Source organism: Streptomyces sp. NPDC006925 (assembly GCF_042869575.1).
GTDB lineage: Bacteria > Actinomycetota > Actinomycetes > Streptomycetales > Streptomycetaceae > Streptomyces.
The window spans coordinates 115,344-164,600 of the sequence record NZ_JBIAGB010000015.1 but is presented as its reverse complement, the minus strand read 5'-3'; the positions used below and the strand labels follow the sequence as shown (position 1 = coordinate 164,600).

At 73.3% G+C, this 49,257-nt stretch carries 44 protein-coding genes and 1 pseudogene (1 of these 45 cut by a window edge); 21 read left to right on the top strand and 24 right to left on the bottom strand.

Annotated features, from left to right (window positions below):
• Window positions 1-90: 90 nt before the first annotated feature.
• Window positions 91-468, bottom strand: coding sequence for a hypothetical protein (locus ACFYNS_RS21030; RefSeq protein WP_388604447.1), 378 nt, complete (start codon window positions 466-468; stop codon window positions 91-93).
• A gap of 4 nt (window positions 469-472) precedes the next feature.
• Window positions 473-3,133, bottom strand: coding sequence for an ATP/GTP-binding protein (locus ACFYNS_RS21025; RefSeq protein WP_388604445.1), 2,661 nt, complete (start codon window positions 3,131-3,133; stop codon window positions 473-475).
• Window positions 3,134-3,623: 490 nt separating this feature from the next.
• Here ACFYNS_RS21025 and ACFYNS_RS21020 point away from each other — a divergent pair, with 490 nt between their 5' ends.
• Complete coding sequence (locus tag ACFYNS_RS21020) at window positions 3,624-4,046, top strand: hypothetical protein (protein WP_388604444.1); 423 nt, start codon at window positions 3,624-3,626, stop codon at window positions 4,044-4,046.
• Here ACFYNS_RS21020 and ACFYNS_RS21015 read toward each other — a convergent pair.
• Window positions 4,036-4,413, bottom strand: coding sequence for a MerR family transcriptional regulator (locus tag ACFYNS_RS21015; protein WP_388604442.1), 378 nt, complete (start codon window positions 4,411-4,413; stop codon window positions 4,036-4,038). The genes ACFYNS_RS21020 and ACFYNS_RS21015 overlap by 11 nt on opposite strands.
• A gap of 114 nt (window positions 4,414-4,527) precedes the next feature.
• Here ACFYNS_RS21015 and ACFYNS_RS21010 point away from each other — a divergent pair, with 114 nt between their 5' ends.
• Both ACFYNS_RS21010 and ACFYNS_RS21005 read left to right on the top strand, forming a co-directional pair.
• Complete coding sequence (locus tag ACFYNS_RS21010) at window positions 4,528-4,974, top strand: hypothetical protein (protein ID WP_388604440.1); 447 nt, start codon at window positions 4,528-4,530, stop codon at window positions 4,972-4,974.
• A gap of 28 nt (window positions 4,975-5,002) precedes the next feature.
• A complete protein-coding gene (locus tag ACFYNS_RS21005) occupies window positions 5,003-5,371 on the top strand; it encodes a VOC family protein (protein ID WP_388604439.1) in 369 nt (122 codons plus the stop codon).
• 31 nt (window positions 5,372-5,402) lie between these two features.
• Here ACFYNS_RS21005 and ACFYNS_RS21000 read toward each other — a convergent pair whose 3' ends face one another.
• From ACFYNS_RS21000 to ACFYNS_RS20985, 4 genes are all read right to left on the bottom strand, one after another.
• On the bottom strand, window positions 5,403-6,221 hold the full coding sequence (locus ACFYNS_RS21000; RefSeq protein WP_388604437.1) for a DUF1266 domain-containing protein: 819 nt from the start codon (window positions 6,219-6,221) through the stop codon (window positions 5,403-5,405).
• 73 nt (window positions 6,222-6,294) lie between these two features.
• Window positions 6,295-7,647 carry a diaminopimelate decarboxylase gene (locus ACFYNS_RS20995; protein WP_388604435.1) on the bottom strand — a complete coding sequence of 451 codons (1,353 nt, stop codon included), beginning with the start codon at window positions 7,645-7,647 and terminating at the stop codon, window positions 6,295-6,297.
• Between the two features lie 382 nt (window positions 7,648-8,029).
• The gene (locus ACFYNS_RS20990; protein ID WP_388604433.1) at window positions 8,030-9,823 is read right to left on the bottom strand and encodes a PucR family transcriptional regulator; all 1,794 of its coding nucleotides are present in this window, start codon (window positions 9,821-9,823) and stop codon (window positions 8,030-8,032) included.
• Between the two features lie 79 nt (window positions 9,824-9,902).
• Window positions 9,903-12,758 (bottom strand): SpoIIE family protein phosphatase, encoded by a 2,856-nt coding sequence (locus ACFYNS_RS20985; RefSeq protein WP_388604431.1) that lies wholly within the window; start codon window positions 12,756-12,758, stop codon window positions 9,903-9,905.
• Window positions 12,759-12,897: 139 nt separating this feature from the next.
• Here ACFYNS_RS20985 and yhfZ point away from each other — a divergent pair, with 139 nt between their 5' ends.
• The 10 genes and pseudogenes from yhfZ (at window position 12,898) to ACFYNS_RS20935 (ending at window position 22,716) form a co-directional block, all read left to right on the top strand.
• On the top strand, window positions 12,898-13,842 hold the full coding sequence (gene yhfZ, locus ACFYNS_RS20980) for a GntR family transcriptional regulator YhfZ (RefSeq protein ID WP_360694336.1): 945 nt from the start codon (window positions 12,898-12,900) through the stop codon (window positions 13,840-13,842).
• A gap of 106 nt (window positions 13,843-13,948) precedes the next feature.
• Window positions 13,949-14,320, top strand: a pseudogene (locus ACFYNS_RS20975) (PRD domain-containing protein); the annotation flags it as partial.
• 176 nt (window positions 14,321-14,496) lie between these two features.
• Window positions 14,497-14,850 (top strand): DUF2620 domain-containing protein, encoded by a 354-nt coding sequence (locus tag ACFYNS_RS20970; protein WP_360291400.1) that lies wholly within the window; start codon window positions 14,497-14,499, stop codon window positions 14,848-14,850.
• Window positions 14,851-14,904: 54 nt separating this feature from the next.
• Complete coding sequence (locus ACFYNS_RS20965) at window positions 14,905-16,266, top strand: YhfT family protein (protein ID WP_388604463.1); 1,362 nt, start codon at window positions 14,905-14,907, stop codon at window positions 16,264-16,266.
• 91 nt (window positions 16,267-16,357) lie between these two features.
• Window positions 16,358-17,356 (top strand): phosphotriesterase, encoded by a 999-nt coding sequence (locus tag ACFYNS_RS20960; RefSeq protein ID WP_388604429.1) that lies wholly within the window; start codon window positions 16,358-16,360, stop codon window positions 17,354-17,356.
• A gap of 31 nt (window positions 17,357-17,387) precedes the next feature.
• On the top strand, window positions 17,388-18,659 hold the full coding sequence (locus tag ACFYNS_RS20955) for an aminotransferase class V-fold PLP-dependent enzyme (protein WP_388604461.1): 1,272 nt from the start codon (window positions 17,388-17,390) through the stop codon (window positions 18,657-18,659).
• 1 nt (window position 18,660) lies between these two features.
• Window positions 18,661-19,824, top strand: coding sequence for an alanine racemase (locus ACFYNS_RS20950; RefSeq protein WP_388604427.1), 1,164 nt, complete (start codon window positions 18,661-18,663; stop codon window positions 19,822-19,824).
• A 65-nt stretch (window positions 19,825-19,889) separates the two neighbouring features.
• Complete coding sequence (locus ACFYNS_RS20945) at window positions 19,890-21,071, top strand: phosphopentomutase (RefSeq protein ID WP_388604459.1); 1,182 nt, start codon at window positions 19,890-19,892, stop codon at window positions 21,069-21,071.
• Window positions 21,072-21,192: 121 nt separating this feature from the next.
• Window positions 21,193-22,017 (top strand): aldo/keto reductase, encoded by an 825-nt coding sequence (locus ACFYNS_RS20940; protein WP_388604425.1) that lies wholly within the window; start codon window positions 21,193-21,195, stop codon window positions 22,015-22,017.
• 63 nt (window positions 22,018-22,080) lie between these two features.
• The gene (locus tag ACFYNS_RS20935; RefSeq protein WP_360292042.1) at window positions 22,081-22,716 is read left to right on the top strand and encodes a DUF4291 domain-containing protein; all 636 of its coding nucleotides are present in this window, start codon (window positions 22,081-22,083) and stop codon (window positions 22,714-22,716) included.
• A 28-nt stretch (window positions 22,717-22,744) separates the two neighbouring features.
• On the opposite strand, the gene ACFYNS_RS20930 is transcribed toward ACFYNS_RS20935, so the two are convergent.
• The 13 genes from ACFYNS_RS20930 to ACFYNS_RS20870 all read right to left on the bottom strand — a co-directional run bounded on the left by ACFYNS_RS20930 (window position 22,745) and on the right by ACFYNS_RS20870 (window position 35,397).
• Window positions 22,745-23,365, bottom strand: coding sequence for a hypothetical protein (locus ACFYNS_RS20930; RefSeq protein ID WP_360292040.1), 621 nt, complete (start codon window positions 23,363-23,365; stop codon window positions 22,745-22,747).
• A gap of 132 nt (window positions 23,366-23,497) precedes the next feature.
• Window positions 23,498-24,565, bottom strand: coding sequence for an MASE1 domain-containing protein (locus ACFYNS_RS20925; RefSeq protein WP_360292037.1), 1,068 nt, complete (start codon window positions 24,563-24,565; stop codon window positions 23,498-23,500).
• Window positions 24,565-25,443 carry a PP2C family protein-serine/threonine phosphatase gene (locus tag ACFYNS_RS20920; protein WP_360292034.1) on the bottom strand — a complete coding sequence of 293 codons (879 nt, stop codon included), beginning with the start codon at window positions 25,441-25,443 and terminating at the stop codon, window positions 24,565-24,567. The genes ACFYNS_RS20925 and ACFYNS_RS20920 overlap by 1 nt, the downstream gene beginning before the upstream one ends.
• Window positions 25,444-25,674: 231 nt before the next feature.
• Window positions 25,675-26,070, bottom strand: a complete 396-nt coding sequence (locus ACFYNS_RS20915) for a hypothetical protein (protein ID WP_360292031.1) — start codon at window positions 26,068-26,070, stop codon at window positions 25,675-25,677.
• 365 nt (window positions 26,071-26,435) lie between these two features.
• Window positions 26,436-27,989: an amino acid permease gene (locus tag ACFYNS_RS20910; RefSeq protein WP_388604422.1), complete on the bottom strand. Its 1,554-nt coding sequence runs from the start codon at window positions 27,987-27,989 to the stop codon at window positions 26,436-26,438.
• A gap of 322 nt (window positions 27,990-28,311) precedes the next feature.
• Entirely contained in the window at window positions 28,312-29,322 is a 1,011-nt protein-coding gene (argF, locus tag ACFYNS_RS20905) for an ornithine carbamoyltransferase (protein WP_360292025.1), read from the bottom strand.
• A 60-nt stretch (window positions 29,323-29,382) separates the two neighbouring features.
• On the bottom strand, window positions 29,383-30,630 hold the full coding sequence (locus ACFYNS_RS20900) for an arginine deiminase (RefSeq protein ID WP_360292023.1): 1,248 nt from the start codon (window positions 30,628-30,630) through the stop codon (window positions 29,383-29,385).
• A 75-nt stretch (window positions 30,631-30,705) separates the two neighbouring features.
• Window positions 30,706-31,626, bottom strand: a complete 921-nt coding sequence (gene mmuM, locus ACFYNS_RS20895; RefSeq protein ID WP_388604419.1) for a homocysteine S-methyltransferase — start codon at window positions 31,624-31,626, stop codon at window positions 30,706-30,708.
• Window positions 31,623-32,546: an LLM class F420-dependent oxidoreductase gene (locus ACFYNS_RS20890; RefSeq protein ID WP_360292018.1), complete on the bottom strand. Its 924-nt coding sequence runs from the start codon at window positions 32,544-32,546 to the stop codon at window positions 31,623-31,625. The genes mmuM and ACFYNS_RS20890 overlap by 4 nt, the downstream gene beginning before the upstream one ends.
• Before the next feature lie 90 nt (window positions 32,547-32,636).
• A complete protein-coding gene (locus ACFYNS_RS20885) occupies window positions 32,637-32,930 on the bottom strand; it encodes a hypothetical protein (RefSeq protein ID WP_388604417.1) in 294 nt (97 codons plus the stop codon).
• 142 nt (window positions 32,931-33,072) lie between these two features.
• The gene (locus ACFYNS_RS20880; RefSeq protein WP_074999891.1) at window positions 33,073-33,528 is read right to left on the bottom strand and encodes a DUF6099 family protein; all 456 of its coding nucleotides are present in this window, start codon (window positions 33,526-33,528) and stop codon (window positions 33,073-33,075) included.
• Between the two features lie 103 nt (window positions 33,529-33,631).
• Entirely contained in the window at window positions 33,632-34,045 is a 414-nt protein-coding gene (locus ACFYNS_RS20875; RefSeq protein ID WP_360292012.1) for a nucleotide pyrophosphohydrolase, read from the bottom strand.
• On the bottom strand, window positions 34,042-35,397 hold the full coding sequence (locus tag ACFYNS_RS20870) for an AAA family ATPase (RefSeq protein WP_388604416.1): 1,356 nt from the start codon (window positions 35,395-35,397) through the stop codon (window positions 34,042-34,044). The genes ACFYNS_RS20875 and ACFYNS_RS20870 overlap by 4 nt, the downstream gene beginning before the upstream one ends.
• Before the next feature lie 232 nt (window positions 35,398-35,629).
• Here ACFYNS_RS20870 and ACFYNS_RS20865 point away from each other — a divergent pair, with 232 nt between their 5' ends.
• The 4 genes from ACFYNS_RS20865 to ACFYNS_RS20850 all read left to right on the top strand — a co-directional run bounded on the left by ACFYNS_RS20865 (window position 35,630) and on the right by ACFYNS_RS20850 (window position 39,996).
• Window positions 35,630-36,457, top strand: a complete 828-nt coding sequence (locus tag ACFYNS_RS20865) for an enoyl-CoA hydratase family protein (RefSeq protein ID WP_360292006.1) — start codon at window positions 35,630-35,632, stop codon at window positions 36,455-36,457.
• A 7-nt stretch (window positions 36,458-36,464) separates the two neighbouring features.
• Window positions 36,465-38,771, top strand: coding sequence for a bifunctional salicylyl-CoA 5-hydroxylase/oxidoreductase (locus ACFYNS_RS20860; protein WP_388604414.1), 2,307 nt, complete (start codon window positions 36,465-36,467; stop codon window positions 38,769-38,771).
• Window positions 38,772-38,942: 171 nt separating this feature from the next.
• On the top strand, window positions 38,943-39,692 hold the full coding sequence (locus ACFYNS_RS20855) for a hypothetical protein (RefSeq protein ID WP_388604412.1): 750 nt from the start codon (window positions 38,943-38,945) through the stop codon (window positions 39,690-39,692).
• Between the two features lie 31 nt (window positions 39,693-39,723).
• On the top strand, window positions 39,724-39,996 hold the full coding sequence (locus tag ACFYNS_RS20850) for a DUF3099 domain-containing protein (protein ID WP_360291997.1): 273 nt from the start codon (window positions 39,724-39,726) through the stop codon (window positions 39,994-39,996).
• 88 nt (window positions 39,997-40,084) lie between these two features.
• Here the strand turns inward: ACFYNS_RS20850 and ACFYNS_RS20845 are convergent, their stop codons facing one another.
• Both ACFYNS_RS20845 and ACFYNS_RS20840 read right to left on the bottom strand, forming a co-directional pair.
• Window positions 40,085-40,957 (bottom strand): PaaX family transcriptional regulator C-terminal domain-containing protein, encoded by an 873-nt coding sequence (locus ACFYNS_RS20845; protein WP_388604458.1) that lies wholly within the window; start codon window positions 40,955-40,957, stop codon window positions 40,085-40,087.
• 21 nt (window positions 40,958-40,978) lie between these two features.
• Entirely contained in the window at window positions 40,979-42,703 is a 1,725-nt protein-coding gene (locus ACFYNS_RS20840; RefSeq protein WP_388604410.1) for an AMP-binding protein, read from the bottom strand.
• 200 nt (window positions 42,704-42,903) lie between these two features.
• On the opposite strand from ACFYNS_RS20840, the gene ACFYNS_RS20835 reads away from it, so the two are divergent.
• The gene (locus ACFYNS_RS20835; protein WP_388604408.1) at window positions 42,904-44,241 is read left to right on the top strand and encodes an acyl-CoA dehydrogenase family protein; all 1,338 of its coding nucleotides are present in this window, start codon (window positions 42,904-42,906) and stop codon (window positions 44,239-44,241) included.
• On the top strand, window positions 44,238-44,660 hold the full coding sequence (locus ACFYNS_RS20830) for a RidA family protein (protein ID WP_388604406.1): 423 nt from the start codon (window positions 44,238-44,240) through the stop codon (window positions 44,658-44,660). Before ACFYNS_RS20835 ends, ACFYNS_RS20830 begins: the two co-directional genes overlap by 4 nt.
• Before the next feature lie 63 nt (window positions 44,661-44,723).
• Here the strand turns inward: ACFYNS_RS20830 and ACFYNS_RS20825 are convergent, their stop codons facing one another.
• Window positions 44,724-45,326 (bottom strand): CGNR zinc finger domain-containing protein, encoded by a 603-nt coding sequence (locus ACFYNS_RS20825; RefSeq protein ID WP_388604404.1) that lies wholly within the window; start codon window positions 45,324-45,326, stop codon window positions 44,724-44,726.
• A 137-nt stretch (window positions 45,327-45,463) separates the two neighbouring features.
• Between ACFYNS_RS20825 and ACFYNS_RS20820 the strand changes: the two genes are divergently transcribed.
• A complete protein-coding gene (locus ACFYNS_RS20820) occupies window positions 45,464-46,780 on the top strand; it encodes an MFS transporter (RefSeq protein ID WP_388604402.1) in 1,317 nt (438 codons plus the stop codon).
• 96 nt (window positions 46,781-46,876) lie between these two features.
• Here the strand turns inward: ACFYNS_RS20820 and ACFYNS_RS20815 are convergent, their stop codons facing one another.
• Entirely contained in the window at window positions 46,877-48,580 is a 1,704-nt protein-coding gene (locus tag ACFYNS_RS20815; protein WP_388604400.1) for a TIGR04141 family sporadically distributed protein, read from the bottom strand.
• Between the two features lie 183 nt (window positions 48,581-48,763).
• On the opposite strand from ACFYNS_RS20815, the gene ACFYNS_RS20810 reads away from it, so the two are divergent.
• On the top strand, window positions 48,764-49,257 hold the beginning of the coding sequence (locus ACFYNS_RS20810) for an N-6 DNA methylase (RefSeq protein WP_388604398.1). 1,162 nt of this gene lie beyond the right edge of the window; the window shows 494 of its 1,656 coding nt (coding positions 1-494); its start codon is at window positions 48,764-48,766; its stop codon lies beyond the right edge, outside the window.

The following is a 49,257-nucleotide window of genomic DNA, read 5'->3' as shown; positions in this document are numbered from 1 at the left end:
GCAGAGCACGCTGCTCGACCGGCCGCATCGGCCGTGCCGTCACCGCTGTCCACACTCTCCTGACCTGCAGCTATTCAGGATGAAAGAGGTTCACTGAGCGAGAATGCGTCCAGCGTCAGGCAGAAGCGATGCGGGCAGCGGTTCCTGCACCTCTCCCGAGATCCACCTTTTGAGGATCGCGGGTCGATCACCCATCGGAGTGATCAAGGTGCCCTCGACAGAGGGGACGACCTCCGTGGTGGGCACACTCAGCCGGAAGACGGCCTGGGTGTGCGCCGCCAGGCGCTGGGCGCTGGGCCAGTCGTGGTTGTCGAGGATCGTCAGGACGAACTGACCGGAGGCGCTGGACAGCCTGAAGCTGGAGTTCGCCGCCCCACCTGCGAGAGGTGTGAGTCGTACCTGATCAAGCCCGTAATGCTGGGCAAGGGCGGAGACATCGAGCTGGTCTGAGGTGGTGTACTTCGCCACCCGGTCACTCTCCTCTACTCACTACGGCTTCCCGACGCCGGTCCTCTGCGATGGCGGTCCAGCGTGCCCGGACCTGGTCCTGCCCGTCCAGCCACTGCGCCCGGGGAAGCTCGGCAGGAGGTTCTTCGTCTGCGATGAGGTAGGAGAGTTCCGCCAGGTAGGCGAACTCTTCGCCACGGACGCACTCGTTCAACCGGGCTCTGGCCCTGGACAGCAGGTCGGGGGAGTCCAGGACGACTGCGTGCAGGCATACGGCGAAGCGGATGTAGGCGACGGAAGACGACAGCCCGGCTTCACCCGCCTGCGCAGCCACCTCCTCGGCCCGCTCAGGAAGATCAGGCTCGACGCCGGCGTTCCGTACCAGTTCGGCGATGCGTGTCTGGACCTCTGCCCACCGGATCGAGACGCCGCCCAGCAGGTCTCGGGCGCGTGCGATCTGTTCCGCGGCGCGAGGACGGTCCTGATAGGCGGACGCGAAAGCCAGGCATGCCTGAGACAGGGCGGCCTCCCCCGCGTGGCCGAGGTGCAGCGCCTCATCGCGGCTCACCGCGTACGCCGAGCAGGCCAGGGCCATGCTTCCCTGGGTCCACCACAGATCGCCGAGCACGCGGTCCCGGCGGCCCTCCGCACCCAAGTTCTCCGCCACATCACGTACCTGTGGGAATCGCCCCACCCGGCGGGCCAAGTGCGCGAGGCCGCGAGCGGCTGTGGGAGCCAGCCGCCCTCCAGCATCGACAACCCGCCGCATGCCGTCCAGAGAGTCATCGAGGTTGCCCAGATCCCGATCGCACTCCGCGAGGAAGTATCGCGGGAGTTCCCGCAAGGGTTCGGGCAAGAGGTCCGACTCCAGGACCATACGGAGCTGCTCGGCAGTCCAGCCGCGATGCCTGCGTTGTCGTTGCGCGATCGCGCGCAGCGCCGCAGCCAGCGCCTCCGCAGCACTGCTGATCTCCTCGCTGCCAGGCTCGGCAGACGGAAGCGCGGGAATCTCGATGGGCTCCCAGACGAAGTCGTCGACATAGCGGAACGCCGCATCCGTCAGCCAGCCGAGCTCCAACCCGTAATCACGTGCCAGCTTCAGACCTTGCCGCAAAGCAGCAACCAGGTGGATCCGATCCCCGGACGCCTCACGACCCAGGGCGTCGAACGTCCGCTGCGCCGCTCTCTGCCAGTCCGCCGCACTCCAGCGATCCTCGCTTGTGGAATCGGCTTCCTGGACTGCTTCGCGGACCAGAGCATGAACGCGATACTGCCACGGCGCCCCTGGATCGGCATCCACGAACGGCCGCTCCACCAGTTCCAGGGCCGGGGCATCGTGGTCGAGCCCGGCTGCAGCTACTGCCAGCTCGACGGAGAAGGAGTCCAGCAGACTCACTGCCCGCAGAACCTGTCGCACGTTCGGAGACAGGTCCCGGAACGTCCGTGAGACCAGGGCCGGGAAGTCGAAGTTGAATTCGGTCGGCTCAGGGGCCCGCCCATACTCTCGGTAGAGATCCAGGAAGCGCATGACAGCGAGGTCTAAATACAGCGGCAGCCCATGCGAGTTGGCTGTCACTATGTGCCGCGTTCGGTCGTCCATCAGCGGTTGCCCGGCCATGGTGAGCCGCTTGCACAGGTAGGTCTCGCAGTCTTCCGCCGACAGGTAGCCCACGGTGTGCTGCCGCGGCTCCTCAGCCGCGCCTCCCGTGAGCTGAGGCCAGAACTGAGCCCCTGCCCAGTCCAACTGCCCCTCGAGCCGCGCATCGTCCCACTGCAGACGATTGCGTCCAGTGATGATGAAGAGTGCGTTCGGCATCAGCCACGCCACCCGCTGAATCAGCCGTTCGAGATCACGATGTACGCGGTCCCCGACGTCCTCGAAGGTGTCCAGGAGCACGACCGGCGTCGCCCGATGCTTTGCAGGGACCCTGTCGAGATCCCATGCAAGGAGATGGGCGTAGTAGCTGAGCGCCTCGAGATCGGGATCGGCTTCGAGCAGGTCGGCGAGTCGTTGGCACTCGGCAAGAGAGCGGATCTGATGCCGCCGTTCGCGCAGAGCGCGGACCACTGACCGCAGTCCCTGCCCGACCAAGGCACCGGTCGTTCCCGGAAGCGCCACCGCCTGCGCGACATCTGCCAAGGCCGACTGCATCTGTTCGGACAGCGACTGGGTTCCCGAAAAACGACTGAACCACGTGCGCCGTCGCAGATACTCATCCAGCGGCTCACCCGGATGGTTGCGATCCCAGTAACGCTGAAATGCGATGTCGAACGTCGGCATCGGCTGCCCGAGGTCCGCTGCTGCCAGCCGAAGGCTCAGCATCAAGGACTCGAAGTCCCCGCCCGAATCCCGGGACATGTCCACCCGGACCGGCACCACTCGCCCCACCTGTGGATCGAGCGGGGACCAGCCGCTGCCGCCACCTTCGCGATCTCTCAGGTGCTCGGTCAGGGCTCGCGACAGCGTGGACTTGCCGATTCCGCCCACGCCGTAGAAGACCAGCACGTTCCGTCGGGGAGCTTCCAGGTCCTCGACGCTGAACCCGGCTCCTCGCACCCGCTGGGTATGCCGTACGAGGCTGGCCACCACGGTGTCCCATTCGTCGCGCCGGTCGGCGAAGAAGTCGACCGCCTTGACTTCACGATCATTCGAACGGAACAAAGCACGCAAATCCGGCTTAGTCATACAGAAGCTACTCCTCGACGCGGGAACCAGACACGCGCAGCAACCAGTCACCTGACGTGCAGTCAAGCACACGTTCTTCGGTCATCGGGCAGGCTCTGGGGGTTCTGACCCCAATGATCTCGGTAGGCCGCGGTCCGGCGTCATCATTTCCAGTAGCGTCCGAGGCGGTGGGCAAGGCGAATGGGTGCGCTGGCCCTGACCATGGGCGAACTGTCGCAGGCCAGCCGAGACAATTCGGTCGAACCCGGTCGGCTCGCCTCCCTTCCCAGCGCGCCCGGGGCTCATGCATCTCCCCCGAACCTGCCCAGTCCGGCAAGTGCATCGCACTGGGCCTCCCCAGGCAGACCGACCCGGCCCGAAGAACTGCACCCGTCACCCGCTACGACATGCGTGAACGATCGGTCGATCCGTGACCGTCGCCGAGCGCGAGCAGGCAGGTCCACCACGATGCGCCTTGGCACGTCACTGGGGCCCGGCAGAATATGAAGCCGTGAGCCTCCACTTCGAAGTCGTCTTCACCTGTTTCCTCCGGGACGACACCCCTGACGCGGTCCTGGACGCCCTGCGGTGGCACCTCGGGTTCATATCCGAGCGTCCATCGGCCCTTGACGAAGAGGAGCACGCCTATCCGTTGCTCGAACCGGATCCGGACGGCCCTCTACCCGGCGGGGACTGCGCTTCCCTGCGCCGTCAGTCCCGGGGCTTCGGGGCTGATGGCGAAATCCACGCATGGGGACTGTTCAGCCGCAACTACTGGCTCGATGACGATCTGGGAGAACTCGTCGTCATCCTGAGGCTGCTTGCCCCGCATGTCGAGGAACCCGGTTTCGGCGGGTATTTTCGAGAGGAGTACGCCGCAGAGCCCACCGTCTTCATCTTCCAGGACGGTACCTACGGATCGCTCAAGCTCTGATTGGATCTGCGCTCTCCGCGGTGTGCAGGGGGCACCCCTGACCCACGCGTGACGCCAGGTCGGCGCGCAGGAGGGCGAGTTCGGCCATGCGGGTGTCGATGAGCTGGATCTTCTCCGCCAGGAGCGCGGACAGCGCTTCGGCGGAGTCCGGTGTGTCGCGCAGTTCCTCGCCGTGCTGGGCGATCTCGGCCAGCGTGAAGCCCAGCCGCTGGGCTGTAAGGACATACCGCAGCCAGAGCACCGTTTCCGGTGGGAAATCCCGGTAGCCGTTGGGCAGTCGCTGCCCGGTGACGAGGCCCTTCTTCTCGTAGAAGCGAATGGCGTCCCTGCTCAGGCCGGTTTGCGCGGCCAACTCTCCGATCCGCACGCGCTCCCGCTCCCCCCTTACTCGGCCCCTCGGCCTTGACCTTGGAGCCTACTCCAGTGTTTAGCGTGACGCCGTCTTGCCGAAAGGCGCCGCAGAGCATTGGAAGTTCCGGTCATGACACTTTCCTTCTCTCCTTCCCGGCCCGCCTACCTCGGCGTCGTCCGTGTGAGCGCCTGGTACGACCTCGTCGTCACTGCGGGGTTCGCGACGCCATGGTCGTACGCCCTGTTGCACGGTGGTCTGTCGTCGGTGGGAGACGCGCTGGGTCTGGGTGTGCTGCCCGCCCTCGATCCGATCCAGACCCTGTACGCGAACCTCATGGGTTCGGTCGTGGTCGTCTGGGCGCTGCTGCGACTCGTCAGGCCGCTGGCGGTACATGGCCTGTTCGACGGTGCGGCGCGCTCGCTGTTCGCGATGTGGCAGGCCTACGCACTCGCACACGGTGCTATGAAGCTGCTCTGGGTCTTCCTCGCCGTGGAGGTGGGATTCGGCCTGGCCCAGCTTCTGCCATGGTGGCCCTCCCGCTCCAACGAGGTGGAACCGGCACTGCAAGGACGGTGATCCGTGTCCCGTCTGCCAGAATCGGCGCGTGCTGAGAGTCGGTTCCGTCGTGCTGGGTGTCTCCGATGTGCCGCGTGCGGCCGCGTTCTGGACGGCGGCCCTGGGCTACGTCCCCCGCGAGGAGATGGCCGACGACTGGGTGGTGCTGGTGCCGGCGGAGGGGACCGGGGTGCAACTGTCGCTCGGCCTCAGCGAGACACCTGTCCAGGAACATCCCCGGGTCCATCTGGACCTTTACGCCGGGGATGCACGCGACCAGGCCGCCGAGGTCGAGCGGCTGGTCGCGCTGGGGGCGCGGCGGGTCGACGGGGATCTCGCCCCGGACGACGCGGACTTCATCGTGCTCGCCGACACGGAGGGCAACCGCTTCTGCGTCATCGACACCGGACATCACTGACGGCGAGTGCAGGCCTCCGGAAGCCCGGCCTTCACCCCCGCAGCGGCAGCGCCGTCCAGGGGCTCTTGCGGTCGGCGGTCAGGAGCCGGTGGGAGTCGCGGACCTCGCGGTACCAGGAGCCGAAGGCGTCCTCGTCGAAGTGTAGGCAGCGGCCGAGGACGTAGCCGAGGGAGAAGTCCTGCCAGGTGTCGTACTCCTCCGCCGCGGCGGAGCCCACGACGCGGAGCGCCTCGCGTGCCTCGTCGGGCTGTGCGAAGCCCGCGTCCACGCCCCAGCAGGCCATGTTGGCGGCCCGGCCCAGGTCCCAGGCCAGGGTGCGGCGTACGACGGCGTCGCGGCCCAGCAGGCCGTCGTCGCGGAAGCGGGCCTCGTAGCGCAGGACGCGGCTGACGGTCTCGCGGAGCGTCGCCGAGGTGTCGCGCAGTTCGGGGTGGTGCGGGCCGAGCCGGTCCACCAGCCAGCGCCCCAGCGCGTCGTTCCACGCCTGCTCCGAGACCGGCTGCCCGGCCTCCGGGGTGCCCTGCCGCCGGACGAGGAGCGCTGCGCGGGCTCCCATGGCCATGTCCCACAGCGGGGTGGAGATCTGGCCGTCCAGCAGCTCCTGCACCATCTCGTGCCACTGATGCGCGTCGGTGACGTTCCACATCGACTTGAGCCGGGTGCGCTCCCACTTGGGCGCCGGGCGCGGGTCGGCGACCGTGTTCCACGGGTCGCCGTTGGCGTACTTCAGATGTGCCCCGCAGGCGAGGCCGCGCAGCACCGAGGTGTCCGCCTCGCCCCCGGAGCGGGCCGACCGCAGCCGGTCGCCCGCCCAGGGGAAGATCGGAGACTTGCGGAGAAAACCGAACACACTCGACCCCCGTGCGGAACGCACCCGGTGTTTCCGGGAACGGTGCGGGAGCCTATCCGTGCCGCCGTCCGGCTCAGCGGCCGGGTGCGGGGCCGCCGGTGAGCGCCCCGCGCTGGGCGGCGCCGCTCTCCGCCACGACCTCCTCGATCCGCTGCGCCGCGCGCACCAGCGAGAAGCGGGGACCGTCGTCACCGTCGCGCCGGAAGCCGTACACCGCGGGCCTGGGCAGGCTGTTGTACTGGAAGGGCGTGGAGAAGTAGTAGGCGCCCGTGTCCCACAGCGTCACCACGTCGCCGGGCGCCAGTTCGGGCAGGGCACGCTCGCGCGCCACCAGGTCCCCGGCGAAGCAGCACGGCCCGGCCACGTCCTGCACCAGCTCGGGGGTGCGCTTGGGTGCCCCCTTCGCGTCGAAGGCGCCCACCCGCAGCGGCCACGCCTCGGGGGCGAACGCCGTGCGGGTCGCCACCTGCGCCCCCGCGTGGGTGACGGCGATGCGGCGGCCGCCGGAGGTCTTGGTGTACTCCACCAGCGCGGCGATGAAGCCCTGCTTGGCCAGCAGTGAGCGGCCGAACTCGGTGACGACGGTGTACCGCCCGTCGAACAGCCCCGGCACGGTGCGGCGCAGCAGCCCGGCGTAGGTGTCGAACGACGGATCGGTCTCGTCGCCCGCGAAGTTCACCGGGAGGCCGCCGCCGATGTCGACCGTGTCGATCTGCTGCCGGCCCGCCTCGCGGTTGATCCGTTCCGCCAGCGCGAAGACGACCCGCACCGACTCGGCCATCAGCTCCAGCGGCACGCCCTGGGAACCGGTGTGCGAGTGCAGCCGGGTCAGCCAGGGGCGGGCCAGGAAGCTGTCCACGATCCACTGCTCGGCCCCCTCGTCGCGCAGCGCCACCCCGAACTTCGAGGTGGCCGTCGCGGTGCTCATCGCGCCGATGGCACCCGTGCCCACCTGGGGGTTGATCCGCAGGCCCAGCGGTGCCCCCGGTGCCTGACCCGCCGCGGCGCGCCCGGCCACCAGCGCGTCGAGCCGGGAGAGCTCCTGCGGGTTGTCGGCGTTGACCGCGACGCCGTTCTCCAGTGCGTCCCGCAGCTCGGCCGGGGTCTTGGCGGGGGAGTCGAGGACGGTCCGGGGGGCCGGGACGCCCGCGGCGCGGGCGAGTGCCAGCTCTCCCGGGCTCGCCACCTCGGAGCCGATTCCTTCCTCGTCCAGCAGTTCCAGCACGGGCACCAGGGAGGCTGCCTTGACGGCGAAGGTGTGCAGCACGGGGGAGGGGCCGGCGAACGCGGCGTGCAGCTGCCGGGCACTCTCCCGGATGCCCTCGACGTCCAGCAGGGCGACGACCGGCGTCTCCGGGCCCAGCAGCCCGTCACGTACCGCCGCCCGGACCGCCTCCTGCCTGCGCGCCACGGCGTCCGGCACCATCTGCGACTCCCTTCACGTGGTCGGCCCCGCGGGCGGGCTCTCGGCCCGCCGGGGCGCTCCTGCCTCGGGTTCCCCGGGTCGGCTCGGTGACTCCGTCGCCGGGCCGGTGGGCTGTCGTACGCCCCGCCCCGGTCCGCCCCGGTCCGGCGTGCCCGGTCGTCTGTCGCCGGTCGCCGGTCGCCCCGAGAACACCCGTCCACTGTGCGCCGCGGGCCCCGCCCGGTCTGCGGTGGCGGGGCCGAACCTCCGGGCGCTGGGATGGACGCCGCTCCAACGGGGCGGCGGCATCCCGGCGGGGACTGTGCGCGCGCACCATGCGCCGCCCCGCGTCTGGTGCGGCCGCACAACGCGATCCCGGCCGCACAACGCGCTGCGGCGCCGCTCACCCCGACCGGTCGTCCCGCGGCGCTGCCGGATGGCGGCCCGCCGCACGCAGTGCCAGTTCGGCGAGCAGCCGCACATCGGGGTCGTCGAGGTCGAGCCCGAATCGGTCGCGCAGCCGGCGCAGCCGGTAGCGCAGGGTGTTCGGATGCACACCCAGTTCGCGCGCGGTGCCGGGGACGTCGCCGAACCTGCTGAGGTAGGCGGCCAGGGTGGGCGCCAGCGCGGTGCCGTGCTGCGCGTCGTGGGCCAGCAGCTCCCGCACCGGACCGTCCACCGGCGGCGTCAGCCCGGCCACCGTGTGCACGGCGCGCAGCGCGTCCAGTGCCGCGCGCACGTCCGTCTCGGCGGCGACCTCCAGCGGCTCCGGAGCGCTCTCGTGGGCGGCTCGTGCGGCGCGGTCCCGCAGCACCTGGAGGACAAGGTGCGCGGATGTGCGCGACCGGGGTGCCTTCGCCGGAGTGGGCTGCGGCGTGCCGAGGGCCACCAGGGGGAGGGCTCCGGCTTCGTGGACCGCGGCGGCGAGCCGCAGGGCCAGCCGCCGGGCGGTCGCGTCCGCCTCCGCGGGCTCCCCGTCGGGCAGCGGCAGCAGGATGTCCAGCCGGTCGGCGTCCCGCAGTGGATGCCCGGGAGGCTGGTGAGCCGTCGCCTGGAGGGAGGCCAGGCGCAGCGCCCGGTCGTGGGCGTCGGGGAGCTGGGGCTCCGCTGCTGCGCTCCCGGTCCGCGGAGGGCCGCCCCGGGTGGTGACGGCGCCCTGGGGGGTCACGGCCCCCTTGGCGGCCACGGTGCCCTGGGTGGTGACGGACAGGACGACGCAGGGCGTCTCGGGGGTGAGTCCGAGTGCGGCGGCGGAGTCGGCGTCCCCGGTGCCCTCCAGCAGGTCCCGCACCGCGCGCCTGCGGTGCGCCGCTCCCTGCTGGGTGCGCTGCCGGTGCCGCAGCAGATGCGGGGCCGCGGTACGTGCCGCCTCCCGCAGTGCCTGGCGCGCCGCATCCCGCAGCGGGCTGCCGTCGGCCGCGGCCCAGATCGAGCCGAGTACCTCGTCCCCGGCGCGCACCGCGACGGCCAGCCGCTCGGAGAACTGCCCCTCCGCGGGGCGGTGCACCACCTCGTCCGTCGACCACAGGGTGCGCAGGAATCCGCTGGCGGTCAGCTCGGCCAGCCGCCACCGGGGCACCTGCTGGCCGAGGATGGTCTGGCGGCGCAGTGGGTCGGAGCCGTGCTCGGTGGGGGAGAAGGCCAGTACCCGCGAGTCCGGGTCCTCGATGGTGATGGCGCCGCCCACCAGTGCTGACAGGGCGCGGGCCAGTGCGGGCAGATCGCCGAGCGGTACGTCGGTGGGGTACTCCCGGGCGGGTGGGCCGCCGGCGTGTGCCAGCCCGGCCCGCAGCGTGCCGATCAGTTCGGTCCACTCGACCCAGGGGGCGCGGGTCAGCAGTGCCGTGCCGGTCTCGGCGGCCACCTCCAGCAGCCGCGGGTCCGTGCCGCCCGGGCCGCGCCGCACGACGACGGCCGCGGCCCCGGCGCGGGCCGCGGACCGCAGCACCAGGGGTGCGGTGTCGGAGGAGTCGTCGGTGCCGGGGGCGAGCAGCACCTGTCCGTGCGCGGCGAACGTCTCCCCGGCGTCGAAGACGCCCACCCCGTGGACGGGGACGTGGCTGCCGCGGGGCGCCGCCAGCAGGTCCAGCGCCTCGCCCGGGGTGGTCGCCAGCAGGCTCGCCAGGGTGGGGTGGCCCTGGTGCTGCTCTGTCACCTCGGGGGCGGCCGGTCGGTGGGCCGGGCTTGAGCTGGACATGGCCCAAGTGTGGCCCAGCCGCAGAGTGCGGCAGCGCGAAGGTTCCCGAGCCCGCGGGGGCCGCGCGGGGCTCACCGGGTCACAGGGACTCGCCCCACTGGTCGAGGAGGCTGTCGGCGTCCTCATCGGGGCGGTGTTCCTCGGGATGCAGGTTCTGTTCCGTCCACATCACCTTGCCGTGCGGTGTGTAGCGCGTGCCCCAGCGTTCGGCGAGCTGCGCCACCAGGAACAGGCCGCGGCCGCCCTCCTCGGTGGCCGCGGCGCGGCGCATGTGCGGCGAGGTGCTGCTGCCGTCGGAGACCTCGCAGGTGAGACGGGACTGGTGGAGCAGCCGGACACGGATCGGTTCGCTGCCGTAGCGGATGGCGTTGGTGACCAGTTCGCTGAGGATGAGTTCGGTGGTGAAGGACGTCTCCTCCAGGCCCCACTCGGCCAGCTTCCGGCTGACCTGGGCGCGCAGCGGGGCCACCGCGCCGGAGTCGGCCGGTACCTCCCATTGGGCGACCTGTTCGGGATCGAGTACCTGGGCGCGGGCCACCAGCAGGGCGATGTCGTCGCTGGGCTCGGCGGGCAGCAGGGCGTCGAGCACAGCGCGGCAGGTGTCCTCGGGCGACCTGCCGGGACGGCCGGTCAGGGTCCGGCGCAACAGGGCGAGGCCGTCGTCGACGTCGCGTTCGCGGTCCTCCACCAGTCCGTCGGTGAACAGGACGAGCTGGCTCTCGGGCGGCAGGTGCAGCTCCGCCGTCTCGAACGGGGCGCCGCCCAGGCCGAGCGGCAGGCCGACGGGCACCTCCGGGTAGTCGACGGTGCCGTCGGGCGCGACCAGCGCGGGTCCCGGGTGGCCGGCGCGGGCCACGGTGCAGCGTCCGGAGACGGCGTCGTAGATCGCGTACAGGCAGGTGGCTCCGGTGACGGTCGCACCGTTGCTCTCGCTGGTCTGGTCCTGGTCGATCCGGTCGACCAGCTCGTCCAGGTGCGCCAGGAGTTCCTCGGGGGTCAGGTCGAGCGAGGAGAAGTTGAGCACGGCTGTGCGCAGCCGGCCCATGGTCGCGGCCGCGTGCAGTCCGTGGCCCACCACGTCGCCGACCACCAGCGCCACCCGGGCGCCGGGCAGCGGAATGACGTCGAACCAGTCGCCCCCCACCCCGGCCCTGGTGGGCCGGTAGCGTGAGGCGACATCCAGGGCGTCCTGGTCGGGCAGGCCGCGGGGGAGCAGACTGCGCTGGAGAGTGACCGCCATGGCGTTCTCGCGGGTGTAGCGGCGGGCGTTGTCGATGCTCACCGCGGCCCGTGCGGCCAGCTCCTCGGCGAAGGCCACGTCGTCGTCGCCGTAGGGTTCGCTGCGGTCGGTGCGCCAGAAGTCGACACTGCCCAGCACCACGCCGCGGGCCCGCAGCGGGGTGCTGATCAGCGAGCGGATGCCGTACTCCAGCGCGGCCCGGCCCTGGTCGTGCTGCTGTGCCAGCCAGTCGTCGGCCTGCCGCAGGTCGGCCTCCAGGACCGACTGCTCGCCCGCCTCCTCGGCGTGGCCGCGCAGCGTCTCCACGGTCCGGACGACATCGCCCACCGGGAGCAGCGGCGCGTCGTCGCGGACGCCGCTCATCGCGGTGCGGCGCATGTCGGTGCGCGCGGCGGAGGGCTCCTCGCCGCGCAGCACCGGGTCCAGCAGTTCGACGGTGGCGAACTCGGCGAACCGGGGGACGGCCACCTCGGTCAGCTCTTCGGCGGTGCGGGTCACATCCAGCGTGGTGCCGATTCGCACCCCGGCCTCGTACAGCAGCCGCAGCCGCTTCCGTGCGCCTTCCGCGCGGCCCTCCAGCGCGTGCAGCTCGGTGGTGTCCCGCAACGTGGCCACCCGCCCGGGCGGGCCCTCCCCGCTGCGGGTGGAGCGGATGTTGACGGCCAGCAGCCGGCCCTTGGCCAGATGCACCTCGTCCGAGGCGGCGCGGCCCGACGTCAGCAGGCCCATCATGCCCGCGCCCAGCCCGACCTGGTCGACAGGGCGCCCCTCGGCGTCCTCGGGCAGCTCCAGCAGCCGTCGTGCCTCGTTGTTGACCAGGATCAGCCGCCCCGTCTCGTCGACGATCAGCACGCCCTCCCGGACGGCGTGCAGCACCGCGTCGTGGTGCTCGTACATCCGGGTCATCTCCTCGGGCCCCAGACCGTGGGTCTGGCGCCGCAGCCGCCGGTTGACCAGCGCGGCGGTGCCCGAGGCGAGCAGCAGTGCCCCGGCGGCCGACATGAGCAGCACCGGCAGTTGCCGCTTCACGCCCTCGTTCACCCGGGATACCGTGACGCCGGTGGAGACCAGTCCGGCGAGGGTGCCGTCCGGCCGGGTGACGGGGACGGCGGAGTTCACGGTCAGTCCGGGGGCGGCCTGGAGGGTCTTGGTGGTCGAGCGGCCCTCCCGCGCGTTGTCCACGAGGTCCTGCACGGGGCCCGCGACGCGTTTGCCGATCAGGTCCCGCTGCGGCGCCGTGACGCGGGTGCCGTCGGGCTTCCAGACGACCACGTAGGAGACCTTGGTCGCCTTGCGGACCGCTTCGGCGCGCGGCTGCAGCGCCGCGGTCGGGTCCTTGCTCTCCAGCCCGGCCAGGACGTCCGGGGAGCGCGCGAACGTGGTGGCGACGGCGAGGGACTGCTTGTCGGCCTGCCGGGTGCTGCTCCAGCGCGCGTGCAGGACGAAGGCCACCACCACGGCGATCATCAGCAGCACGATGACCGACACCTGGAGGAAGAAGACCTCGCCGGCGACGGTGCGGGGGCCGAACGGGAGCCGGAAGAGGCGTTCGCGGGCCGGCGGCCCGCTGTCGGGGGGCCTGTCCCGGGAGGGCGTCCGCTCGGCACCCGGGCCGTGCGCGGAATGCGCGGAGGCGGACCGCACCTGGCGGTGCTGTCCACGCCGAGTCGATCGGCGCCCGAAAAGTCCGCGCATGCACCTTTTCTAGCAGTTCTCCGCATGGTGAGCCTCCGTCGACTCGGACTCTCTCCACCCGGAAAGCGGGGCCGAGGTGCCCGGAGGAATCCGGGTGGGGGTCTTGTCAAGAATCCAGGATTCTGTTTACTGTGCCGTCGTGAACGACTACGACGAGCGGTTCCTGACCCGCAACGGCCTGGCGGCCCGCCAGCTCGCGCTCCTCCTGCTGGAGTACGAGCCGGAGCGCCGGCTGCCCCGGGTCCGGGACTTCGCCGAGGAGCTGGGCTGCGGCAACGGCACCGTCCAGGGTGCGCTGCGGCTGCTGGAGGAGGCCGGGGCGATCGAGACCGCCGCGCGCGGCCATCTGGGCACCTTCCTCGTCCGGTCGGACCGCTCGATCCTGTGGCGGCTGTCGGGGCTGGGCACCCTGCTCGCCGCGATGCCGCTGCCCTACTCCCGCCGCTACGAGGGCCTGGCGACCGGTCTGCGCGCCGCCTTCGACGACGCCGGGACGCCCTTCGGCATCACCTTCATGCGTGGGGCGGGCAGCAGGGCGACGGCACTGCTGGAGGGCAAGGCCGACCTGGTCGTCCTCTCCCGCTACGCCGCGGACCGCCTGATCGAGGAATATCCCGAGGACCTCTCGCTGGTGGTCGACCTGGGTCCGACCACCTATGTCGGGGCCCACGGAGTACTGCTGCGCGAAGGGGGCTCGCTGGACGCGCCCGGCCTCCGCGTCGCGGTCGACCACGCCTCGGAGGACCAGCGGCTGCTCGCCGAACGCGCGTTCGCGGGCCGGGCGGACGTCGAGTGGATCGAGTGCTCCTACATGCAGCTCCTCGATCTGCTGGTGCAGGACAAGGCGGACGCCACCGTCTGGAACCTGGACGAGGTGCAGGGCCGGCTCGGCGAGGGCATCGAGGTGCTGCCGCTCGGCGACGAGATAGCGCGGGACCTCTCGCTGCGCAACTCCAGCGCGGCGGTCATCGGCAGAGCCGAGAGCGTGGCCGCACTGCACGCCATACGGGAGGCCATCGACACCGAACGGGTGACGAAACTGCAGTCCGCGGTCGTACGAGGAGACCGGATGCCCTCGTACTGACTGACGCCCCGGCAGCACCCGTCGACCCGCCCCCGTTTCGCGACGGGGTGCGGCCGCTCCCGAGAATCCAGAATCCCGATTTCTGTCGCCCGTCGAGGAGAACGCCGTGGACGACCAACTCGCACTCCGAATCCAGCTCTTCCGGGACGGCGGCCAGGTCCGCCCCGAAGTGGCCGACTTCGTGACGACGGAGCTGTCCGCGCTCGCCGACGAGGGCGCTCCGGTCACCGAGGAGACCGCGGGCATGCTGACGAGCCATCTGATGATGGCCCTCACCCGGTTGCTCGACGGCGAGCCCATCGAGGAGTTCCAGACCGACGAGCAGGTCGCGGCGGAACTGGCCGACCACCCGGCGGCCGTCTCCCGCGCCCGCCGCGTCGCCACCCGCGCCGAGGCCGAACTGGGAGCCTCGCTGCCCGGTTCCGAGATCAACTTCCTGGCCATGCACCTGGCCGTGCTCGCCCAGCGGGTGTCCCCCCTGATCCCCGCTACGGAGACACCGGAGACACGGAACCCCACCACCCCGACCACCCCGGGCACCACCGGGACGCCGTTACCGAACCACCCCTCCCCGAGCCCCCTCCCCAAAACACCCCCGACACACCTCCGGGACCCGCCGCCGGGCCCCGCGGCACAGACGAGAGGCACCCACTCATGACGAAGATCCTCACCGGCGGAGTCGGCAAGACCGAAGTGGCCGACGCCGTCCGCGCCCTCGACCTGGACGGCGTCGAGGTCGTGGTCTCCAGCGACATGGACGCTGCCATGAAGCTGCGCTCCGGCCAGGCCGACTACTACCTCGGCACCTGCCACACCGGGGCCGGAGCCTCGCTCGGCGTCCTCGTGGGGCTGCTCGGCCAGCCCGCCTGCCACACCTTCGGCCGCACGGTCCCCGGTGCGGACGAAGTGGCGGCACTGATCGCCGACGGCAAGAAGGTCTTCGGCTTCTCCATGGACCAGATCGAGACCATCGCCCCCCTGCTCGCCCGCGCCCTCGCGCGTGCCTGACCGGGTCCAGGCGCAGAACCCCCGGGCGTGTAAGGAGCGAACCCCGTGAGAACGATGAGCACCACCGGCCTCCAACTGGCCGCAGACGCCGGACTGGACTTCTCGCTGCCGCAGCAGTTGACCGTGATCCTGCTGTGCGCGCTGACCGCGTTCATCTCGCACATGGCGCTGGCCGTCTTCAACGACGGAGTGCGCCCGTTCATGCTGGACTTCATCCACGGCCGGACCACCCGCTCGGCCACCACCGCGGTCTCCTTCGGGCTCTCCGCGGGCTTCATCTTCGGGCTCGGCGCGCCGATGGCGCTCTCCTCCGGCGTCCTGAACCCCTGGCTGCTCTTCCTGCCCACCGACATCCTGGGCCTGCTGGCCCCGAAGAAGTGGCTGGCGCCGCTGCTGGGCGCCGGATGGGGCGCGGTGGTCGTCTTCGGACTCAACGGCGCCAACGAGGTGGCGCACGACCTGCCCGTCGACTTCCTGACGGCCATGCAGCAGATGTCGACGCCGATCCTCTTCCTCTTCACGCTCTTCCCGGTGCTGGCCATCACCAAGCAGTTCGGACGCGCGTGGGGCGCGGCGGCCGGCGCGGTGGAACTGGCCCTCGTCGTCATGACGATGAAGCTGTGGCCCGACATCTTCGCCGGCGCGCTCGCCATGGCGGTCGGCGTCCTCCTGCTGATCGGCCTCGCCGTCCGCAAGGACCTGCTGCAGCGCAAGGCGGACCGTCAGGCCGCCACCGCCCCGGGAGCCGTCTCCGAGGACTCAGCGCCCGACGACGATCCGATGGCCTCCCTCTTCAGCGCCAGCGCCACCCGGCTGCGCCGCTATCTGCCGCTGTTCATGGTCCTGGGCGCGGGCGTCTGCGTCCTCGCCCAGATGCACATATTCGGCGGCGGCGAAGCCACCAGCTTCCTCATAGCCAAGGGCCACTTCTCCGAGGCCGCGCAGGTCGACTTCTACCGCGTCTTCGGCTTCGTCCCGCTGATCGCGACGACGGCGCTCGCCTCGGGCGCCTACGGCATCGCCGGATTCACGCTCGTCTACCCGATCGGCTACCTGATGCCGAACCCGGTGCTGGCGGCGGTGGTCGGAGCGGCCGTCTTCGCCCTCGAGGTCCTGGCGCTCTCCTCCATCGGCAAGGTCCTCGGCAAGCTCCCCAGCGTCCGGGACTCCTCCGAGCACCTGCGCAACGCCATCACCGACAGCCTCCACCTGGCCATCCTCTTCGGCTCCCTGATGGCGGCCAACGCGATGGGCGGCGGACTTGGCATCCTCATCGTGGGCGGGCTCTACCTGCTCAACGAGGCGATGGGCCGCCCCGTCGTCCGGATGGCGGCCGCGCCCACCGCAGTGATCATCGGGGGCGTCCTGCTCAACATCCTCTACTGGCTCGACCTTTTCACCCCTCTCAAGGGCTGATCCGTCCCGACCGGGGCGTGCCCCCCGGGCCCGCGATCCCGCCGGATCGCACGAGCGGCCCCAGGCAGCACGCCACCAGGAAGGCCCACCGATGAGCGCGAGCTCCACCCCCCACCCGCACCGCGGCACCGAGCCGCGGGTGCACACGGTCGCCGGGCCGCTGGCGGCGGCATCCGTCACCGGTCCCGTTCTCGCCCACGAACACCTGGTCCTCGACCTGGACCGCCGCAACGACGGAGCCGCCGTCCTCGACGCGCAGCGGCACGGACCGGCCGTCGGCCGGGAACTGGCTGCGCTGCGCGAGGAATACGGCCTCTCCCTCGTCATCGAGCTGACCTGCCGGGGCATGGGCCGCGATCCGGCCGCCCTCGCCCGGATAGCCCGGGACAGCGGCGTGGCCGTCGTCGCCGCGACCGGGTGGTACTACGAGCCCTTCCATCCGGCCGGCGACCTGGCCGGAGCCTCCGTGGAACAGCTCGCCGCCACCCTGACGGCGGAGGTCCGCGAGGGCATGGCAGGACCCGACGGCGCACCCACCGGGATCCGCCCCGGGGTGCTCGGCGAGGTGGGCAGCCACGGCGAGGCCCCCAGCGAACCCGAGACCCGGGTGCTGCGCGCCGCAGCGCACACGGCCGTCGCCACCGGCCTGTCGGTGGCCACCCACGCCCAGCTCGGCCACGGCGGACTCGCCCAGCTCGACCTGCTGACCGGTGCGGGTCTCGCCCCGCACCGGATCTGCGTCGGGCACCAGGACCTGCTCACCGCACCCGCCGTGCACCGGCGACTCGCCGAGGCCGGCGCCTACGTCGCGTTCGACACCGTCGGCAAGGACAGCTACCAGAGCGACAAGGAGCGGCTGCGGCTGCTCCTCGCGTTCCTGGAGGCCGGGCACGCCGACCGGGCACTGCTGAGCTGCGACATCTCCCGCCACGCCTACCTGCGCAGCGAGGGTGGTACGGGCTACGGGCATCTGTTCCGCTCGTTCCTGCCCGCCCTGCGCGCCGCGGGCGTGGACGACGAACTGATCGATGTGCTGACGCGGCGCAACCCGCTGCGCTTTCTGACCGGTGCGAGCCCGGAGGAGATCTGAGATGGCCGCCACCCCCTCGAACGCGTCCGACATGCCGGACGCGCACGGCTCGAGGCCGGTACCCCCGCCGCTGCCCCGCACGTTCCCGCTGGACACCGTCCCGGTGGAAGACGCGGCCGGACAGCAGTTCCGGCTGCTGGAGGCCACCGCGGCGCACTTCGCCGGACCGGAGCTGTTCGCCGCCGACGCCGGGGTGGTCCCCGAGCTCGGCCGCCCGCTGACCACCGCGCGCGTCGAGGCGGTGCTGGCCGCGTACTTCGGCGCCGAGGACGCCGCACTCGTGCAGGGCGCGGGCACCGGCGCGATCCGCGCCGCCCTGACCGCCGCCGTCGGCCCGGGCGAACCCCTGCTCATCCACCGTGCCCCCGTCTACCGCACCACCGCCGTGACGCTGCGCGGGCTCGGAGTCGAGACCATCGAAGCCGACTTCAACGACCTCGACGCGCTGCGGAGCGTGCTGGCCTCCGGCCGCTTCCGCTGGGCGTACGTGCAGCACACCCGGCAGCGGCTGGCCGACTCCTACGATCCCGGCGAGGTCCTCGCCGCCTGCCGGCAGGCCGGTGTCCGCACCCTCACCGACGACAACTACGCCGTCTTCCGGGTGCCCGCCTCCGGAGTCGAACTCGGCGCGGACGCCTCCTGCTTCTCGCTGTTCAAGCTGCACGGCCCGGAGGGCGTCGGCGCCGTCGTCGGCGCCGCCGACCTGGTCGCCCGCATGCACGCAGACAACTACTCCGGCGGCGGCCAGGTCCAGGGCCACCAGGCGCTCGACGCGCTGCGCGCCCTCACCCACGTGCCGGTGATGTGGGCCCTGCAGTCCCGGGTCGGCGCCGAGATCGCCGAGCGCCTCGCGGCCGGCGAAGTGCCCGGCGTCGCCGATGTGCGCCTCGCCAACGCGCAGGACAGATGCCTGCTCGTGCAGCTCGATACGCCCGTGGCGCGGCGGCTGCCCGAGGTGGCCGCCCGGTTCGGCGCGGCGCCCTACCCGGTGGGCTCCAACTCCCGGTACGAGATCGCGCCGCTCTTCTACCGGATGTCCAGCTCGGCCCTGGACGACGCACCCGAGCTGGCCGACTGGGTGGTCCGCGTCAATCCGATGCGCGCCGGTGCCGACCTCGTCCTGGACATCCTGCGCCGCTCCCTGGCGGTGATCGGTGCCGAACCACCCGCGCCCGGAGCACCCGGACACCCCGCGTCCCCAGCGCCCGGACCTGCCCCCGCGCCTCCAGCGCCCGAAGCGCCCCGGCACCATGCCGCGCCCGCAGCCCCGCACGACGTACCGCAGCACCGCGCAAAGGACTGACGTGTTCCTCGACAGCCTCCTTGCCCGCAATCCGGAGCTCGCCGACACCGCGGCCGACCTCCACCGGCGCGGCGAGATCCCACCCGACACCTACGTCATGGACCTGGACGCCATCACGCAGAACGCGGCCCTGCTCGCGGACGCGGCCCGGCGCCTGGACCTGTCGCTGTGGTTCGTGGTCAAGCAGTTCGGCCGCAACCCGGAACTGATCCGGGCCGTCGCGCGCGCCATCCCCCGGTTCGCCGCCATCGACACCGACGAGGCCCGCACCCTGCACGCGGCCGGAGCCCGCGCCGGGAACCTCGGCCACCTGGTGCAGATCCCGCACCGCGCCCTCCCCGAGCTGCTGGCGCTGCGGCCGGAGACCGTCACCGTCTTCGACCTCGACAATGCGCGTGCCGTCTCCGCGGCGGCGCAGGGCCTGGGCCTGGTGCAGGACGTCCTCGTCCGGCTCGAGGGCGCCCCCGGCTCGGTCTACCCGGGGCAGGAGGGCGGTGTCCCGCTGACCGCGCTCGACACGTTCGCCGAGCAGGCCGAGCGGCTGCCGGGCATCCGGATCGCGGGAGTCACCGCGTTCCCCTGCGTTCTGTGCGACGCCAAGACCGGCCTCCCCGAGCCCACCCCCACCTTCGACGTCGCCCTCGAAGCCCGCGAGGCGCTGGCCGCACGCGGACACCGGGACCTGAAGCTCAGCGCACCCAGCGCCACCTCCGTGGCCAGTCTGCCGCTGCTCGCGCGGCTGGGCGCCACCCACGGCGAGCCCGGCCACGCCCTGACCGGCACCACACCGCTGCACGCGACCGACACCGGCCAGCCCGAACGGCCCGCCTACGTCTACGTGTCGGAAGTCGCGCACACGCTGGCGGACGGGCGGCCGGCACTGTTCGGCGGCGGGTTCTACCCGCGCGCGCACCTCAACTCCGCGCTGCTGCCCCGTACCGGGCAGCGGCTGGCGGTGCAGGACGCGCCCGCGGAGAACATCGACTACTACCGGCTGCTGGCCGCCCCCGGCGCCGGCCGGCCGGTGCGGGCCGGTGACACCGCGCTGCTGGCGTTCCGCACCCAGGTCTTCGTGACCCGCTCCAAGGTCGCGGTGGTGGCCGGGCTCGAGTCCGGAAGACCCCGGCTGACCGGGCTGTACGACGCACAGGGGAGGGCGCTGTGACCGGCGGGCGGGACGATCGGGGGCGCACCGTCATCCTCGTCGTCGACGGGTTCGGGATCGGGGCGATGCCGGACGCCGGTGCGCTGCGTCCCGGTGACCTGACCGCCGACACCTGCGGCCATGTGCTCGACCACGCCCGGGAGGCGCTCGGCAGGCCGCTGCGGCTGCCCGTCCTCGGCGCGCTGGGCCTGGGCCTGGTCCACCCGCACCCCGACCTCGCCCGCGGCACCCGGCTGCCCGTCGCGGCGGGCCGGGCGGCGCTGGGCTACCCCGGCGCCGACACCTTCGCCGGCCACCAGACGATGATGGGCGCGGACTTCAGCCGGGTGACCGTCGCCCGGCTCGGCGAGCATCTGACGGAGGTCACCGCGGCCCTGCGCACGGCGGGGCACCGGGTCGAACTCCTCGGCGGTCGGCCGCTGCTGCTGGTGGACGGCAGTGTGCTGGTGCACGACAACCTGGAGGCCGACCCCGGCATCAACTGGAACGCGTCGGCCGAGCTGGATGCCGTCGGCTTCGACGGCATCCTCGCCGTCGCCCGCACGGTGCGCGCGGTGGCGCCCGTCGCCCGGGTCATCGCGGTCGGCGGCCACGCGGACGGCCCGCTGTCCGAGTTCGTCCGCGACGGCGACGGCGGCACGGTGGGTCTGGACACCCCGGCGAGCGGCTTCTACCGGCACGACGGCCTCCAGGTGCGGCACCTGGGCGCGGAGCTGGACCACACCCGGCAACTGCCCGAGTTGGCGGCCCGCTCCGGCATCCCCGTGACCCTCGTCGGCAAGGCCGCGGACATCCTCGCCTGCGAGGCAGCGGTCCGCCGCCCCGCCGTGCCCACGGCAGACGTCCTCGCGCACACGGCGGAGGCGGTCCGCGCGCCGGGTGAGGCCCTGGTCGTCGCCAACGTGCAGGAGAGCGATCTGGCCGGGCACCAGCAGGACACCGAACGGTACGCACGCATCCTGGAGCAGGTCGACGCGGGGCTGGCCGCGCTGGTCGCGCTGCTGGACCGGCCCGGGGACCGGCTCGTGGTCACCGGCGACCACGGCAACGACCCGACCATCGGGCACGCCTACCACACCCGCGAGTATGTGCCGGTGCTCATCCACCGCCCCGGAGCGTCCGGAGTGGAGCTGCTGCCGGACGCGGACAGCCTCGCGGACGTGGGCGCCACCGCCGCCGCCGCGCTGGGGCTCGACCCCGGGGGCCTCGCCAACGGCAGACGGATGCCGCAGCGCGCCGCGGTGTGAGCGATCATGGGTCCGGCACCGGGCGTCCGGCCCGGGGCCGCCGGGTACCCGGCTCCCGCCGGACCGGTGCATCCCGCCGGGCCCGGCCGCAACCGCCGCCCACGGAAAGGACCGCGAACTCGTGCGCACTGTGAAGCTCCCCTCCGGTACCGCCGTCCCGGCCCTGGGCCAGGGCACCTGGCACATGGGTGACGACCCCTCCCGCCGGGCCCGGGAGCTGGAGGCGCTGCGCACCGGTATCGACCTGGGCATGACGCTCATCGACACCGCCGAGATGTACGGCAGCGGCGCTGCCGAGGAGTTGGTCGGCGAGGCCGTGCAGGGCCGCCGGGACGAGGTGTTCCTCGTCAGCAAGGTACTGCCCTCCCACGCCGACCGGCGCGGCACCGTCGAGGCGTGCCGGGCCAGCCTGCGCCGGCTGGGCACCGACCGCATCGACCTCTATCTGCTGCACTGGCGCGGCGGTGTCCCGCTGGCCGAGACGGTCGAGGCGCTGGAGGACCTGGTACGCCAGGGCGACATCCGCTTCTGGGGAGTGAGCAACCTCGACACCGACGACCTCGCCGACCTGCCCGGTGGAGCCGTGCCGGAGACCGACCAGGTGCTCTACAACCTCTCCCGGCGCGGCCCCGAGTTCGATCTGCTGCCCCGCTGCCGCGAGTTGGCGGTCCCCGTGATGGCCTACTCCCCGGTCGAGCAGGGGCGGCTGCTGGAGCACCCCGCACTGCGCACGGTCGCCGACGCGCACGGAGTATCCCCCGCGCAGGTGGCGCTGGCCTGGGTGCTGCGCCACGAGGACGTCATCGCCATCCCCAAGGCCTCGGTGCGCGCGCACGTCGAGGAGAACCGCGCGGCGGCCGATCTGCGGCTCACCGACGAGGACCGTGCCGTGCTGGACGAGGCCTTCCCGCCGCCGCACCGCAAGCGTCCGCTGGAGATCCTCTGACCGGTAGCCTGTCGCCGCCCGCCCGGCCCCCCGGAAAACCGGTGGTCTGCGGGCCGTCGGCGCATGATCCTGGACGCCGTGTCAGAACCTCAGCACGAACATCAGCACGAACAACCCGCGCGCCGTATTCGTGCGCTGCACACGGCGTCCACGGTCACCGTCTACCAGGCGTACGCTCCCCGGCTCGGCGTGCCCGCCGCCCGTGACGGCCGGTTCCCCGCCGCTTGGAAGCGGGACCGGATGACCTGGATCAAACCGTCCTTCCTGTGGATGATGTACCGCTGCGGCTGGGCCACCAAGCAGGACCAGGAGACCGTGCTGGCCGTGGAGATCACCCGCGAGGGCTTCGAGTGGGCGCTGCGCCGCGCCTGCCTGTCGCACCACGACGCGGAGCGGCATCCCGACCGCGCGGCGTGGAAGCGGCAGTTGCGGGAGTCCCCGGCCCGGGTGCAGTGGGATCCCGAACGCGACCTGCATCTGCGTCCGCTGCCCTACCGTTCCCTCCAGCTCGGCCTGGCGGGTGAGGCCGCACGCCGCTACGCCGACGAGTGGACGGTCTCGCTCACCGACGTCACTCCGCTCGCCCACCGGGTGCACGCCGCCGTGCGTGCCGGTGACCTGACGGGTGCTCGCAGCCTGCTGCCCGCTGAGGAGCCCTATCCGGTGAGCCCGGAGCTCCTCGCGCATCTCACCTCCTGAGGCCGCCCCGCGTCGGCAGGGGTCGGGGTCAGTCGATGAAGTAGTTCCAGAAGACGCCGACCTCGGCCTCCGAGGCGGCGACCACCCCCAGGTCCAGGATGTAGCCGTCCCGCTCGGCTGCGGGATGGGTGAGGCAGGAGACGGCGAGCGTCCGGCGGCACCTGTCGGCGGCCTCCGTACCCCTCTCCTCGCCGTCGGATGCGTCATCGAACGCGTCGTCGACGAACTCGTCGGCCAGCAGGTCCTCGTTGGTGGCGAACTCCGCGGCGGGGCCGAACCTGGCCAGGGCGGTGCGGGCCGCGGCACGCAGGGCCGGTTCGGAACGGCGGTGGAGCGGGGGGTCGCCGTACTCGGCGCAGTGGCGCGTCAGCAGCATGGTGGCTTCCCGCCGGTTGATCAGTTCCAGGTGGTGGTTGAGGTGGTGCGCGTCCACCAGGGCAAGCGGGTAGTACGGGGCCTGCGAGGTGCGGGAGGGGCTCCCCGCGTGCTGGTCGACGGTGTGCCAGCCCCGCGGGTCCCGGGTGCCGAGCCGCAGCACCGCCGAGACGTCCTGCAGCCAGTCGGCGTGCCGCCGCGGACCCACCGCGGCCAGCCATGGCCCCAGCGCGTCCAGCGCTCCCTTCCATGCGGCCGCGTCCGGAGTCGGCACGGACGGGGACGGTATGGACGGGGACGGTATGGAACGGGACGGCATGGAAGGGGACGAGGCGGACGGGGCCGGCACGGACGGGGCCGGCACGGACGGGGGCTCGCCGGGCGGAGACAGGGCCATGGCGGGACCTTATCCCTGGCGCTGTCCCGTTCGTCCGCCGGCCGGGAACGAGCGCGGACCGCGGCCCTGCGGGGCGAGGACCTCCACCATCTCGGCGAGATCTTCGCAGGCGGCGGCGATCCTTCGGTGGGTGTTGCGCTTCTCGGCGGTGACGGCGGCCAGCAGCAGCGTGGTCAGCGCGGCGGAGCCGTTCAGGGCCTGGAGCGTGATCATGCCCGTGATCAGGTCCTCTCGTGCGAAGACCCCCACCCGCGCGGTGGCGGCCCCGGTCGCGGCGACGGCGAGGATGGTCGTACTCACCGCGCAGCCCGCCAGCTGGAACCGGAGCGCGGCCCACACCAGCAGCGGGAAGATCAGGAACAGCAGGTCCATGGGGGCGCGGGTCACCACGATGGCCAGTACCGTCGTCGCCGCGCCCAGTCCCAGGGCCTCCACCGCCTGCAGGACGCTGCGCGGCCGGCCCAGCTTGGGCAGGGACAACAGCAGTGGGGTGACGACCAGGACGCCGACCGCGTCGCCCGCCCACCACGCGGACCAGACCGGCCAGAACTCGTGCAGCGTGAGGTTGCCGCCCGCCACCACCATCAGGGTCCCCACGGTCGCGCTCACCAGCATGCCCAGGAACGCCGCGAGGAAGACCAGGCTCACCCCGTCCCGCAGCCGGTCCACCTGTTCGCGGAATCCCGCGCGGTGCAGCAGCAGGCAGGCGAGGACCGGGGCGAGCGCACTGCCCGCGACGGAGCCCAGCGAGGTCCAGCTCAGCGGCCCCATGTTGGTGAGCACCAGCAGCGCGCCGAGGGCCACCCCCGGCCACACCCGGAGCCCGAACCAGAGGAGTCCGGCGACGGCGATACCGGTCGGCGGCCAGAACGGGGTGACGACCGCGCCCTCGACCGCCACCTTCCACAGCAGGCCGAGCCGTCCGCCGCCGTAGTAGAGCAGAGCGAGCACGACGAGCCGCAGCACGTAGGCCGCGAGCAGCCGCGACCGGGTGTCGCCGAGCAGCGCACCGGTCGGCGCGGGAGCGGGTTCCGGCGGGTGGTCGGCTGTCGTCTCGCTGGGGGGCACATCGTTCATCAGACAACGCCCGGCGCCGCACGGTCCGTCTGACACGCCTCCGGCCCGTCATAGCTGAGCACCAGTACGGCCGCGTCGTCGGTGTGCCCGGTCTGCTCCGCCACCTCCATCACCCGGTCGGCGAGCACTTCGGGGTCCTCGCGCACGCCGTCCCGCAGCACCCGCGCCACCTGGTCGAGGCCCTGCTCCAACGGGAAGCGTGGCCCCTCCACCACCCCGTCGGTCAGCAGAGCCAGTGCACCCGGCTGGGTGAAGCGGTACTCGGTGACGGTGTAGGTCTGGCCCTCCAGCACGGCCAGCGGCAGGCCGATCTCCTCCGGGGTGTGGTCGACGACGCCGCACACACCGTCGGCCCGCGCCCACACCGCGCCGGTGTGTCCGGCGCGCGCGGTGTGCACGCTCCAGGTGCGCGGGTCGAAGCGCAGGAAGACGCAGGTGGCGAAGAGCGGGTTGTCGATCGCGGCGAGCAGCTCGTTGGCGGTGTGCAGGATCTCGCCGGGGTCCGTGGAGCCCATGGCGGCCACGGCGCGCAGCGCGATGCGCACCTGGCCCATGTAGGCGGCGGCCTCCACGTCGTGCCCCTGGACATCGCCCACCGAGAAACTGAGGGTGCCGTCGGACAGCAGGAAGCCGTCGTACCAGTCGCCTCCGATGTCCAGGCCGTTGCGGGCCGGAGCGTAGCGGGCCGCGACGCGCAGGCCGGGCGCGGTCGGCAGGGTGGAGGGCAGCATGCCGCGCTGCAGGGCCTCGGCCAGCTCGACCCGCGCGCGCTGGACCTCGACCTCCTCGCGGACCCGGGCGGTGAGCTGTCCGAGCTGCGAGAGCAGATCGTCCGCGCTCGCCGGCCGCGCGTGACGGTGCCGACCCCGACCCTCCATGATCCGAGCGTAGCCCCGGACGGACGGCCGCGCCCGGTGAGCGGGTGCGTACGGAGGGCGGCCCGGGCGCCGGACGCGGCGGCGGGGGCCGCGTCGGCAACGCGGTCGGTCCCGGACGGGCACCGCGGTCGGTCCCGGACGGGCACCGCGGTGCCGGGCGGCCCGCGGTGCCGGGTGGTGGCTGGGTGCCGGCGGCACCGCAGCGCGGCGGCCGCACGATGGAGGGCGGAGTCAGTCCCTCCCGGCTGCCTGCGCGTCCGCGTCCTCCCGGCCCGCGCACAGCGCGGCCACCGACAGCGCGCCCCAGCCCACCGAGACGGCCACCGCCTTGGCCCGGGTGGCGCGGGGGAGGGTCGTGCCGAGCAGTACCGCGTCGCCCAGGTCGGCCGCGATCCGCAGCCAGGCGGCCGTCCGCAGCGCGGCGCCCTCCGGTGCCAGCACGAGGGCGAGGCCGCTGGCCGCGTCCCGCCAGGCCAGCGGCCGCAGCGAGGTACGGGTGTCGGGGGCGGTCCGGCCGTCCTGGTCCACCAGCCCGGACGGCTTGGCCAGCAGCGCGGGCCAGGCCGTGACAGCGGCGCCGTACACGGCCGTCGCCGCTCCTACAGCCCTCAGCAGTCCCACGCGCATCGCACTCTCCGCTCTCTCACTCGCCCGCTCCCGCGGTCCGCGGGCCGGTGCGAGGCGTACCGCCGGTGGTCGGCGGCACCGTGCGCGCCGCCGCGCACCGCGGTACGGGGCGGAGGGCGTGCGGTGCCACCGGGGGCACCGTACCCGCGCCGGGGCGCCGTCCGGGTGCCGAACCGGCGGGCATCGCCCGCGGGCGGGGCACTGGGGGGCACTGGGGGCGCTGTGGGGGACTCGGACGGCTCGTACGGAACCGGCGAATCGACCGCGAAGAGCCGCGCGCGTGACGGGCACGGCCGACGCGCTGTCACGTACTCCGACGTACTCCGACGTACTCCGACGTGCCCGAGGGCCGGGTCTGCGGGCGGTCAGGCCCCGACCGAGGAACGGGACGCGGCCGCCGGGTCCCCGTTCGGCGGCTCTCCGCCCGCGGGGGCGCCGTCCGAGGGCGTGCCGTCCGAGGGGGCGCCGTCCGAGGGGGCGCCGTCCGGACGTTTCCCGCCCGGGGACTGCTCCCCGGACGCCCCGGCCAACCGGGAGCGGGGCCGCCCATAGCGGGAGTAGACCAGCGCTCCGATCGCCAGGAAGGCCGCGAACTGGATCCAGGTCACCAGCGGCAGCCCGGACATCAGGTACAGGCTCAGTGCCACGCCCAGCAGCGGCGACCAGGGGGAGAACGGCACCCGGAAGCTGCGGCGCAGCCCGGGCTGCGAGCGGCGCAGCGCCAGGACGCACACGTTCACCACCGCCATGATCGCCAGGGTGCCGATCACCGTCATGTCGAGCACGACGTCCAGCGGCACCACGGCTGCGGGGACGGCGAAGACGACGGCGACGATCCAGGTGTTGGCGACCGGGGTCGAGGTCCTGGGCGAGACCCGTGCGAACACCGGCGGCACCAGCCCGTCCCGGGACATCGACAGCAGGATCCGGGTCTGCCCGTACATCACCGCCAGCACCACCGAGGCGATGGCCACCACCGCACCCAGCGCTATCACGGTGGAGCCGAAGGCCGATCCCGTGGCGTGGTCGACGATCAGCGAGAGCGCGGCGGGCTTGCCGCCCACCTGCTCCCAGGGCATCGCGCCGATGGCCGCGACCGACACCAGGCAGTAGAGCAGTGCCACGCAGCCGATGGTCACCAGGATCGCGAGCGGGACGTTCCGGCGCGGGTTCCTGACCTCCTCACCGGCGGTGGAGATGGCGTCGAACCCGATGAAGGAGAAGAAGGCCAGCGACGCGCCCGCTCCGATACCGCCCAGGCCCTCGGGTGTGAACGGCGAGAGGTTCCCGGCGTCGTAGGCGGTGAAGGCGATGGCGCAGAAGAGCACCAGGATGCCGACCTTGATCACTGCCATCGCGGCCGTGGCCCGCGCGCTCTCCCGCACGCCGCGCACCAGCAGCACGGCGGCGAGCAGCATCACGACCACCGCGGGTACGTTGACGACGCCGCCGTGCCCGGGGGCGTCGGCGAGGGCGGCCGGGATGCGCACCCCGACGGTGTTCTCCAGCAGTTCGTTGAGGTATTGCCCCCAGCCGATCGCGACGGCGGAGACCGAGACGCCGTATTCCAGCAGCAGGCACCAGCCCACCAGGAACGCCGCACGCTCTCCGAGAGCGGCGTAGGTGTAGGAGTAGGAGCTGCCCGAGACCGGGATGGCGCTCCCCAGCTCGGCGAAGGAGAAGGCGGTGAAGACGCAGGTCAGTGCGGCCAGGACGAACGAGACGAGGACGGCGGGACCGGCCTCGGCGACGGTGTCGGACAGGCCGACGAAGATGCCGGTGCCGACGATCGCGCCGACGCCGAAGCACACAAGCTGGAACGGGCCGAGGGTGCGCTTGAGGCCGTGTCCCTCAAGGTCGGCGCCGGACTCGGTGACCAGCAGATCGGGGGACTTCAGACGCAGGCCGGTGCGGGGCATGGGACTTCCAGGATGGTGCGGGGGTGTGCACGGGGTGGGTGCACAGGCGGGACGTGCGCAGGGGTGCCTGGCACGGGGACACAAGGGAAGGGTCCGGGCGGGTGCCCGGACCCTTCGAGATGTCCTCCATCGTAAGTGCCGCGCCTGCATGATCCCGCGGATACCCGTATGACTATGCGCACAGCCGCACAGCCGCACAGCCGCACAGCCGCACAGCCGCACAGCCGCAGAGCCGCAGAGCCGCAGAGCCGCAGAGCCGCAGAGCCGCAGAGCCGCACAGCCGCACAGCCGCACAGCCATAGCTCCGGGTGCCCGGCCGGCGTCAGCCCAGCGTGGCCACCAGTACGGCCTTGATCGTGTGCAGCCGGTTCTCGGCCTGGTCGAAGACGACCGAGTACGCCGACTCGAACACCTCGTCGGTGACCTCCAGTGAGGTCAGTCCGTGCTGCTCGTGGATCTCCCGGGCCACCGCCGTGCCCAGGTCGTGGAAGGCCGGCAGGCAGTGCAGGAAGCGCACCTCGGGGTTCCCGGTGGCCCGCAGGACGTCCATGGTGACCGCGTACGGCTTCAGGAGTGCGATCCGCTCGGCCCACACCTGCTGCGGCTCGCCCATGGAGACCCAGACGTCGGTGGCGAGGAAGTCCGCCCCGGCGACGCCCTCGGCCACGTCCTCGGTCAGGGTGATCCGCGCGCCGGTGCGCTCGGCCACCTCACGGGCCCGGGTGACCACCGGCTCCTCGGGCCACAGCGGGCGCGGGGCCGCGATGCGCACGTCCATCCCCAGCAGCGCCCCGGTGACGAGGTAGGAGTTGCCCATGTTGTTGCGCGCGTCGCCCAGGTACGCGTAGGCGAGCTCCTCCGGCGGCCTGCCCGCCGCGCCCGGCGCGTGCTCGGTCATGGTGAGCACGTCGGCGAGCATCTGGGTGGGGTGCCACGCGTCCGTGAGCCCGTTGAAGACCGGCACCCCGGCGTGCGCGGCCAGCTCCTCGACCTTCTCCTGTCCGCTGCCGCGGTACTGGATCCCGTCGAACATCCGCCCGAGCACGCGCGCGGTGTCCTTTATGGACTCCTTCACGCCCAGGTGCGAGCCGGCCGGGTCCAGGTAGGTGGTGTGCGCTCCCTGGTCGGCGGCGGCGACCTCGAAGGCGCAGCGCGTGCGCGTGGAGGACTTCTCGAACAGCAATGCGATGTTCCGGCCCCGCAGTCGCGGCTGCTCGGTGCCCTCCCGCTTCGCCGCCTTCAGCTCGGCGGCCAGGGAGACGAGGCCGCGGAACTCCTCCGGCGTGAAGTCCAGCTCCTTGAGGAAGTGGCGGCCGGTGAGATCTGCTGCCATGGGGGCTCCTAGGTGCGCGCGTGCAGTGCTGTCCGCAATTGTATACGGCGCAATGAATTCCTATACGACCGGGTCGCGCTCCACCGGGCAGCTCATACAGCGCGGCCCACCGCGCCCCCGCCCCAGCTCACCGCCGGGGATCTCCACCACCTCGACGCCCTGCCGCCGCAGATGCGTGTTGGTCGTCACGTTCCGGTCGTAGGCCACCACGACACCCGGCTCGACGGCCAGCACGTTGCAGCCGTCGTCCCACTGCTCCCGCTCGGCGGAGCGCACGTCCTGCGTCGCGGTCAGCACCCGGATCCGGTCCAGCCCCAGCGCCGCCGCGACAGCCCGGTGCATGTGCTCGGGGGCGTGGTCGGAGACCTTCAGCTCCTGGGCGCCGGAACCCGGCTCGATCGTGTACGAGCGCAGCATGCCCAGCCCCTCGTACTGGGTGAAGGTCTCCCCGTCGACCATCGTCAGCACCGTGTCCAGGTGCATGAAGGCCCTGCGCTTGGGCATGTCCAGCGCGACGATCGACCGGGCCGAGCCCTGCGCGAACAGCCCGTGCGCCAGGGTTTCCACGGCCTGCGGGGTGGTCCGCTCGCTCATCCCGACCAGCACCGCGCCGTTGCCCAGCACCAGCACGTCGCCGCCCTCGATGGTGGCGGGGTACGCCGACTGGCCGCCCGCCCAGGTGTGGAAACCGCCGCTCGGACCGCCGTCCGCGGCGGCCGCGAACAGCGGATGGTGCCGGTAGACGGCCTCGAAGTGGACGGTCTCGCGCTGCCGCGCCGGCCAGCGCATCGCGTTGATGCACACCCCGTCGTACACCCACGCGGAGGTGTCCCGGGTGAAGATGTGGTTGGGCAGCGGGGCCAGCAGGAAGTCGTCCTCGTCCATCACATGGAAGCGCACCGAGGCCGGCTCGGCGCAGCGCTCCAGGTACTCGCGCTTGGTCATGCCCCCGATCAGCGCCTCCGCCAGCTCGGCCGTCGGCAGCCGGTCGAAGGAGTCCCGCAGATGGTCGGTGGCCAGCAGCCCGTACTCCTTCTCGTCGAAGACCCGGTCCAGGACCAGTGCGCGGGCGGCGGGGACGTCGAGCGCCTCCGTCAGCAGATCCCCGAACAGATGTACCTCGACGCCGAGTTCGCGCAGCGTACCGGCGAACGCGTCGTGCTCCTCCAGGGCCCGGCGCACCCACAGCACGTCGTCGAAGAGGAGCTCGTCCTTGTTGGAGGGGGTGAGCCGCTTCAGTTCGAGCCCCGGCCGGTGCACGATGACGCGGCGCAGCCGCCCGGTCTCGGAGTCGACATGGAATCCCATGCGCTCATCCTGACGGAGCGCCCCGCGCACCGCGAGGAGTCGACAGGCCCCGACGCCGCACGCGCCCCGCCCGATTCAGCCGTCCTGCCGCAGGATCCGCCCCACCGCGGCGATGTCCCGCGGCCCCACCCGGCAGCAGCCGCCGACCAGCCGGGCCCCGCGCGCCACCCACTCCGGAACCCGCCCCGCCGCGAACGACGGCGACCCCGTCCAGCGGGCCCGTGCCGCGTCCCACCCCTCGCCGCTGTTCGGATAGGCGACCAGCGGCACCCCCGGGCACGCCCGCGAGGCCGCCTCCAGCGCCGCGTCCACCTCCTCGGACGCGCAGCAGTTCACGCCGACCGCGACCACCTGCGGATTGCCCGCGGCGGGCCCGAACGCCTCCGCCAGCGGCTGCCCCGCGCGGGTGCGCCCGCCCGCCACCGTGCAGCTCAGCCACACCGGCAGCCCGCAGTCCGCCGCGGCCCGCAGCAGCGCCTCGGCCTCCACCGCGTCGGGCACCGTCTCCAGCGCGAGGACGTCCGGCTCCGCCGCCGCCAGCGCCTCGATCCGCGGCCGGTGGAAGTCGGCCAGCTCCGCGACGCCCAGTCCGTACCGGCCCCGGTACTCGCTGCCGTCCGCGAGCACCGCGCCGTAGGGGCCGACCGAGGCCGCGACCCACACCTGCTCGCCGGTCGCGCCCCGCGCCGCCGCCCGCGCCAGCTCCACGCTGCGCCGGAACAGCGCCGCCGCCTGCGCCGTATCCCGGCCGCGGCGCCCGAAGCCCTCGAACGACGCCTGGTAGCTGGCGGTGATCAGCACGCGCGCCCCGGCCCGGACGTACGCCGCGTGCGCGGCCTCGACCTCCCCGGGCGCCTCGGCCAGCAGGCGGGCCGACCACAGCTCGTCGCCGAGGCCGTTGCCCTGCGCCTCCAACTGGTGGGCGAGCCCGCCGTCCAGCAGTACGGTGCCCCGGTCGAGTGCCCGGGCGAGCGGGGACGCGGGATGCGGGGTCACGACAGCTTGGCCTGCACCTGATCGGCGATCAGTGCCAGGTGGTCCAGGTCGCTCAGGTCGAGGATCTGGAGGTAGACGCGGGAGCTGCCCAGCTCGCCGAACCGGCCGATCCGGTCCACGACCTCCTCCGGCGTGCCCGCCAGTCCGTTCTCCTTCAGCTCGGACACCTCGCGGCCGATGGCCGCAGCGCGGCGGGCCACCTCCGCGTCGTCCCGGCCCACGCAGGCCACCAGCGCGTTGGAGTACACCAGCTCCGCGGCGTCGCGGCCGCGGTCCCGGGCGGCGGCCCGCACCCGGTCGAACTGCCGCTCGGTGTCGGCCAGGGAGCCGAAGGGCACGTTGAACTCGTCCGCGTAGCGCGCCGCCAGCCGCGGCGTGCGCGTGGCGCCGAAGCCGCCCACCAGGACCGGGATGTGTTCCTGGTGCGGCTTGGGCAGCGCGGGGGAGTCCGTGAGCTGGTAGTAGGTGCCCTGGTGGCTGAACGTCTCACCGGCCGGGGTCTCCCACAGCCCCGTGATGATCGCGAGCTGCTCCTCCAGCCGGCCGAACTTCTCCTTGGGGAAGGGGATGCCGTAGGCGGTGTGCTCCGCCTCGAACCACCCCGCGCCCAGGCCGAAGTCGACGCGGCCGCCCGACATGGCGTCCACCTGGGCCACCTGGATCGCCAGCGGCCCCGGCAGCCGGAAGGTTCCGGCGGTCATGAGCGTGCCCAGCCGGATGCGGCTGGTCTCCCGGGCGAGCCCGGCCAGGGTGATCCAGGCGTCGGTGGGCCCGGGCAGTCCGTCGGAGTCGCCCATGGCCAGATAGTGGTCGGAGCGGTAGAACGCGTCGAAGCCGAGGTCTTCGGTGGCCTTCGCGACCTTCAGAAGCGTGTCGTAGTCGGCCCCCTGCTGGGGCTCGGTGAAGATTCGCAGTCGCATGCCCCCATACTGCCTGGTCGCACAGCGGTGCGGGGCGGCGCGGGCACCGGCCCGGGCCGGTGCGCCCGCCTCGGCCGTGCCGGACCTGCTTCAGCCGTCCCGAGCGGCGTCCTCGCCGGTCCTGCCGGTTCTGCCGGTTCTGCCGGTTCTGCCGGTTCTGCCGGTCCCGCCGTCCTCTTCGTCCCGTCCCGAGTCGGCTCGCGGGAGGCGGAGCAGGCTGGTGCGGAGGACTTCCCGGGCCCGGTCCGGGGGCAGCCGTCCGGCGTCCGCCTGCTCGCTCGCCGTGTGCGCGAGGGCGATGACGACGGAGACCAGCCAGTCCGCCGGGAGCCGGTCGTCGAACTGGCCGTCGTGCCGGCCGCGCCGGACGACCCGTTCCAGCAACTCGGCGACGGCGACGTGCCGCTCCGCATCCTCCCGCGCGCCCGTCGGCAGCGCTGTCGCGGCCGCCCGCGAGGCGGTGGACGAGGCCGGCTACGAACTCGTCACCGGCTGCGGCGAGTAGAGCCGCGCGACCGCCGGGCGGTCACGCCAGGCTGCCGCGTTCCCGCATGGCCAGGGTGCGGAGGATCGCGGCGATCCGGTCGCCCGACTCGTCGGCCGCGTCGATGGCTTCCATGCACTGCCAGTACAGCGCCTCCTCCTCCGCCGTGACCGCGACGCCGACCAGGGCGACCCCGGCCTCGCCCAGGAGTGCGCCCAGGTCGTCCAGTGTGCGCCGGGGATCGTCGATCTCCGAGAGCTGGGCTGCGCGCACCGCCCCGGCCCGCATTGCCTGGTTCCTGGAGCCGTTGGCTCTGCCGCCGACCTCGCTCAGCCCCAGCGCTTCCGACCGGACCGCCGGGGGGCCGCTGACCGCGAGATGGCTGCCGACCGCCGCGGCGAGCGCCTGCGCCTGCCAGGCCTCGGCGAGAGTGTCGGACACGTCCGCGCTGAGCGCGAGGGCCTGGCGTGTGGCGGCGATGAGCCGGCCTGCGTCCATCTGCCTACCCCTCACGGGTCATTACCCAGCGTGACTGAAATGGGCCAGTTTCGCCGGGAGGTTTCGGAATTTCGTGGATAAAAGGCTCGTGCGACGAAGTTCTTCACTCCATAGAGTGACCGGTTCCGGGCTTCGGGAAACGCTTTTCGTTCCTCTCGATCTTCGCTTCCAGTGCCGCGAGGGGGTCGACCCCCACCACGTGGCAGAACTGGAGCAGGTACGCGAGGACATCCGCGACCTCGTCCTCGACCCGCGCGGCGCCTTCGGCACCCGCCATCACCCGCGCCGACTGCTCCGGGGTCAACCACTGGAAGATCTCCACCAGTTCGGCCGCCTCCACGCTCAGTGCCGCCGCCAGGTTCTTGGGGGTGTGGTACTGCCCCCAGTCCCGCGCCTCGGCGAACCGGGCGAGTCGCCGTTGGAGACCCGCGACCGTGCGGGGAGCCTCCTGGTGGCCGCCGGCCCCGCCCGGGTCGCCGGTACGTGCCTCGTCTGCGTCGTCGTGCTCTGCGTTCACGCTCCAAGGTCTACCAGCAGCGGCCCGCCGGCCGGCCCCGCCTCCCGGGCCAGCGCGCTGCCGGTGGTACTCGTCGCCAGCAGCCGCACATGACCGCGTTCTCCCATCCGTCGGGCGAGCGCCAGGAGTTCGGCCGCCTGCCGTCCATCCAGTCCCCGGTCCGCGCCGTCCGCCAGGACCGTGAGCGCCTGCCGCGCGGCCGGGACCTCGTGCACCGTGTCCACCGACAGCACCCCGGGTCCGGTCAGCAGGACGAGCGCCAGCGCGGTGAACCGCAACTCGCCCTCGCCCAGCCACTCCAGCGGTGTGCCCGGCCCGCCGTCGTCCCGCACCAGTACGCCCCGCACCAGCTCCGATTCCTGCCCGCTGCCGCACCCGGCCGGTTCCGCGCGCAGCTCGGCGACCGGTCCGGCGCAGCCCTCCCGCACCGCTGCCAGGAGGGCCGCGTGCCGGGTGCCGCACTCCGCCCGGGTGCGGCGCAGGACGTCCGCCAGGTTGCCGCAGTCGCCGCGCAGCCTCCCGTCCCGGGCCGCGACCGGCCCCCGCATCAGCGTGGGCACCGGTGCACAGGCGAAGACCGAGCGCAGCGCGACCACGACCTGCTCGACCGCCTCCAGCAGCACCTGCTCCTCCGGCGTCGTCCCGGCGACCCGCAGCGGCAGCAGCGGCAGGGTCAGCCGGTCGTCGGGCATCCGCAGCGTCCGGTGAGTGCCTGCCGCCGGGCAGGTGGCCGCCACCGCGCGCCGGGCCGGGTCCCGCAGCGCCGTGGAGAGCAGCGTCCCGCCGGCGTGATCGGACAACCGCTCGCCCACGACGCGCAGTTCGGGTTCCGCCTGGACGGCGACGTCGAAGCGCAGCGGTCCGGACGGGCCCGCCACGGTGCAGCCGAGCCGGAAGCCGCGCCGCCCCTGGCGGTCGGGCCGGGCGGTCCGCGGGACGTAGGGCGAGCCCGCGGGCGGGGCGGGCGGCGCGCCGAAGACCTCGTCCAGCGGACTGCCCTGGCCGAGTCGTGCCAGCGCCTCGTACGCCTCCAGGACGGTGGACTTGCCGCTGCCGCTGGGCCCCGTCAGTACGGTGACGGGCGCCAGCGGAACGGTTCGGGTGCGCAGCGCGCGGAAGGCGGACAGGTGCAGGGCGCTGACGGCAGGTGCCCGTGCGGCCCCTCCCGGCCCGCCGTCGGAGCCGTCGGCGGGGGCGCGTGAGAACTCCGCGGCGTCGCCGGGCTCGCCGGTGTCGCCGGGCTCGCCGGGGCCGCCGCCGGGGTGGCCAGGACCGTCCGCGGGGTTGTCGATGCCGTCCGCACGGCCGTCCAGGGTGGCGGCGGCTCCGCCGCCGTGCTGTGCCGCTCGCATGCCGGGGACCGTATGCCTGCCCCCGCGAGGTGAACCGTTCCCGCACCTCCGCGCTCCCCCGATCGGATGACGCGTGGCGGCGCCGGGTGCGCGCGGCGGGCCGGGGACCCGGTGTCGTCTATCGCGCACTCGTGACGACAGTCAGAATGCAGTGATACGTTCGACGCGGTGGCCGGCCCGACCGACTGGCGGGAGGCCGACGGTTTGCCGACGGAGCGACGGAGGCCGCGGGATGAGCCCGTTCACCGGATCTGCGCAGCGCACCGAGGAATGGCGGCATCTGCGGGTCGCCGAGGAGGAGGGCGTCACCACCGTGACGCTCGACCGGCCGGAGAAGCTGAACGCGCTCACCTTCGAGGCGTACGCCGACCTCCGCGACCTGCTCGCCGAACTGACCCACCGCGACCGCACCCGAGCCCTCGTACTCGCGGGCGAGGGGCGCGGCTTCTGCTCGGGCGGCGACGTGGACGAGATCATCGGCGCCACCCTGCGGATGGACACCGCCCGGCTGCTGGAGTTCAACCGGATGACCGGCCAGGTCGTCCGCGCCCTGCGGGAGGCGCCGTTCCCCGTGGTGGCGGCCGTCCAGGGGGTGGCGGCGGGCGCGGGCGCGGTACTCGCGCTCGCGGCGGACTTCCGGGTGGCCGACCCCACCGCGCGGTTCGCCTTCCTCTTCACCCGCGTCGGCCTCTCCGGCGGGGACATGGGCGCGGCGTACCTGCTGCCCCGGGTGGTCGGGCTGGGCCACGCCACCCGCATCCTGATGCTGGGGGAGCCCGTGCGGGCGCCGGAGGCCGAACGGATCGGCCTGCTCAGCCAGTTGGCGGAGGAGGGCGAGGCCGGACCGGCCGCGGACGCACTGGCCCGGCGGCTGGCGGACGGTCCCGCGCTCGCCCACGCACAGACCAAGGCGCTGCTCACCGCCGAGCTGGACCTCCCACTGTCCGGCGCGGTCGAACTGGACGCCGCCACCCAGGCGCTGCTGATGCACGGCGAGGACTACCAGGAGTTCCACGCGGCCTTCACCGAGAAGCGGCCGCCGTCCTGGCGGGGCAGGTGAGCAGGCCGTGACCGCGGTGCACCCGGCGCCGTCCTCGGGGAACCGGGCACTGCGCGTGGCCGTCATCGGCGGCGGCCCGGGCGGACTGTACGCCGCGCTGCTGCTCAAACGGCTCGACCCGGCGCGCGCGGTGACGGTCTACGAACGCGACGCACCGGGCGAGACGTTCGGCTTCGGCGTCGTCCTCTCCGACGAGACCGTCGGCGGGATCGAGAACGCCGACCCGGACGTCTTCGCCACCCTGGGCGAACATCTGGTGCGGTGGGACGCGATCGAGGTCGTGCACCGGGGCCGGACCCTCACCTCCGGCGGGCACGGCTTCGCGGCGCTCGGCCGCCGCACGCTCCTGTCGGTGCTGCACGAGCGGTGCCGCGGGCTCGGCGTGGCGCTGCGCTTCCGCACCCAGGCGCCCCCGGCCGCCGAACTGGCCCGCGACCACGACTTGGTCGTCGCCGCCGACGGGCTGCACAGCGCCACCCGGGCCGCGCACGCCGACGTCTTCCGGCCCGCGCTGACCACCCACCGCTGCCGGTACATCTGGCTGGCCGCCGACTTCGCGCCGGACGCCTTCCGCTTCGAGATCGCCGAGACTCCGCACGGCATCCTCCAGCTGCACGCCTACTCCTATGCGCCGGACCGCTCGACCGCCGTGGTCGAGGCCCGCGAGGAAGTGTGGCGGGCGGCTGGGCTGGACCGGCTGGACGAGCGCGCCGCGGCCGAGCGGTGCGCCGCGCTGTTCCCCGGGACCCTGCGCGGGCGGACACTGCACGGCAACCGTTCGCGGTGGACCGCCTTCCGCACGGTCGTCAACGAGCGCTGGTCGCACGGGAACATCGTGCTGCTCGGCGACGCCGCGCACACGGCGCACTTCTCCATCGGCTCGGGAACCAAACTCGCCGTCGAGGACGCCCTGGCGCTCGCGGCATGCCTGCGCGAGGAGCCCGACCTCCCCGCCGCGCTGGCCGCCTACGAGGCCGAGCGCAAGCCGGTCGTGCGATCCACCCAGCGCGCCGCGCACGCCAGTCTGACCTGGTTCGAGGAGCTGGCCGACCATGTCGCGCAGCCCCCGCACCGGTTCGCCTTCAACCTGCTCACCCGCAGCCGCCGCGTCACCCACGCCAACCTGAGGGTGCGCGACCCCGCGTTCGTCGCCGCGACGGAGCGGGAGGCGGGGATCCCGCCGGGCACCCCGCCCATGTTCACCGCCTTCGGGCTGCGCGGACTGGAGCTGCGCAACCGGGTCGTCGTCTCCCCGATGGACATGTACAGGTCCGAGCACGGCGTGCCCGGCGACTTCCACCTCGTCCACCTGGGCGCACGGGCCCTGGGCGGCGCCGGGCTGACCATGACCGAGATGGTGTGCGTCTCGGAGCTTGGCCGCATCACGCCGGGCTGCGCGGGGCTGTGGAACGACGAACAGGAGGCGGCCTGGCGGCGGATCGCCGCCTTCGTGCACAGCCAGTCCCCGACCGCCGCGCTCGGTCTGCAACTCGGCCACTCCGGGCGCAAGGGCTCCACCCGGCGCATGTGGGAGGGCATCGACGAGCCGTTGCCCGAGGGCAACTGGCCGCTGGTCGCCGCCTCCCCGCTGCCCTACCGCCCCGGTGTCAGCCAGACCCCGCAGGAGCTGACCCCCGCCGGGATGGCCGCCGTCCGGGAGGAGTTCACCGCCGCGGCGCGGCGCGGCGCCCGCGCGGGCTTCGATCTGCTGGAGCTGCACTGCGCACACGGCTATCTGCTCTCCGGCTTCCTCTCCCCGCTGACCAACCGGCGCACCGACGGCTACGGCGGCCCGCTGTCGGCGCGGCTGCGCTACCCGCTGGAGGTCTTCGACGCGGTGCGCGAGGTGTGGCCCGCCGAACGCCCCATGACGGTGCGGATATCCGCCACCGACTGGGCGCCGGGCGGAACCACGGGGGAGGACGCGGTCCGGATCGCGGCCGCCTTCGCCGAGCACGGCGCGGACGCCATCGACGTCTCCACCGGCCAGGTCGTCGCCGAGGAGCGCCCCGCGCTGGGCCGCTCCTATCAGACCCCGTTCGCGGACCGCATCCGCAACCGGCTGGGCATCCCGGTCATCGCCGTCGGAGCCGTCTCCTCCTGGGACGACGTCAACTCCCTGCTCCTCGCGGGGCGTGCCGATCTGTGCGCGCTGGCCCGGCCGCACCTGTACGACCCGCACTGGACGCTGCACGCGGCGGCCGAGCAGGAGTACGAGGGCCCCGGCGCGCCGTGGCCCGAGCCGTACCGGGCGGGCAGTCGCAGGCCTCCCACCGGCCGCACCGATGCGCCGAAGCCCCGCCTGTCCCTGTAGCCACTGCCGCTTCATACTGCGCGGTATGTAGTAATCCCCGGGCCTCGCTGCCCCGCACGGGGCTAGGCTGAGCGGTCCGTTCGCGATCCCCCCGCCTCCGGGGAAGGCGCCTCCGGGGCGCGGACGGGCGAGCCGGCGCGCACGCCCGCCGAAGCCGGAAAGGGGAGGAATGTGCCCGCTCTGAACCAGGCCGAACTGGTGCTGGTCCATGATCCGCTGGCCGGAGACCTGTTCTGGCAACCCGTCGCCGGGGCGTTGCGCGTACGGGGCCGCACGGTGAGCGTTCCCTCCCTGACCGCGGTCTTCGACGCCGCGGGACCCTACTACCCGGAACTGCTCGACGCCGTGGCCCGCCAGCTGGCCGCCCCCTCGGTCCCCGCCGCCCCCGTCGTCCTGGCCGGGCACAGCGCCGCGGGTGCCCTGCTGCCCGCGCTCCGCGAACTGCTCACCCGCGGGCACCGCCCGCCGCGCACCGTGGCCGGTACGGTCTACGTGGACGCGCCATGGCCGCTCCCGGGGCGGAGCGGGCTGGCGGCCCTCCCGCCGGAGCAGGCCGCACGCCTGCGCGAGCTGGCCGAGGACGGCGTGCTGCCGCCCTGGGACATCGGCTTCGCCGAGCAGGCCCTGATCGACGCGGTCCCCGACCCGGTGCTCCGCGAACGGTTCCGCGCGGGCCTCCCGCGGCTGCCGCTCGCCTACTTCCAGGAGCCCGCCCCGGCCGCCGTCCCGGACCCGGACCCCGCCCGCACGGCCTACCTGCGGCTCAGCCCCCGCTACGAGGAGACCGCGATGCGGGTGGAAGCCCTCGGGCACCGGGTGCTGCGGCGCACCGCACACCATCTGAGCCCGCTCACCGACCCGGAGGCCACCGCCGACGCGCTGGAGAAACTCGCCCTGCGCTTCGCTCTCCGCTCCGCCTGACGGGACCCCCGCACCGCCGTACGGTGGAAGTATGTACGCACGGAGGCGGCGGCGGTACTTCACGCTGATGGTCATCTGCCTGGTGCTGTTCGTCAGCGCCTGGGCCTTCGTGCGGCTGTGGTCGGTGCCCGCCGCCATCGCCCTGTGCGCCGTCGCCATGGTCCTCCCGCCGCTCGCCGTGATCGTCGGCAACCGGCGGGAGCCCGACGACCGCTGGTGGGACGAGCCGCCCGAGGACGACCTGCCGCCCGACGACCGGTGGACCGGTGACGACCGGCCGCCGCGGGACGGCGGAGGCCGCTGAGCCCGCGGCCCGGAGCCGTGGCGGATCCCGGTGCGGCCCCGGCCGCTGCCCGACGGTTCCCGGCGGCACCCCGGCGCGGCCCGGCGCCTCAGCGGCCCGGTGTCTCCGCGTACACCTCGCGCACATACGCGTACCCCGCGTCGCGCAGCTTCGCGTGCAGCCCGGCGAACACCTTCGCCGACCGCTCGCCGGGCCAGCGCGCGGGCAGCAGCGCCGGCGGCAGGCCCGGGTCGGCGTAGGGGAGCCGCCGCCAGGCGTCCACCGCGAGCAGGTAGTCCCGGTACGCGGCCTCCGCGGGCATCCGGCTGCGGCGCTCCCAGCGGCGCAGGACGGGCTCGTGCACGGCGAGGAACGCGCGGTGGCCCTCCGCCATGGCCTCCAGGTCCCACCACCGGGCCACCGCTTCGGCGGTCGGCGCGAAGCCGGTGTGGCTGCCCCGGAACAGGTCCACGTACGGCGCCAGTTCCAGCCGCTCCAGGGCGTGCCGGGTCTCCGCCTCCAGGTGCCCGGGCGCGATCCACACACCGGGCGCGGCGGTGCCGAAGCCGAGGCGGGTCAGCCGGGAGCGCAGCACGTGCCGCCGCTCGCGTTCGCTCTCCGGGACGGAGAAGACGGCCAGCAGCCAACTGCCGTCCGGTTCGGGGCGGTGGTAGATGCGGTGGTCGCCGTCGGCGAGGAGCTGCGCGGCAGCGGGCGAGGGGCGGTATCCGGCCGCCCTGCTGCCGGGTCTGTCGGCGGCCAGCAGTCCGCGCCGCTTCAGCCGGGAGACCGCCGAGCGGACCGACGGCGCGTCGACGCCGAGGGTGCCCAGTAGCCGGATCAGCGCGGCGACCGGTACGGCGCCCCCGCCCTCCGGCTCGCGCCCGTAGGCGCCGTAGAAGGAGAGGACGAGGGAGCCGGGCGAGGGCTTGCGGAGCGAGCCGCGCGGGGTGCGGGCGGCCTCGTCGAGCTGCGGAAACACGTTCTGAACCACGCCGTCACTCTAGGCCCGGCGGGTGCCGGGCCCCTCCTGCGGAGGGGTGTCCCGCAGTCGGAAGCGCTGCAGCTTGCCGGTGGGAGTGCGGGGCAGCTCGGGGGTGAAGACGAACCGGCGCGGGCACTTGTAAGCGGCCAGCTCAGCACGGACGTGCGCCGCCAGCCGCTCCGCCGTCCCGTCATCCGGTGTGCCGCCCGCGGCGAGCACGACGTGCGCGACGGCCAGTTGCCCGCGGTGCTCGTCCGGGCAGCCGACCACGGCGACCTCGCTCACCTCCGGGTGGCGCAGCAGCACCTCCTCGACCTCGGGGCCGGAGATGTTGTTGCCCGCGGAAATGATCATGTCGTCGGCGCGTGCCACGAACCGGAAGTAGCCCTCCTCGTCCCGTACATAGGTGTCCCCGGTGATGTTCCACCCCTCGCGCACGTAGCCGCGCTGCCGCTCGTCGGCCAGGTAGCGGCAACCGACCGGTCCGCGGACCGCCAGCAGCCCCGGGGTGCCGTCCGGTACCGGCACCAGCGCCCCCTGCGCGTCGGCCGCCACGATGCGCGCCTGGAATCCCGGGACCGGAACTCCCGTGCGGCCGGGCCGGATCGCGTCGTCGGCGGCGGAGAGGAAGATGTGCAGCAGTTCCGTCGCCCCGATCCCGTCGATGATCCGCAACCCCGTCCGCTCCCGCCACGCCTCCCAGGTCGCGGCGGGCAGATGCTCGCCGGCGGAGACGCAGCGGCGCAGCGACGACAGGTCGCAGGCACCGGAATCGCCGGGGCGCTCGGCCGCCAGCCGCGCCAGCATCGCCCGGTAGGCGGTCGGCGCCGTGAACAGCACCGAGACCCGGTGCGCCGCGATCGCCTCCGGCGTCCGGGCCGCGCCGCCCCACTGGTCCAGCAGCGACGAGGCACCCACCCGCAGCGGGAAGACCACCAGCCCGCCCAGCCCGAAGGTGAAGCCCAGCGGCGGCGTTCCGGCGAACACGTCGTCGGCGTGCGGGCGCAGCACCTGCGCGGCGAAGGTGTCCGCTATGGCCAGGACGTCCCGGTGGAAGTGCGCACAGCCCTTCGGGCGACCGGTGGTCCCGGAGGTGAAGGCGATCAGCGCCACGTCGTCGGCCGCGGTGGGCACCGCCTCGAACCGGTCCGGCCGGGAGGCGGCCACCCGCAGCACGTCGTCGGGGCCACCGCCGCCGAACAGGCCGGTGCGCAGCCCCGGTACCTCGGCCTTGACCAGTTCGTCCACCGACCGCACGTCGCACAGCGCGTGGGAGACCCGCGCCAGCCGGCAGACGGTCGCCAACTCGCCCGCCCGGTGGGCGGCCAGGACCGTCACCGCCACGGCCCCCGCCTTCATCACCGCCAGCCAGCAGGCGGCCAGCTCCGGGCTGGTCGGGCCGCGCAGCAGCACCCGGTTGCCGGGCACCACGCCCAGGTCCCCGGTGAGGACGTGCGCGAGCCGGTCGACGGTGGCCCGCAGTTCGCCGTACGACCACGTGCGCCGGGGTGCCGGTGCCCGGTCGGGTCCGGCGCCGGGAGCCGGGGGCAGGCCGCCGCTGTGGAAGGCGGGCCGGTCGGCTCCCAGCCGCTCGATGGTCCCGTCCAGCAGTTCGGCACCGCAGTTGAGCCGCGCGGGACAGGCCAGGGCCGGGTCGTCCAGCAGCAGCACGGGCCACTGGTCGGGCGGCGGCAGATGGTCCCGGGCGAAGGTGTCGACGTGCGCGGACGGAGTCGGATCCATCACGGCTACCCCCTCGCGGGCGGTCCTCCGAACTCGGCCGGCGGCCCGCGACCGCCGGCGGCGCCGGTCCGGCGCGTGGCGTCGAGCGTAACGTGTTGGTGACGGCAGTCAATGGTCCGCGATAGACAGGGAGTCGGCGACAGTACAGGAACCGGTCCGCGCGGAACCCCCGCACCGGGCCACGGCCGAGGGGAGCCGCCATGACCACCGCCTTCGCACTCACCCCGCAGCAGCGCGCCTGGTGCGCGCGGCTGCGCACACTCGGAGAACAGCTCGCCCCACTCGCAGCGCGGTGCGAGGACGGCCGCGTCGACCGCCCCCTGCTCCGCGAACTGGGCACACTGGGACTGCTCGCCCGCGCCGTCCCCGCGGCGCCTCCGTGGCGCCGGGTCAGCGCGCTCGACCTGTGCCTGCTGCGCGAGTCGCTGGCCTACTCCTGCCCGCAGGCCGAGACGGCGCTCGCCCTCCAGGGACTGGGCGCGGGACCAGTCGCCGACGCCGGGACAGCCGAGCAGCGGGCCCGCTGGCTGCCCGCCGTCGCCGCGGGCCGGGCAGTCGCGGCCTTCGCGCTGAGCGAGCCCGGCGCGGGCAGCGACGCGGCAGCGCTGGCACTGCACGCGGAACCGGACGGCGGCACCCGCGCCGACGACCCGGCCGGCAGCCCGGAGGGCTGGCGGCTGACCGGCACCAAGACCTGGATCTCCAACGCGCCCTGGGCCGACTTCTACACGGTCTTCGCCCGCACCGGCGAGGCCCCCGGAGCCCGCGGCGTGACCGCGTTCCTCGTCCCCGCCGACCGGCCCGGACTGCACGGCGAACCCCTGGACATGCTCGCCCCGCACGCCCTGGGCACCCTCACCTTCGACGCCGTCCCCGTCACCCGGGCCGACCTCCTCGGCACGCCGGGCGCCGGATTCCGCGTCGCCATGCGCACCCTCAACCTGTTCCGGCCCAGCGTCGGCGCCTTCGCCGTCGGCATGGCCCAGGCCGCGCTGGACGCCTCGCTCGAACACGCCGACGGCCGCGCCGCGTTCGGCGGCACGTTGCGCGACCTGCAGTCGGTCTCGCACCGGCTGGCGGAGATGGCCACCCGGACCGAGGCGGCGCGGCTGCTGGTGTACGCCGCCGCCTGCGCCTACGACGGCAGCGACGGCGCGGGCGCGGACCTGGCGCGCCGCTCCGCCATGGCCAAGCTGCTGGCGACCGAGACCGCGCAGGACGTGGTGGACGCGGCCGTCCAGATCCACGGAGCCGCCGCCCTCCAGCGGGGCCACCTGCTCGAACACCTCTACCGCGAGGTACGGGCGCCGCGCATCTACGAGGGCGCCAGCGAGGTCCAGCGCTCCCTGATCGCCAAGGAGTTGTACAGGGAGCGATCCGAGCGCTCCGAGGGGTGCTCCGATGCGCGGGACGCGGCTTCGGGCGGGGCCGGTGCGGAGGAGGGACCTGCCGTCGGTGCGGGGGAGGCCGTTCGGCACGATCCGCCGGGTGCCGCCGCCGGCCGGGCCGCGGACGAGGCGGGGGAGGAGCACCTGTGAACCCCGAACCCGCAGGCGGCAGCGCCCTGCACCGGGTCAACCCCGCGGAACTCGCTCCGCCGAGCGGCTTCTCGCACGCCGTGACGGCCACCGGTTCGCGGCTGGTCTTCCTGGCGGGCCAGACCGCGCTGGACAGCGCGGGCCACGTCGCCGCGCACACCCTCCCCGACCAGTTCCGCACCGCGCTCGGCAACCTGCTGGCCGCCCTGGCCGCGTGCGGCGGCACTCCGGCGGACCTGGCCCGCGTCACCGTCTACACCACGGACGTTCCCGAATACCGTGCGCACGCCGCCGAGCTGGGCCGGATCTGGCAGGAGCTGGCCGGACGCGACTACCCCGCGATGGCGGTCATCGGCGCGGTACGGCTGTGGGACGAGGCGGCCCGGATCGAATTGGACGGCTTCGCGGTGCTGCCCTGACCCGGGGTGCTGCCCTGACCCTGGAGACGCGAGGTCGCGGGACGGCCGGGTCGTGGGGCGGTGTCAGCCGCCCGGCCCGGCCGGCTCCCGGCCGCCCGGCCCGGCCGGCTGCCCGCCGCGTTGTCGGTGCCGGTGCGCCGCGACCCGGGTGCGGGTGGCGCACGGGCGGGAACAGTAGCGGCGCGGCGCACCGGGCCCGCCGCCCAAGTAGAGCCGCCGGCAGCCCGGTGCCGCGCACTCGCCCCAGGCGGTGCCGCCCTGCTCGCTCAGCAGCCGGGCCAGCGCCAGCGCCGCCGCCGCCGTGAACCAGTCCGCCCAGCTCGCGTCGTCGCCCCGGTCGACGTGCAGATGCCAGGCGTGGCCGTCGTGCCTGCTCAGCCGGGGGCGGGCCGCGCAGCGCTCCAGCAGCGCGTTGAGCGCCTCGGCCGCACGGTCGGTACCGGTCTCGGCCAGTACCCGTTCCGTCAGCTCCACCACCGCGCGGCGCAGTGCGGCTGCCTCGTCGTCCGTGAGGCTGCGCAGCTCCTCCTCCGACTCGCCGTGCCGCCGCAGGAGGGCCGCCATCGCGTCGCGGGGGAGCGCGGGATCCTCCCGTACCGCGTTCGCGAGGTCGATCAGCCGCTCACCGGGCCGGAATCCGTCCCGCGGCTCGCCATGCTCCTTCATGTAACGCATTATACGGTGAAGCCGTTACTTGGCGATCGGTTCGGCATACGGCGCCGACAGACCACCGGGACCACCGGACGCGCCGTGCGAGGCCCTGTGCCACAGGCCGCCCGCACCGGGGGAGGGGAGCAGCAGCGTTGCTGAGGACGTATCTGGCCACGGCCTTCCTGGCGCGATTCGCCGACGAAGGGGTCGGCGTCGCGCTTGCTCTGCTGGCCGCGGAGCGGACGGGCCGCCCGGCGCTGGGCGGATTCGTCCTCGCAGCCTGGCTGGCCCCGCACGCACTCGCCGCCCCGCTCGCCGGCGTGCTGGCCGAACGGACCCGCACCCCGCGCCTGCTGCACGGGTACGCACTCGCCCTCCTCGGCACGGCGCTCGCCTTGTTGGCACTGACGACAGGGCGGACACCTTTGCCGCTCACCCTCGCCGTCGCCCTCGCCGGAGGCAGCGTCGGCCCGCTCGTCACCGGCGGCCTCTCCAGCCTCCTCGCCGAGACGCGCGTGCACAGCGCAGGCACCGAGGGCGGCGACGGCAGCCGGGGCCGTACGGCCCCGGGCAGTCCCGGCGACGGCGACCGCACCGGCGGAGCCGAAGACCCGACCGGAGGCCGCACCAGCCGCGTCCGCGACCGCAGTTACGCCTACGACGCGGCCACCTACAACGCCGCAGCCGTCACCGCACCGGCTGCCGTCGCCGCCACGGCCGCCCTGTCCTCAGCGGCCCTGGCCACGGTGCTGCTCGCGATCTCGGCGGGCTGCGCGGCCCTCCTGTGCGCAACGCTGCGGCTGCGCGCGGCCGACCTGCCACCTCTCCCGGCCCACCGGTTCCGGATCCGCGAACTCGGCACCGGCTTCCGCGTCCTGCGGCGCACTCCGCAACTCGCCACCCTCACCCTCGCGACCTGCGTAGCCTTCCTCGGCGCCGGTGCGCTCCCCGTCACCGCCGTGCTGCTCGCCCAGGCCCGGGGTGCGTCCGACGGCGGCGGACTGCTGATGACGGCGTTCGCCGTCGGAGGGCTCGCCGGGTCCCTCGTGGCGGCACGATGGCCCGGCGCGCCCCGCCCGGCCCGCTCGGCGCGCCTCGGACTGCTGGTGACGGCCGCCGGGCTGGCGGGCGCCTCCCTCACCCCGTCCCTCCTGTGGACGGCCGTGCTGTTCCTGTGCGCAGGGCTGGGCGAGGGCCCGTTGCTGTCCGCCACGTTGCGCCTCCGCGCCGTCCACGCCCCTGAAGGAACCCGCGCCCAGGTCTTCACACTCGGCGCGGGGCTCAAGCTGACCGCGGGTGCTGCCGGGACCGCGCTGGTCGGTGCCCTCGCACCGCTGCCGCCCCCGTCCCTGCTCCTACTGATCGCGGCGCTCCAGTTGGCCGCCGCCGCACTCCTGCGCGGCCTGTGCCACAGTCGGCCGACGCCACTGGCACGAGGAACCGTTGACGCGGGATCATCCGAGTGGTGACGTGGCGCCCGTCCCGACCTCACGCCGCCGGGAACTACGCGGCTTGGGCGGAAGGCCCACTGCTACGCGCTCTTCTCCGTTCGCAGCAGAGGGGCTTCAGCCGGAAACCGCCGCCACGGTCTTACGGCACACGGGAGCATCGGGGGCGTTCACCCGCAAGGTCTTCGGGATACCGATGACCTCGACCGTCACCCCACGCGCCGCCAGGGCCTTCGCCGTCTGGGCGATCGTGATCTGGGAGAACCCGAAGACGGAGTCGGGCGTCAGCTTCTCGTGATTCTTCAGAAGGACGGCGAGGACGACGCGCTTGGGCGTGAAGTCCTCGGGCAACGGACACGGTCCCTCGCTCAACTGGGCAACCTTCGCCACGAAGTCTCCGCGCACCCTTGCGGACTCCTGGAGCAGTTCGACGGCGACGCGCGCCTGGCTGAAGAGATGGCTCAGCGGAGCCGAGCTGTTCGCACGCTTCACGAGAACCAGGGTGCCGTCGGGCAACAGCAGGTCGCAGATCTCGACCTGGTCCCTGGGGCGCAGCGGATTGGCGACGTTCCTGGTGTCGAGACAGAGCCAGCCGGGCTCGCTGTCGGCGACCCGCTTGTTGTAGGTGTTCTCGGACTCCCCCTCCGCCCAGGCGGGAAGTGTCACCGACGGAGTGGAGGTCAGGAGCTCCCGCACGGCGGCCTGGCACTCCTCCACGTAGGCAGTGCCTGCCTCGTACCACTCCCCGTCCATGAGGAAGAACCGGTGGGAGCCGACGGAGATCCCGGTCTCCAGCCAGTTGAGCGCCTGCGTGACGGCGAGCTTGTCGACGGCCCCGGCCCGGCGGTCCCTGGCCAGCGTCACGGTTCCCTCCCGCAGCGCCTTCAGGCGTCCGCCGGGCGGCGCGAGGCGGGCCCTGGTGAGCACGTATCCGAGGTCGAAGTCCTCGGAGCGGTAGCTGCCCGTGCTGTTGATCTGCGTGAGGCAGACGGTGGCTTCCGCGTGCGCCGCGTGGTGCTCGGCGGGTACCGAGAAGGAGATGCTGCCGTCGGGCGAGTTCCCCAGCTGATTGTCGAGGGCCTGTTCGAGGGTGCCCAGCGTCGCTGCATCGCTGACCGGTACGACGTGATCGATGAACTCCAGTTCCTGGTGCGGAATGTCCTCGTGGCAGATCCGGGCGATGGTCCGCAGGTCGGCGACCAGCGCCTCGGGGGCAATGCCGAGGGCGATCCGCAGCCCGCAGCCGCCCTGGGCGCTGACCGGCTTTCCGTGTGCGTACCGCGACCGGGTCAGCGGCAGGTCGTCGAGGTATCCGCCCAGGCTGCGGACGATGCGCGAGTGGTCGCGAATGCCGAGCAGCGGGACCGGGGCGCCGCCGGGAACGAGGGAGATGTCGGTGCGTGCCCGGCCGAGCGACTTCGAGACGGCTCCACGGATCATGTCGGGGTCCATCTGCCGGATGGCGAAGGACAGCCCGAAGCGCTTGTCCTTGAGGCGCTCGGGGATCATTCGGTACCCCTGGTCGCAGCCGATGGCGTACACCGTGCCGTCGACGGCCAGCAGGAGCAGGGCCGCGGTGCGGCGGACGCTCTCGGTGACCGTGATGCCGGTGGTGCGCGACATGGGTTCACACCACGGAGCCTTGGCGTTCTCCATCCCGCAGGTGAGGTAGACGGCAGGGACTCCGAGCACCACAGGAACATGCGGGGTGGCACCGTGCTCGTCCAGAAGTCCGGAGTCGAGCGCATCCAGCATCCCGGCCGAGGTCGGAGGGACGCCGGTCAGCCGGTAGACGGTGCGTACTGCGGTGTTCGGTGCCAAGGGGCCGCCTCCGGGGATCGCGGATGGAGTGACGAGCGGGTGCTTGATGTGCTGGGAGCAGCGGCGAGGACTTTGAGCGGAACCTCGCGCTCTTTGTACACGTGGCAGACTGACATTCACCTGTGTACGTTGTCAACGTGAGTTCCTCTTCTGTGCTGCCGTTCCCCCGTGTACGCTGGGAGGATGACGGACAATGGCGCTTCATCGGTCGGCCCCCTGGTGACCGGTTCCGAGATCGCGCGGCTGGCCGGAGTGACGCGGGCCGCTGTCTCCAACTGGCGTCGGCGCTACGACGACTTCCCCGCTCCTTCGGGAGGTGCCGCCAACAGCCCGGTCTACGCACTTGCCGAAGTTCAGGAATGGCTGGACAAGCAGCGCAAAGGCCAGGAGGTCACGCCTGAAGTCGAGTTGTGGCAGGCCATGCGGGCCGTGTACGGGGAGCAGATGGTCGCCGGGATGGCCGAGGTGGCCGGGGCGCTGGCACGACGGAACTGGAAGAGCCTTCCTGAGGAGGTCGCCCCCCGTGTGCAGGCGCTGGCCCGGACCGAGACGCCTGTCGAGCTGGTGCACGGACTGACCGAGCGGTTCATGGACTCCGCTCGGCGGGCGGGATCCGACCAGGTGACCCCGCAGCGCGTGGTGCAGGCCGTGTGTCACTTCGCTCCCCGGCTGCCGCC

What these genes read in the sequence shown, in the direction of transcription:
- ACFYNS_RS20955 (WP_388604461.1), top strand. Translation starts at nt 17,388, where the DNA reads ATGCCGGACGCGCACGGCTCGAGGCCGGTACCCCCGCCGCTGCCCCGC.
- ACFYNS_RS20920 (WP_360292034.1), bottom strand. Translation starts at nt 25,443, where the DNA reads ATGGAGGGTCGGGGTCGGCACCGTCACGCGCGGCCGGCGAGCGCGGAC.
- ACFYNS_RS20840 (WP_388604410.1), bottom strand. Translation starts at nt 42,703, where the DNA reads ATGGATCCGACTCCGTCCGCGCACGTCGACACCTTCGCCCGGGACCAT.
- ACFYNS_RS20850 (WP_360291997.1), top strand. Translation starts at nt 39,724, where the DNA reads ATGTACGCACGGAGGCGGCGGCGGTACTTCACGCTGATGGTCATCTGC.
- ACFYNS_RS20945 (WP_388604459.1), top strand. Translation starts at nt 19,890, where the DNA reads ATGCCGGACGCCGGTGCGCTGCGTCCCGGTGACCTGACCGCCGACACC.
- ACFYNS_RS20825 (WP_388604404.1), bottom strand. Translation starts at nt 45,326, where the DNA reads ATGAAGGAGCATGGCGAGCCGCGGGACGGATTCCGGCCCGGTGAGCGG.
- ACFYNS_RS20970 (WP_360291400.1), top strand. Translation starts at nt 14,497, where the DNA reads ATGACGAAGATCCTCACCGGCGGAGTCGGCAAGACCGAAGTGGCCGAC.
- argF (WP_360292025.1), bottom strand. Translation starts at nt 29,322, where the DNA reads ATGGCAGCAGATCTCACCGGCCGCCACTTCCTCAAGGAGCTGGACTTC.
- ACFYNS_RS20910 (WP_388604422.1), bottom strand. Translation starts at nt 27,989, where the DNA reads ATGCCCCGCACCGGCCTGCGTCTGAAGTCCCCCGATCTGCTGGTCACC.
- ACFYNS_RS20900 (WP_360292023.1), bottom strand. Translation starts at nt 30,630, where the DNA reads ATGGGATTCCATGTCGACTCCGAGACCGGGCGGCTGCGCCGCGTCATC.
- ACFYNS_RS20925 (WP_360292037.1), bottom strand. Translation starts at nt 24,565, where the DNA reads ATGAACGATGTGCCCCCCAGCGAGACGACAGCCGACCACCCGCCGGAA.
- ACFYNS_RS20880 (WP_074999891.1), bottom strand. Translation starts at nt 33,528, where the DNA reads ATGGACGCAGGCCGGCTCATCGCCGCCACACGCCAGGCCCTCGCGCTC.
- ACFYNS_RS20960 (WP_388604429.1), top strand. Translation starts at nt 16,358, where the DNA reads ATGAGCGCGAGCTCCACCCCCCACCCGCACCGCGGCACCGAGCCGCGG.
- ACFYNS_RS20990 (WP_388604433.1), bottom strand. Translation starts at nt 9,823, where the DNA reads ATGTCCAGCTCAAGCCCGGCCCACCGACCGGCCGCCCCCGAGGTGACA.
- ACFYNS_RS20865 (WP_360292006.1), top strand. Translation starts at nt 35,630, where the DNA reads ATGAGCCCGTTCACCGGATCTGCGCAGCGCACCGAGGAATGGCGGCAT.
- ACFYNS_RS20835 (WP_388604408.1), top strand. Translation starts at nt 42,904, where the DNA reads ATGACCACCGCCTTCGCACTCACCCCGCAGCAGCGCGCCTGGTGCGCG.
- ACFYNS_RS20870 (WP_388604416.1), bottom strand. Translation starts at nt 35,397, where the DNA reads ATGCGAGCGGCACAGCACGGCGGCGGAGCCGCCGCCACCCTGGACGGC.
- ACFYNS_RS20890 (WP_360292018.1), bottom strand. Translation starts at nt 32,546, where the DNA reads ATGCGACTGCGAATCTTCACCGAGCCCCAGCAGGGGGCCGACTACGAC.
- ACFYNS_RS20995 (WP_388604435.1), bottom strand. Translation starts at nt 7,647, where the DNA reads ATGGTGCCGGACGCCGTGGCGCGCAGGCAGGAGGCGGTCCGGGCGGCG.
- ACFYNS_RS21010 (WP_388604440.1), top strand. Translation starts at nt 4,528, where the DNA reads ATGACACTTTCCTTCTCTCCTTCCCGGCCCGCCTACCTCGGCGTCGTC.
- ACFYNS_RS20965 (WP_388604463.1), top strand. Translation starts at nt 14,905, where the DNA reads ATGAGCACCACCGGCCTCCAACTGGCCGCAGACGCCGGACTGGACTTC.
- ACFYNS_RS21025 (WP_388604445.1), bottom strand. Translation starts at nt 3,133, where the DNA reads ATGACTAAGCCGGATTTGCGTGCTTTGTTCCGTTCGAATGATCGTGAA.
- ACFYNS_RS20985 (WP_388604431.1), bottom strand. Translation starts at nt 12,758, where the DNA reads ATGCGCGGACTTTTCGGGCGCCGATCGACTCGGCGTGGACAGCACCGC.
- ACFYNS_RS20935 (WP_360292042.1), top strand. Translation starts at nt 22,081, where the DNA reads ATGATCCTGGACGCCGTGTCAGAACCTCAGCACGAACATCAGCACGAA.
- ACFYNS_RS20915 (WP_360292031.1), bottom strand. Translation starts at nt 26,070, where the DNA reads ATGCGCGTGGGACTGCTGAGGGCTGTAGGAGCGGCGACGGCCGTGTAC.